This window comes from Photorhabdus laumondii subsp. laumondii (assembly GCF_003343245.1).
Classification (GTDB): domain Bacteria; phylum Pseudomonadota; class Gammaproteobacteria; order Enterobacterales; family Enterobacteriaceae; genus Photorhabdus; species Photorhabdus laumondii.
In genome coordinates, this window is sequence record NZ_CP024901.1 from 5,074,395 (window position 1) to 5,132,065 (window position 57,671).

Consider the following 57,671-nt stretch of genomic DNA (forward strand, 5'->3'; position numbering starts at 1 on the left):
AAATGTTCATTTTTAGTAAATGGTGCTATTACCTCATCAATTTTTATTTCATCTAAGTACTCATTTACATCTTTAATTATTATATTAATGCTATGAACGTAATCCTTGTTATCTTTTTGCCTATTTATTTCACTTGATAGTTTATTTTTGGTGTCAACTAGTTCTTGTTTTTTCTTAGACACGTCTGATTTCAATGATAAGAGCGTAGAACGTGCACTATTAATGTTTACTAATTCATCATCTACCTCGGAGAATTTTTTAAATCTTGTTTCAGAGTCGGTTTCTCTTAAAAAAGAATCAATAGATTCTTGATACAACATAGAGGATTCAAAATATTTATTTGTTATACTCTTTGATTGAATTCTCCAGTCTGAACTTCCCTTTCTTCCTTTCTTATATGATGAAATAAATGGCTTTTCAGATTTACTAGTAATAACCTCCACTCGCGTCTCAATATTTTTAGGAGCATTTTTATTTCTTATTATCAGTTGAGATTCACCTTTAATGTTATATTGATTACTTTCTTCTAAATTAATTTTCTCTAACCTTTCATTTCTCACATATCGGCTTATTTTTTTTGTGATAGCAAAGTCAATTGCATCAAAGAACGATGTTTTACCGAATCCGTTTGGTGAGAATAGTGATACAAAGTTCGCAGGCTCTCCCGATGTACTATGAATAAAGTCAAAAGTACCATCCTTCTTCTCTAAATATGATTTAAATGCTTGTATTTCAACTTTTTTTATTTTCATTTATTCATCACTCAATAGTTTATTGATCCAGTTTTCTCGCATAGACTTTGATTTTCCATCTCTTCCTCCAGACAACCCAGCCAAAAGAATAGATTTTGAATGATCACCTAGAAATTGTTCCCAACTTCTATCAAAAACAACATTATTGCTCAAACGTATATTGGACAAGAGTAACTTTTCATCTAGTATCTTCTTGGTTTCTTTTTCTATATCTGTCTTTTCTAACCCTTTTAATTCTAGTGCAACTTTTCTCATATAAAATTTATCATTCTCTATCTCATACTTTATATTATCAGGAATAGCATCCTGACAAATAAAAACAAGATAATTATTCCAACGCTCAAATTCAGATGGTTCATATTTACTTAAATATTCATAATTTAAGTTATCGGAAATCTCTCTCCACCTTTCCTTTAGAATACTCGTGGTAGGAGTTACATAACAAAATGCATTTATCATTGCAGAATCAAATATACAAACAGATAGGACAAAGAATTCTACGCCTAACTCTGAATTTAGTTCCTGAAACTTATTATTTATTGAGAAATTCTTACTGTTCATTTGAAAGATACTCTCTGTAATTTTCAACAATTAGCTCTTTCAAATCATCACCTTGAAAAATATTAATTCTACTTAGCTCCTCTTCTTTGCAAGATAAGCAAGCATCATTAACAGACGGCCAAAAAAGTATTTCATTAGAAATAGTTTTATTCCTCATCACTCTTTCAATCCTTTCTCCTGTTATGGCACTACCTATATCTGTTAATGTTTTTTCTGAGACATTTTTATCAATATATGGACATCCAAAATTCAAATTATTTTTTGTAAAAATTACAATTTTACCATTTGGTTCAAGATCCCCTATTTCTGTTTCTAATATATAAGTTTTAAATATCTGCCTAAATTTTATATTGTTATGATCGTAAATGAATCTAAAGTTCAAAAACAACCGTTCTAAATAATTAGAATTACAAGAGTCTTCATCATCTGGAGCGAAAATTGACAAATAAATAGCAAAAAACTCCAAGAATGCACACCAAAGTTCTTTATCATATAGTTTTTTTAAGTCTTGGTTATGCGCTAGAATTCGATTCGCAAACTCTTCGACTATTTTGTTTGGTGTCACATAATAAGAGTTAAAGATCTTATAATTATTTAGTGTTATTTTTAGTAAATTCTTGACAACATCAAGACTATCCTCATTTTCTAAATCAAGATTTTCAAAGATATTATCGCGATAAAATTTAAAACTAGATAAATGAATGGGCTTAATTTCATCCCAACCTTTATCTTGAAGAAAATCAAGATAAGCATCAATTCTAATGCAGTTAATTTTACTATCAGCAGCCTGAGTATTACTGACTTCAAATTCGATAGCTACAAGAGATACATCTTGGTTTTCTTCATTAATAAAAAAAATACCACCACCTGAAAAACCTTCAATATCTTCATATTGAGTTAGCTCATTAATGGTGAATACGGATGTATTGCCTTGGATATCGTGTAATAAACAATCATAAGAATATAATTGCTCTCTAAATATGTGATTATGTCTCTTGTTTTTTGGGTAACCGTAAAACTTTAATTTTTTTTCTTGGTTATAAAAGTTTTCAATGTGAGATATTTCGACACCATCTAAACGTTCGACTTTAAGAATAGCTACATCAATCACTGGGTGTTCTACTTTGTCTAAAACAGATATATTTCGCCCTTCAATATTTTTCACTTCTATTTTATCAACGCTTATATCTTCTACAACGTGCTTTGCTGTCAATATGTATGAATATTGAGTTGAGTATGGATTTATTAATACACCACTTCCTTCTTCCACCCTAACTGTAGCACTTTTTAACTTCTCTAATTCATCATTTAACATGGATCAATTCATCACAATTATCTGTAGTTATACCTATATTTTTCAACTCTTCTATCTCTTTAACACTAAAGATTCTATTTAATAGAGTCGGGTAGTTGAAAATAATGTTTGCGTTATCTACATTTTTCACTATTCTTGCTATTGTTTTTTTATTTGGCAATTCATGAGAACTTCCATCTGTAGATATGATAAAATTTTTACAATCTATTAAATTTAGAAATCGGGCACTTGTATTAAACTCACTACCATGATGAGATAGTTTTATATAATCAACTTTCAGTTTATTACTAGAACTTATATTCTGACCTTGTTCGTCTTTTAAGCTCGATATTGCGTCACATACAACTCCATCATGTGCATCACCCAAAAGCAAAATCTTATGATTATTGTACTCAAACAAAATAGCTATCGAGCTTCCATTATGAATAGATTTATCACTTAAAAATTTATCATTTAGATTAAGCTCTTCTAATGACTTGCCATAATCAGTCTTCTTTCCTGATGTTATGCTTTGCGGGACCTCTTTTTCCCACTTGCAAAGTAACCTTGCTAAGTCTTCTCTTTTAGGAGATAGCACTGTGATTTTTGCACCAAAAAACTCACAAGTATATCCACTTTCAATGAGCCAGTTCTCCCAAATACCTAACTCTGATATCCGTTTCTCGAACGAGACTCCTTGTTGAATACTGGTCTTTCCGTCTTGAACATTGATCCGCTCCAGCTCCAATTCGTTTTCTGGTAGTACGTCACTATCAAATGCTTCTTTAATCAATTTACCAGAGTTAAACCATACCTTGTCACACAGCGAAATTAGAAGCTCTCCTGACCTGAATCCATTTAGTATTCCACCTATATGATCATCATCGACATGGGTAAGAATCAACTTATCAACCCGTTCATTGCGCTCTTCTATTAACTTTAATGTTTTATAAAGTTCACCTTTTAACGGACCAGTTTTGTATACGGATGATTTTCCACCATCAATTAGAATATTGCGAGTGACTCCATTGTTTTCCCAAGACAATAAAATGCAATCACCATTTTTTGCCTTTAGTACCTTCAACCTTAACATAGAGTACTTCCCTTAATTCCATACAATCAAAACGGGCGCATACTATACTGATTTCATTTTCTAACATAGATTCGATAGTCGCTCATAGAGCATACTATCACACAATTTAGGATTGACACTTTCTTATCCATGACAAACTCATTATTAACAGATTAATTACATCGTGACAACTTTAGCTACGGATGCTTTCTTTTTTCGTGATATTTTCTTATCAACAACGGCAGATAGGTTCTCCGTAGACTGGTGTGTGATGCTTCGTTATGGCTTGTTCCAAAACATCTCTTCGCTCCACTATGCACCTCAGATTCAGCACGAGTGACGGCTGTATATAACCAAGCTCTGTCTAAGTTTCTGGCTTTATCTAAGGCAATGTTCCCCTGTGAAAATTGATATGGCATGTCTGGCAGAGCACTAATGTCTTCCTATTACGAGCAATCATTAATTTCTTCCAAAGAGCCGTATCCGCTTTTATGTCCTTGAGTTTTCTTACATGATGAACTTCAAAAGGATCTATTCTGGCACTACAGTATTCACATTGGGGTGCCGCCATTCACTCCAGCAACTCAGTTCTGTTTGAATACTTAACGTATTCGGCAATACATCCGCTGAACTATATTTTGACGCATTTCTGTTTTTGAGTTTGAATACTTCTAACTCATATATCTTTCCATTACGATTTTCCCGATAAACGCAAAAGAGCATCTATTTATGTAAAACAAAAGTGGCTGGCGCAAAGTAAATTATTTCCCCGCAACCAGCCTTTTCCTGACATGCTGCACTTCCCTTCCTCTTTCGAGGTTCAAACCCATTACTGGGTAAGGATTAGTCAGGCTTGCAATAGGCACTCCAACAGCCTATGATTACCACAAAACAACATGATAACCATTTGTTTTACAAAGAAAAATATTGAACTCTAAAACGGAATATCATCATCAAAATCCATTGGTGGCTCATTGCTTTGTGGAGCGGAAGATTGGGCTGGACGCGAAGGTGCGCCACCACCGCTGAACTGCTGAGATTGTTGCTGTGGTTGTGGCTGCTGTGGCTGTCCCCAACCTCCGCCTTGTGATTGTTGGCTATCCTGGAAACTACCACCACCAGCACGACCACCCAACATTTGCATGGTACCGCCCATGTTTACCACTACTTCCGTGGTGTAACGCTCTTGACCGTTCTGATCCTGCCATTTACGGGTTTGCAGAGAACCTTCAATATAAACCTGTGAACCTTTACGCAGGTATTCACCCGCGACTTCCGCCAGTTTGCCAAACAAAACAACCCGGTGCCATTCAGTCTTCTCTTTCATCTCGCCGGTCTGTTTATCGCGCCAGCTTTCAGAAGTCGCCAGAGTAATGTTAGTCACTGCACCGCCGTTTGGCATATAGCGGACTTCCGGGTCTTGCCCCAGGTTACCGATTAAAATAACTTTGTTTATGCCTCTGCTGGCCATGGAAATACTCCTGATGAAATGAATTTCTACAATTATTAAGCAACACAGTTTAACATGCGACACTAAAAATGAAACGCAGCCGCTTTAGAACGAACTTTGCGAAGCTCACCGTAATTTAATTCCGTACTTATTACATTATTTCACTTAAATACTGTATATCTAATCAGTCAACTCTGTGTAATAATAACTCACTTATTATTATATACCCTATGGATTTCAAGATGTATCGCGGCGGCAAGGGAGTGAATCCCCGGGAGCATAGCAAACTATGTGACCGGGGTGAGCGAGTGCAGCCAACAAAGAGGCAACTTGAAAGATAACGGGTATATGCACGTATGAATAATCCGGGAAATGATTCATGGATAACATCGAAGTTCGGGGCGCACGTACCCACAATCTCAAAAATATCAATCTGATAATTCCCCGAGACAAGCTGATCGTTATCACGGGCTTGTCCGGCTCAGGTAAGTCTTCTCTGGCATTTGATACGCTTTATGCAGAGGGTCAGCGCCGTTATGTGGAATCGCTTTCAGCTTATGCGCGCCAGTTTCTGTCACTGATGGAGAAACCCGATGTTGACCATATTGAAGGATTATCCCCGGCCATTTCTATTGAGCAGAAATCGACTTCCCATAATCCACGTTCAACCGTGGGGACTATTACTGAAATTCATGATTATCTACGTTTGTTGTTTGCCCGTGTAGGGGAACCTCGTTGCCCAGATCACGATATTCCATTAACCGCACAGACTGTTAGCCAGATGGTAGATAATGTGCTAACACTGCCAGAAGGTCATCGTCTGATGTTGCTGGCACCGATCGTCAAAGAGCGAAAAGGCGAGCATACTAAATTATTGGATAATCTGGCAGCACAAGGTTATATCCGCGCACGCATTGATGGTGAAGTCTGTGATCTATCTGATCCACCGAAATTAGAATTACAGAAAAAACATACCATTGAAGTGGTTATTGATCGCTTTAAAGTTCGTGCCGATCTGGCACAACGTCTCGCTGAATCTTTTGAAACAGCGCTGGAACTTTCAGGCGGTACCGCTATTGTCGCCAATATAGATGATAATACCGCCGAAGAGCTGATTTTCTCTGCTAACTTCGCGTGTCCTACATGTGGCTACAGCATGAGTGAGTTGGAACCTCGACTATTCTCTTTTAACAACCCAGCCGGTGCTTGCCCAACTTGTGATGGTTTAGGCATTCAGCAATTTTTTGATCCTGATAGAGTCATTCAAAATGGTGATATCTCCCTTGCCGGCGGTGCAATTCGTGGTTGGGATCGCCGTAATTTCTACTATTTTCAGATGTTACGTTCATTAGCAGAGCATTATAAATTCGATATCGAAGCCCCCTTCAATTCCCTCAGCGCCAATATTCAGCAAGTGGTGTTGTACGGCTCCGGTAAACAATCCATCGAATTTAAATACACCAATGACCGTGGCGATACCACAGTGCGTAACCATCCGTTCGAAGGTGTACTGCATAATATGGAACGCCGCTATAAAGAGACGGAATCCACCGCCGTTCGGGAGGAACTGGCGAAATATATTAGTAATCGTTCATGTATTTCCTGCCACGGAACTCGCTTACGTAAAGAAGCCCGTTACGTATTTATTGAGAATACCACCCTGCCAGAGATCTCAGATTTCAGTATCGGCCATGCGATGGATTTTTTCCAAAACATTAAACTCAGCGGTCAACGTGCGCAAATTGCTGAAAAAGTACTGAAAGAGATCCGCGACCGCCTGAAATTCTTGGTTAATGTTGGTCTGAATTATCTGACGCTCTCCCGTTCGGCCGAAACCCTGTCCGGTGGCGAAGCTCAACGTATCCGCCTTGCCAGCCAGATTGGTGCGGGTTTAGTGGGAGTGATGTATGTACTTGATGAACCTTCTATCGGGTTGCATCAGCGGGATAATGAACGCCTACTAGAAACACTAATCCACTTGCGCAATCTGGGAAATACCGTGATTGTGGTTGAGCATGATGAGGATGCCATCCGGGCTGCCGACCATATCATTGATATCGGCCCCGGTGCAGGTGTACATGGCGGTGAAATCGTCGCGGAAGGCTCAGTTAAAGATATTATGGTGAGCAAAGATTCACTAACAGGTCAATTCCTGAGTGGAGAGCGTGAAATTGCCATCCCAGAGAAGCGTATCTCGGCAGATCCGAAAAAGGTGCTGAAACTGATCGGAGCGAAAGGTAATAACCTGAAAAATGTGACGTTCAATCTGCCAGTTGGGTTATTTACTTGTATTACCGGGGTTTCTGGTTCCGGTAAATCAACGCTAATCAATGATACTCTGTTCCCGATTGCCCAACGCCAGTTAAATGGCGCGACCAATATCACCCCTGCACCTTATATTGATATTCAAGGGCTAGAGCATTTCGATAAAGTGATTGATATTGACCAGAGCCCGATTGGCCGAACTCCCCGCTCTAACCCAGCAACTTATACCGGCGTATTTACACCAGTTCGTGAATTATTCGCAGGCGTACCTGAATCACGCACCCGTGGTTATACACCTGGACGATTCAGTTTTAACGTTAAAGGTGGACGCTGTGAAGCTTGCCAAGGTGATGGCGTTATTAAGGTAGAAATGCACTTCTTGCCTGATATTTATGTCCCTTGTGATCAGTGCAAAGGTAAGCGTTATAACCGTGAAACACTGGAAGTCAAATATAAGGGCAAAAATATCAATGAAGTATTGGATATGACGATCGAAGAAGCCCGTGAATTCTTTGATGCGGTTCCTGCTCTAGCCCGTAAACTGCAAACCCTCATGGACGTTGGACTTTCTTACATCCGTCTGGGCCAATCAGCAACCACGTTATCAGGCGGTGAAGCGCAGCGAGTAAAACTGGCGCGTGAACTATCCAAACGCGGAACTGGGCAGACGTTATATATTCTTGATGAGCCAACAACAGGTTTGCATTTTGCTGATATTCAACAGCTATTAACAGTTCTGCATCAGTTACGCGATCAAGGGAATACCATTGTGGTTATTGAACATAACCTTGATGTGATTAAAACCGCTGACTGGATCGTGGATCTTGGCCCAGAAGGAGGTAGCGGCGGCGGTGAGGTTCTGATTTCTGGTACTCCAGAAGAGGTCGCGGAATGTGAAAAATCACATACCGCACGTTTCTTGAAACCTATATTGAAGAAAGAAGCATAATTTATAGATAGGGGCTCAGTTAGCCCCTTATTTTCTAGCCGCAACTTTTTGAAACGGGTTTCACATGTGGCGCTCCCAATAACAACAAGCAATTTTCGCTGCCAGTTCAGCGTTATTGAGCACTAACTGAATATTGGAAGATAGGCTATTGCCCCCGGTTAACTCAGAGACTCTTGCTAACAAAAACGGCGTACACGCTTTTCCATTTACTCTCTGTTCTATGGATTCGCGTACTGCTTGTTCGATAGCAGCACTGATCTCCGCTTCCGGCATGGCGTATGGCTCAGGAATCGGATTAGCAACTACCAAACCGCCCTGTAATCCAGTATCCCATTTTACTGCCATCGCCTGAGCTATCTGTTCTGGGGAATCCAGACGAATATTGACGGAGAATGGACTGGTACGACAGAAAAACGCCGGTAAAGCGTGAGTCTGATAACCAATCAGTGGCACACCGTGAGTTTCAAGATATTCTGTTGTCAAGCCAAGATCCAAAATGGATTTAGCACCAGCACAGACTACCGCAACACTGGTTTTCGCTAATTCCTGTAAATCGGCAGAAATATCAAAAGTCTGTTCCGCCCCACGGTGCACACCGCCAATACCGCCGGTAGCGAAGATTCTAATCCCGGCCATTGCCGCAATAATCATGGTAGAAGCAACCGTCGTCGCGCCATTTTTTCCAGCCGCGATAACAAAGGGTAAATCACGACGGCTGACTTTAGTTATTTCATCACCTTTTCTAGCCAAAAACGCTATTTCTTCATGCGACAGACCTGCTTTCATCATCCCATTGATAACAGCAATTGTTGCAGGAACAGCACCATTTTCCCTGATTTTCTGCTCAACTTGTAGCGCAGTCTTTACATTTTGCGGATAAGGCATTCCATGAGCAATAATGGTCGATTCTAACGCCACAACCGGTCGGTTATTCTCTAAAGCCTCTGTAACTTCTGGGGAAATATCCAAATATTTATTGCTAATAGCATGATTTTTCATGATTATAATTCCAACAGTTTTTGGACACTGCCATTTGACAGATTTGGATTATTGGTCAATTCGCAAGAGAGCGTGAGCGCGGAACACCCTTGAGCAAAGCGAACACTTTCTGCCAGCGTCATATTTTCTAGCCAGCAGTTCACCAATCCGGCCATCATGGCATCTCCGGCACCTGTTACATTGACAATCTTGATACTGATGGGAAGTGACCAGCCTGCCACACCATCGCTTTCACTAAAGTAGACACCCTCTACGCCCATGCTGAGTACTAACCGCTGCACACCTTGATCGTGAAACCACCGCGCCACTGCCGGAACATCGGTAGGTTGGGTAATTTTCATTCCACTAAGCGCTTCCGCCTCCAGACAATTAGGTTTTAAGGTGTGGATATAGGAAAGCCAGTTTTTAATCTTAGGTGCTTTAAATGCGGATACTGTATCCACAAATACCGGCACCGTTCCGGCATTAGTCAACAACCAAACCAAAGCTTCTTCAGATAAATTGCAATCAATAACTAGCACGCCGGCGTGCTGAATAAGATCACAATGATTCGCTAACAACGATGGCGTCAGTTTTTCCAAAATATGCATATCGTTGATGGCAACCAGCATCTCACCGCCGTCATCTAATAGAGAGATATATGTCGAGGTACTTTCACCATAAAGCTTATAGCAATAGTCGACATTAACACCTGCACATCTGGCCTGATCCAGTAAAGTGCTACCATAGAAATCATCGCCAACAACAGAAATAAGATGACATTCTTTACCTAATAAAGCGATATTTTGGGCAATATTTCTGCCTACACCACCGGGGGTACATTTTATTTTTCCTGGGTTAGAGTCTTGATAAATGAGTTTATTCGATGAATAACCGTAAACATCCATATTAATAGAACCAACCACCACCACATAATGGTGATCAGATAAAATATAACCTTTGCCTTTTATATATCCCTTATTCATTAAATTCATAATATGACCAGCAACACCGGAGCGACTTATACCTAAAATATCGGCCATTTCCTGCTGTGGAATTAACGGATCTCGTCTCAGAAGTTGCAATATTTGTTTTTCCCGATTCGTCATTTTTGGACACTTGTTTGTTCTTAAACACACGTTTGTTTTATGTGTTAAAAGCAAAACAGTAAAGTGGGATTTTTTATTTTACAACGAAGTTGGAAGAACGATCGTAAGAGCCCATGACTGGACTATCAGCCCTATTTTATGTGATAACCATCAAGTTAAATCCTGTTGAAAACTCCTTTTTGCTGTATATTAATAATCAACCCGTGTTTTACGCTAGAAATAAATTCAACAAAACAAAGATCTAAGTAAACCCCTATCGAAAGCTAACAAATGTTTGGATATACCTTGAAATGGTGAGAATTATTTTTCACCATCTGAAACATGTTTCATGAAAAATTGATCTGCTTCACATTAAAAAACATACTTCATAGCCGAAAATATCCATGAACAAATTATATACGCTGCGATTATACCCTATGGATTTCAAGATACATCGCGACGGCAAGGGAGTGAATCCCCGGGAGCATAGCAAACTATGTGACCGGGGTGAGCGAGTGCAGCCAACAAAGAGGCAACTTGAAAGATGACGGATATAGAATAATTTTCACGTCAGATTTCATCCTATAAAGAATAAATCTAAATGTTCATAACGCTATTACGCTTATAAACAAAAATGCTTATAAACCTCTTGATGATATAAACAAAAATGTTTATGTTTATTTTCAAGTTAAACAAACAGGAGGAGGCAGTGAAGCAAAGCGAGTTTCGCCGGTGGCTTAAAGCTCAGGGAGCAGAATTCAAAGATGGGACTAACCACTTGAAAGTTTTCCTGAACGGTAAGCAAACCACGATGCCAAGGCACCCTAGTAAAGAAATCCCAGAACCACTGAGGAAATTAATATTAAAACAGCCAGGCATCAAATGACAGACCGGCCCCAAGGGACGGGTTACTCGCATAAATTCACTGAGTAAAAATATGCGATATCCAGTAAAATTCGAACATGACGAAACAGGTTGGGCTGTGATGTTCCCAGATATCCCAGAAGCCTTAACAGGCGGAGATACCAGAGAAGAAGCATTAGCTATGGCGCAGGATGCTCTGGTTACTGCGTTTGATTTCTACTTTGAAGACCGGCGCGAAATACCAACACCATCGACTAAAGGTGAAGCTTTTGTCGAAGTACCAGCCAGTATAGCGGCTAAGGTTTTACTGTTGAATACGATGCTTCAAACAAGAACAAGCAACGCAGAACTTGCACGGTTACTGGGAACTCGACCGCAAGAAATTCAACGTATAGTGTCATTAAGTCATAGCACTAAAATTGACACTATCGCGAATGCGTTAAATGCCTTGGGTAAACATCTGGAACTTGTTGCCATTTAAACATCACCATCAAATAGTCTTAAACCTTGCCGTGGCAAGGTTTAAGTAAATAAATTTAAATTACAGCTTCATTACCATTTATCTCGATAGTCAAATGATATTTTATACCAATATTTATCTGTTTCAATTTTATTTTTAAAACATGATTCAAGTGTTGGCACCCATTCTTTTTTTACATCGAACGCACCATTATTAATATTATCTTCAATAGTAAGCCCTAATTTTTCTATTACTGAACCATCATCTCCCAGATCTCCAGAATATTCCTCACCAATAAACTCTGCCGTTTTTTTATCAAACCACGCAATATTTAACTTTAACCCCATAATTCACCTCATAAATAACTTTTCATAATTATAATACACTCACTCTTTTTATTCTCTGCTATTCCTGTAGAGACATGAATTTAAAAACGTTTTCACTTTCTCAAGCAATTGCCACATATACTGACAGCCATGATTTCGTGTCACCGTTTCATGTAAGGATTGCCACAGACGCTCAATTTTATTCAGCCAGGGTGAATAAACAGGTAAAAACAACAGATTAAATTTAGGATGACAAGCCAGCCAATCTCTGACCCGTCGGCTTTTATGGATACTGTAATTATCCAAAATCAAAGTGAGGGTTTCAGCATGACAATACTGGCGTTCAAGTTCTTCCAATACATTGATAAATAAATGAGAATTCTTATTTAACCCGTCAGCATAAGTCACTTTTCCCGTTTGAACATTCAGGCAACCTGCAAAATAATGTTTTTGGTTTTTTCCTGGTGTCACTATACGTTTCTGTTGCCCTTTTAAATACCAGTCAGCCCCGATTTTTGGATTCAGCTCGATGTCGACTTCATCTTCATAAAAAACGGGATGTTTTTCTGAACACGTTGACAATGCCTCGGTAATTTTCGCCATTTTTTCATGGTACTCGGGATCGGGTAATTTAAGCGTCGGGGCTGCCCTTCGCCACACGATACCCATTTTATGTAAGTAACGATAGAAGGTACTGATGGATAATTTTATGTTTAATAATTCATTGATTTTAATTATAAAAAACTCAAGACTCCAGCGAGAACGCAGGCAACCCAATTGCTGGGGAGAATATTGCAATAAAAAAGACAGTAAAGGATAAAGCGGGATTAAATTCCAGACAGCGGGTCTGCCCACAGGCAGGCTTTTGAGTCCTTCCAGACCATATAAAGTCAACCAGTTTATCCAGCGATAGACAGAAGAACGACTGGCGCAAAGGGTTTTGGCGACCAGAGAGACAGACTCGCCTCGATGCAGCATCAATATGGCCATGAGCCTGCGAGCATAATCTTTATCTCGGGTGTTCTGGATAATTTTTTTCATCTGGCGTCGTTCATTGCGGGGTATAGGTGCTATGATAGGCATAACTCAGTCCGTTTAGTGGTTTGGGATTATCTACAATTGATCAGATTGCAAAAATTGGACTGAGTTCCCTCCAAGTGTTCTACTATTTTGAAAAGTTATTTATATAAACACAGACAATTAAGGTAGAAAAAAATTGATCTCAAACAATAATGATTATCATTATTTATATAAAATAAACACCAATTAAGATTAATAATACTCGTTACTAACTCAGTATAGAATGGAAGACTGAAAAGAATATGTGAATGAAGTTACTATAAATTCGACATATTAAATTAATATTAGGAAAGAGAATAAGCGCACCATAAATAGCGCGCTTTAAGGAGGTGTTTACTGCTATTCTACAAAATTGTCGATCATTATCATCGATAGCAAATCATTTACATTAAAATTTATGACTTATTTACCGCCGCAAATGTTTCAGCAATACGTGCAACATTACGATGGTTGACGCCCGCCATACAGACTCGGCCATTACCGACCAGATAAACAGCAAATTCTTGGCGCAAGCGATCCACCTGTTTCTGGCTAAAACCGGTATAGCTGAACATCCCGCGCTGTTTCAGAAAATACTCAAAGTTTTTCTCTGGTAATGCCGTTTTCAGAGCATCCACCAGCACCGTGCGCATTTCCAAAATACGCAAGCGCATATGCTCAACTTCTGTTAACCATTGTGCCTTCAAAGCAGGATCAGTCAGTACTTTCGCCACAACCTGTGCACCAAAACTCGGTGGGCTAGAGTAAACGCGACGCACACCTGCTTTCAACTGCCCCAATACCCGTTCTTTGGTCTGCTCATCATCACAAATAACAGACAAGCCACCCACTCGCTCACCATACATAGAAAATATCTTGGAGAAAGAGTTGCTCACCAGACAAGGCAAACCGGCTGTCGCCATAGCACGAATGGCATAAGCATCTTTTTCCATCCCATCCGCAAGCCCCTGATAAGCAATATCAAGGAATGGCAGGAGCTCTCTCTCTTTAACAATTTGAACAACTTGATCCCATTGATCATAGGTCAGATCCGATCCGGTTGGGTTATGGCAACAAGGGTGCATCACAATAATGCTTTTTGCCGGCAGTTTCCTGAATGTTTCCAGCATTTCACTGAATTTTACCCCTTTGGTCTGTGTATCAAAATAAGGGTAATAGTTCACCTTAATACCTGCCCCCGCAAAAATAGCTGCGTGGTTTTCCCAAGTTGGATCACTGCACCACACTTCTGAATCAGGGAAATAACGATGCAAAAAGTCAGCACCAATTTTAAGAGCGCCAGAACCACCTAATGATTGAATCGTTGCCACCACCCGCTGTTTCAACACCGGATGATCTTTACCAAATAACAGTTCCTGAACCGCAAGACGATAGGATTCCAATCCCTCCATTGGCAGATAAAGAGAAGCAGTCTGTGACAACGCTCTAAGTTGTTCTTCTGCGGTAGCCACTGCCTGCAATTGCGGAGTCACTCCCTGCTCATCGTAATAAAGCCCGATGCTCAGATTAATTTTTTCCGCACGAGGATCTTTTTTAAATTCTTCAGCCAGCGAAAGAATCGGATCACCAGCATAAGCATCAACATTCTGGAACATCAGGCTCTACTCCTTATCAGTTAGTTAATAAACAATATAACTTACAACATTATTCGTCCAAGTATTCCATCACCACTCTGGAAGTGAGTTTAGTCACCAGCTCATAAGTAATGATACCAGTGTGCTTAGCAACCCGTTCCACTGGCAGTACATCTCCCCAGAGCACCACTTCATCACCCACTTTATCTGTCGCCTCTGGCCCCAAATCAACAGAGATCATATCCATTGAAACACGGCCAGCAATCGGCACTTCACGACCATTAATATGTATTGGCGTTCCTGAAGGCGCACTCCGCGGATAACCATCACCATAACCGATAGCTACAACCCCAAGATAAGTATCACGTTCACTGACCCAGATCCCACCATAGCCAACCGATTCGCCAGCTTTATGCTTACGAACAGCAATTAAGCTCGATTTTAGAGTCATCGCTGGGATCAGGTTAAAATCCACGGCCGTTTTATCAGATAATGGCGATACACCATACATCATCAGCCCGGGACGAACCCAATCTTGATGGACTTCCGGCCACAACAGGATACCTCCCGATGCATCAATAGATTTTTCTCCCGGTTTGTCAGCACAGAAAGCCTGAAAACAGGCTATCTGCTGGCAAGTGGTGTCTACCGTTGGTTCATCAGCCCGGCCAAAATGGCTGACAATATTGACAGGCTGCTGTACATTTTTACAACGACTCAGCCGTTGATAAAATTCTTCCGCATCTTCCGGCCTTACACCTAAGCGATGCATCCCGCTATCCAATTTCATCCATACTTTTACCGGATGAGATAACTTAGCTTGTTCTAGAGCTTGCAACTGTTCAACACTGTGAACCACAGTTTCAATATGGTTAGCAACCAGTACTAGCAGGTCAGCCGCATCAAAGCATCCTTCCAGTAACAGAATCGGTTTGACGATACCACCATGACGCAACGTCAATGCTTCACCAATTCGCGCGACACCGAAACAATCGGCATCGTCCAGCGTATGTGCTGTCTCCAGTAAACCGTGGCCATAAGCGTTTGCTTTCACAACTGCAATCAAATTGCTTTTAGGAGCAATCTCCCTTACCCGTTGCAAGTTATGTCGCAGCGCGCGGCGGTCAATAACTGCGGTTGCCGCTTTCATTCTATTCCTTAAATTTATTGATTCTTTGGTCGTTAATACTTATTCGTCGTCATAACTTGGCCCGGCATAGTTATCAAACCGCGACCACTGACCATTAAACGTTAGGCGAACTGTACCGATTGGACCGTTACGCTGCTTACCAAGAATGATTTCAGCCACACCTTTCATGTCGCTATTCTCATGGTAAACCTCGTCACGATAGATAAACATAATGAGGTCGGCATCCTGCTCAATTGAGCCGGATTCACGTAAGTCAGAGTTAACCGGGCGCTTATCTGCCCGTTGTTCAAGGCTACGGTTGAGCTGAGAAAGTGCAACCACCGGCACTTGAAGCTCTTTAGCCAAGGCTTTTAGTGAACGGGAAATCTCTGCAATTTCCAAAGTACGATTATCGGATAAGGCCGGAACCCGCATTAATTGCAAGTAGTCGATCATGATCAGGCTCAATCCACCATTTTCGCGGAAGACGCGCCGAGCCCGGGAACGGACTTCGGTAGGTGTCAGGCCAGACGAATCATCAATATACATATTGCGTTTTTCCAGCAATATCCCCATCGTACTGGAGATCCGCGCCCAATCTTCATCATCAAGCTGACCGGTACGGATACGGGTTTGATCCACCCGTGAAAGGGATGCCAGCATACGCATCATGATCTGGTTGCCGGGCATCTCAAGACTAAAAATCAAAACCGGCTTATCCTGCATCATGGCTGCGTTTTCACACAGGTTCATAGCAAAAGTGGTTTTACCCATAGAAGGGCGAGCAGCCACAATGATCAAATCTGATTTTTGTAAGCCTGCGGTTTTCTTATCCAGATCCTGATATCCGGTTGAAACACCGGTTACACCATCATGAGGGCGCTGATAGAGTTGCTCAATCCGCTCGACGGTTTCTTCAAGGATCTGCTCTATTCCTTTCGGCCCTTCATCTTTACTGGCTCGATTTTCAGCGATCTGGAACACGCGAGATTCGGCCAGATCCAACAATTCTTCGCTGCTCCTGCCTTGAGGATCATAGCCCGCATCTGCAATTTCGTTTGCAACAGCGATCATCTCGCGGACAACAGCACGTTCGCGGACAATATCCGCATAAGCATTAATGTTAGCTGCACTTGGCGTATTTTTGGACAATTCAGCCAGATAAGCAAAACCCCCTACATTATTCAGCTCCCCACTCTGCTCAAGAGATTCCGATAATGTAATCAGGTCGATGGGGTTGCCCATCTCCAGCAACCGCTGCATTTCAGCAAAAATGCGCCGATGTGGACGACTGAAAAAATCATTGCTAGTAACACGTTCGGAAACATTATCCCACCGTTCGTTGTCTAGCATTAAACCGCCCAACACAGACTGCTCCGCTTCCAAAGAGTGTGGCGGAAGTTTCAGCCCTTCCATTTGGCGATCTTTCGGTTCAGCCATTTTGTTGTGAGTTGATTTTTTTCCCGCCATGAATCCCGCAATAATCCACTGATAAATCTGCAACAGCGCACGAGTATACGCTATGAAGTGCCTTGAGTAATTACATATAGTTTGTAATTATTTCTAACACACTAAAGCCTGTTCACAATGAGTTCAACTACTACGTGCACACATTTCCCTTACATTGATGAGGTTGAGTCATGGCAAAACATATCGAATTTTCCTCTATTGGCGGCCCCGAGGTCCTGCAATATTGTGAATTCACACCCAGAGCTCCTGCTGACAACGAAGTCCAAGTAGAAAATAGAGCGATTGGAATCAATTACATCGACACTTATATTCGTAGCGGGCTATACCCACCAGCACAATTACCCAGCGGCTTGGGCACTGAGGCCGCAGGCATAGTCACCAAAGTGGGTTCTGCCGTCACTACCATAAAAGTGGGTGACCGTGTAGTTTATGCACAATCAACTTTAGGCGCTTACAGTGAAGTACATAATGTTGCGGAAAGCAAAGTCGCTGTTCTGCCAGATACCATCTCCTTCGAACAAGCGGCTGCTTCTTTTCTGAAAGGGCTGACGGTCTATTATCTTCTACGCCGTACCTACAAGATCCAGTCGGGCGAACCCTTTTTGTTTCATGCCGCCGCTGGTGGCGTTGGGCTAATTGCCTGCCAATGGGCAAAAGCTTTGGGTGCAAAACTGATTGGCACAGTCGGCTCTGAAGAGAAAGTACAACGCGCTAAAGATGCTGGTGCATGGCAGGTTATTAACTATAACTGTGAAAATATTGTCGAACGAATTTATGAAATCACCAACGGTGAAAAAGTCGGTGTAGTTTATGATTCTGTTGGTAAATCGACCTGGCTGCACTCGCTGGATTGCCTGAAACGCCACGGGTTGATGGTGAGCTTTGGCAATGCATCCGGGCCAGTTACCGGTGTCGATTTAGGGATTTTAAATCAGAAAGGTTCACTGTTTGTTACCCGCCCTTCTATCGCCGGCTATATTTCAACGCGCGAAGAGTTGGATGAGGCAAGCAAAGAATTATTTGATCTGATTGCCAGCGGCAAAATTAATGTGGACGTACCAGAAAATCAGAAGTTCTCGCTAAGTGAAGCAATAAGGGCACATCAGATTCTGGAAAGTCGGACAACGCAAGGATCAAGTTTACTGATCCCTTAACGGTAAGATGAGCGGGTTATTCACTAAGCCAGCAAGTCTAATATACCCGTTATCTTTCAAGTTGCCTTTTGTGGCTGCACTCACTCACCCCGGTCACATAATTATCTATGTTCCCGGGGATTCGCCCCCTTGCCGCCGCGATCCATCTTGAAATCCATAGGGTATAGGAGATAGACAAAGCAATACTCCTATTGGTAGGGGTATCATACCTCATGCAGATAAGTAACGATAAGATTGAGGCGCTGTTATCCCTTGGCCAAGCATATTTAAAGGCAAAGGCTTATCGTATTTTTTAACATTACCAATACTAATTGCGACAGCCTTTTCTCTTCCCTCAAAATAACTATCAAAAAAATCCTTCGTTGTACCTGCAAATTTATGAGTCATTTCCCATACAACGGAAGGAGAGTTAGAAATGATCTCTTTAATTTCAAACTCACCGACAATCATTCCTATCGGCATAGTTGCATATATAACAACAGATTGAACTTGATTATTCTTAAAAGCAATTTTCCTAAATTCAAATTTCTTTGAACCATCAAGTATTCTATCAACATATTCAGGCTTAATTGATAATAAAACTTTCATTAACTTCACTCAGTTTGATGATTTTATTAAATTGATCATCGGTTAATTTCATCATACCCCAATAATCACTACTGTTTAAACCAACTTCATTAATGAGTCTATCACGAATAATTCTTTTGGGTAAAGCCATATTATAAGTAAATCTTATTATGTACGGGTACTTTCTTATTTTATATTTTTCAATTAATTCATCTTCACTAAAGACACTAAATTTACTACAATAATCAATATAGCTTTCTAACGTTGAGAACTCATTAATACACCTGACTTCTTCAACAACGCAAAGTGAACTAATCACAGATCTATACCGTGCTGGCCCTTGCTTATCAGCCGTTCTATATATAACAATAATATCCCCTCTTTTCATATGAAGAACATCTTTCATTGCACATATATATATTTTATGAATACTATTAGTGTGTGAAACATCCTGAACAATATCAGGTGACTCAGTTAAAAGCCGAGAGTCAGGAAAAAGGCGTGTATGAAATTCTGGATATATTGATAATAAGTATTTATTTTTTGTTTTATGAACTATCAACGGATAATCAAGAAAAATATCACCATTTGTCAATGTTAAGTCTCTAACATATACAAACTCTATACCCAAGAAACTTCAAGATGCAGTTTTTAGCACCTGAAAATGGTCGTTAATTCTAGACATCAGCGAGTCCGCTATATCCGGTAGCGTTGTGGTGAAAAATTTGAAGACGTTGTCTCGAAATTCATGTTTATCAGCGAAATAACGGTTATTTCGAACCTGTTCATTCATGACCTTCCATAATCGCTCTATTGGGTTTAAATTTGGGCTATAGGGAGGAAGGTAATGTAACTCAATATTGCTAACATAAGCCCACTCCTTAACAAGATGAGCTTTGTTGTAACCCGCTCCATCCACAATAAGGTGAATTTTTTGATGATAGTCAGGATAAGACTTCCTTATTTCATTGAAAAAACAGCAAATGTTGTAGTCATTGATGGTCTGATATTCCTGGAACACGGTACGACCAATGGCATTCAGGTTGAGCGCGCCCAATATATTCAGGCGAGTCCGGCTTCCTGTTGTTTTGACTGTTTTTTTCTCGCCTTTCCGCATCCAGCCATAACCGAGTTTGGTACCTTGAGTCGGGTGAACAGCGTCAAGAAAAAGGATGGGTTCGTCTTTCGCTGTGACTTTAAGATTCTCATAATATTCAATAAATTGTCGCTGTTTTTCTGCGTCGAATTTATGAGGGACGCCACCCGGTTTTTTATAAGAAAAACCCTGACGGTGTAGCCATTTATTCATGCCGGGAATGCTAAAGGTAATATTCCAGAGCTGAGCAACATAGGCCACGATTTCATGGGTGTGATGGAAAAGATGTTGAGATAAGTGATTGATTAAAAAGTCAGTTTGTTCTCGGGAAAGCAAACTATCAGACCCCCCATTATCAGATTGAAGTTTCCCCTGATTGAGGTAATCACTGATATGGCGGTCAACGGTGGTCTGATGGAGTCGCAATGCCTGGGCTATCATCACAGAACTCCACCCTTCAGAAGCCAGAAGGATAGCTTTTATTCTGTCTCGTACCTGACCATCACGAGTGGTGTCATGAAGACGTTCAAGTTTGATTTTTTGTTCTGATGTAATAAATATTTTCATAGCGAGGATAATGATCTCCATTTCGGATAAAATCAAGCATCTTCAATGATTACGGGTATATACCATTATCTGTACGCTTTTCGCCATGCTTATAGAAACCATATTTTTCAAATAAGCGAATAAGGTAATCATGTTTTTCAAAAACAGTCACATAGATATTATCAACTTCCATCACTATTGCTGTATCGAATACCTTCTTTATAAAACGCTGTCCACGTAATGTCCCTTTTGATTCAAATTTAAATGTACCTATTTTAAGATGAGTATTACCAGGTAAAGGAGGATCAACATCTGAAACATTATTCTCAAGTTTTAAATAAAGAAACCCTTCTATTTTACCAGTAGTATCATACAATACATAAGCTGATTCATTATTTCTAGCTTTCTTATTTAACCAATCTGGAAATTCAATATAACTTTCTTTTAATGAGTCGAAAAAAGCGTCATTATGATTGAAATAGCTGAATTTTTCATATCTTAAACTATCCATAAACATCTAGCCTCCACAAGGGTAATTTTTCGTTCTGGTGTAACAGCCTAGTGGTTTTACTAACACCAGTGCTCTTATGTTTGTATTCCAATGTTATCCAAACATAAAAGTTTTATCTTGAATAACATCTCTTCTTTACAAGCTATCATTAGTTACTTACCTTACTATTCGATATTTATTTAATATCCATTAAGAAATCACTAACTTCTGGATACCTTAGTCCTTGTCTACTGTTAATAATCATCATATATCATTATCGAAAAAATAGAAATGCCTAATGTTCATACATTCCGTTCTGGATAATACCTAACAAACTAGTTGCTATGTACTTACTATCAGCAAGAATCACGTAAACTGGGATATTATTACCCGGAACAGTTGTCCAGATTTCAATATGACAAAATTAATTTATTCGAACAGCATCACAATATTTCGCAAAGATATATGGATATCTGTTTTTGTCCGATAATGAAAAGCTAACCCGAAAAAACAGATTAAAGCACGGAAAAAAATCGCGACATCCATAAATATTTTAATGTTTAAGTCTCATGATAGACTATGCCTTCAACGGTAAGATGAGCGGATATTACATCCGCTCAGTCACCATAGCTAGTGCCTGTTCCACAACAGAAATATCTGCGCCCGGTTTGTGGGCATTCTCACTAAGATGACGACGCCACTGACGTGCCCCTGGAATCCCTTGAAAAATACCTAAAATATGGCGGGTAATATGTCCCAAATATGTTCCTTTTGATAGCTCTTGCTCTATATAAGGATAAAGTGCTTTGACCACCGCAACGGTATTAACTACCGGCATTGAAGCATCAAATAATTCATGATCAACCTGTGCCAGAATAGACGGGTTCTGATAAGCCTCACGCCCAATCATAATTCCATCCACATGTTGTAGATGCTGTTTCGCTTCTTCCAACGATTTAATACCGCCATTAATAGCAATCGTTAATTGAGGAAAATCCTTTTTCAATTGATAAACTCGTGGGTAATCCAGCGGTGGAATTTCACGGTTCTCTTTTGGACTCAAACCAGAAAGCCACGCTTTACGGGCATGCATGGTAAATATATTGCAGCCACTGTGCTGCACAACAATATCAATAAAATCACATAGGAATTGGTAACTGTCCTGTTCATCAATACCGATACGGGTTTTAACTGTCACCGGCACATTAACCACATCCTGCATGGCTTTAACGCAATCAGCGACCAGTTCAGCTTCCCCCATCAGACAAGCACCAAAACGACCGTTTTGTACCCGGTCAGAAGGGCAGCCGACGTTTAGGTTAATTTCGTCATAGCCCCGTTCCTGAGCAATCTTCGCACAATGCGCCAACGCCTGCGGATCACTGCCACCCAGTTGTAGTGCTATCGGATGTTCTTGTTCGCTGTATGCCAGATAATCGCCTTTACCATGAATAATCGCGCCGGTTGTCACCATTTCGGTATATAACAGCGTTTGCCGGCTTAATAAACGATGAAAATAACGGCAATGACGATCTGTCCAGTCCAACATTGGGGCAACGGAGAAACGGTTAAGGCTATATTTAACCGTTTCTTTGTCTTTCTCGCTGAATTTAAACGTTTTTTCAATTTCTTTACTTTGGTACATTGCTATACTTTCTAGATTATTTTGGCATTCCCAGCATCCCACAAATAGGGGGATATAACGCAGAGAATGATATTAAATTATGGCCTACTATAGCATAGAGAAACGTCTCCGTACTGATGACACTATTAGGTATCGTTGACAATTGACGTTTAAGAGGTATCGCAGGTGATTTAAATGTAGAGAATCGTACAGTTTGCTATCAGGAATATTTTGGGGAAAGCGCGGAGTACGTTTATACCCGTTATCTTTCAAGTTGCCTCTTTGTTGGCTGCGCTCTCTCACCCCGGTCACATCGTTATCTATGCTCCCGGGGATTCGCTCCCTTGCCGCCGCGATGCATCTTGAAATCCATTGGGTATACTACAGTATAATTATTTCGGCTTAAAAGGATAAACGGGACCAAGGCCCCATTTCTTTTACTGATATTGAACGTTGAAGTTAATAACCGCGCCACACGCTGCTGCATAGCGTTCCAAAGTCTTCATACTTGCGCCAAGAGGATTTTTTTCAAGCCGATTGATACCTGATGGTTTGATACCGATTTTATCTGCCAGCTCAGTCTTTGACATGCCAGAACGCTCACGCATCTCAAACAATATCTGTATCAGTTCCAATTCCTTGTCGGCTTCCTTATACGCAGCGATAGACTCCGTGTCATTCAACATCAACTCCTTCAATTCGTTCAGTGATATTGGTTTCATTTGAACTCCTTAAGCCTCGCATGGGCTGTCTTGATGGCTGCTGCCGGGGTTTTCTCAGTCTTCTTCACGAATGCATGTAGCAGATAGATATTCTGACCTCTTGCATACGCATACAGTGACCGGGCAATGTCTTTATCTTCAACCCCGTTTATCTAACATGCTACGTGGGCAAGTTCCAGGGGATCAGCGAGGCAAAAATGCTAGATTGCCTGAATCGACTAGGGCGTGACGTTCAGATTGTGATCGGGAAACCACGCCGGACACCCGGTAGCCTTAAAGTCGTTTTTTCTTAATACAACTTTCACAATAGCCCAATCTTCTGGACTATTTTTTATCTGTCGTGAAGATACTCAAGCTCAGTTCTTGTCAACAGATCTGACTAGTACCGAACCTTTTACTACCGCCCCTCTCCGTACAGTTCCTGTCCTGCTGTCGCTCAATTAAATCATTTTAAGCTGGTTGATAATAAAAGGGTTAGCCTGAAGCAACAACAACAGTTTTCTTGATGCGCCAGTGGGATAACGGCGTTGGCTTTCCCAACTTTTCACCAAGTCATAACTTACCCCGACCGCCACAGCAAAATCTTGCTGCTTCAAGCCGGTAGCTTCGCGTATTGCTTTAACATCAATTTCGGTGAAAGTATGAACATGTTCCGGTTTCGGTGTCAGCTCACCCTTCTCGATTTTCACCATTTCTTCTACACTGGCCAGCAGATCGGCAAATATTTCATCTTTCATGCGATTTCTCCGCTCTTTAGGCGTGGGAGTTACTCCCATAAATAATGCAACTAATTCAGCCTATCCGAATGTACTGAGTACATAAACCAAGTTACCTTAGCATACCAAGTACACTTTTATTAACTCAGATACCTCACTACACTTGTAACGACACTATCTACTGTTCCAGCCAGCAGATCGACAAATAATTATTAAGCAGTAATTAATCAGTGCCAATATCATCATGCCCTTCTTCAAATTCCCATTGAATATTATATTTGTCGATAAAATAAAAATATCTTATCTTGCCCATAATCTCGCAAGTTTCTTGTTTTAAAACAGAGTTTTTTTCATCCTCCTCGTTAAAGAACATAAATTCATCACGGGTAATTTCATCTATTTTATATGGCTTATATAATGGTGATGAATTTATCAATCTGACATCAGGAGAATTTTTTATATGCTCAAATACACTATCTATGTTTTGTACTCTCAGGCAAATATGCCCAATACCACCAATATCATTAACTTCTTTTATTTCAACCCTTTTTATTCCAATTGGGCTGTGATATTCCATTAACTCAATAAAAACCCTCGCTCCAGGAATTTCCAAAAATGCCATTGATACATCAACCTGTTCAGGGTTATCAATAAAACCCGCTGACTTTGCAAAACCTTTATTTTTAAAATGAGGAAAGAATTGTCTTGGTATTGCCCCAAATAGATTTTTATAAAAATCTATTGCCGCCGTCATATCATCTACAACAATATTAATATGGCCTAATCCTTTAAAGTCTATCATTATTTTCCCCATTAGTTTATATAGGATATAATCTCATCTAAAATAACAAATAATAAAACTAGATTACAGCAGATAATCAACAAATAAGATTTAAGTTTGAAACCGGATATCCCCCCAAAATCAAACAGGTCAATTTGGGGGGGCGGATTAAAAAAACTACATCTATTTATCCCCGTGGCTGTTCAGGCCAATCAATATCCATTGCCTGTGAAACATCTATCCGATTCAGAATTACCCTGTATTCTTTCCATGCCAATAAAGCTATTTTCTCTTCCTCAGTCGCAATACCTAAATCAACAGCATCTTGCAATGGTACAATTTGATTGGTTGCCTCAGCGATGAGCTGTTGTTTTTGGAGCTCAGCATATTGCCGTAATTCATCTTTCGTTGGCGGAGGAATATCTGCCCATTCCGGCAAACCGTTTTTATTTGCTACACGGTGTTTTCCTTCTGGCGCATTATTAGCAGCATACTCCTGATAAATATCATTACTGACTGCTATAATATCATCCGGCAGTGAACCAGCAGCAATATAATTTCGTTTCAATTCTACCGGATAGAAAGCATTTGTTTTCGCACTATAATAATACATAATTAATATCCTATCGCTATCCAAAAGAATGGGCTATCCCATTTGGCATTTACCCAAGAATTTAATAAATCGAAAGATGAATTATTAATTACATTTACATAGCCAACAGATGCCCCCATAAAACCCATTTTACTTTGAATAGCATTAATATTGACAGCGTAATGTGTATTGGAAAAACTAATTGGTAATTGAATACGTTCTATATAGCCAGCATCAATGACCTTAGTACGCCCCCATTGATAGATAACGCCTGTATCTCCACATCTCCACCAACCATTAATCGCTTTACTGGCACTATTCCGATTACCTTTGGCATTAACTTCATTGTCTACTTCTTCTTTTGTGTATACCCCAATATCCACGGCATCCAGATCAATATTCTCAGACAACTCCTTACCATTCACCTGCCGAATATTAGGTACTCTGCTATTAATACTTTCACTTAACAAAGTTATCATTTCTTGGACAAGCTTTTGCGTGACGGCCAACGTATTACTATCACCCAGCACATCGGTAAGTTGAATAACACCTTTTTGTGTTAATGAAGCACTTGGAATCTCTGTTACAGCTTTTTGCTCTAAAGCGATATTTAATTGAGCGGTAAGCTTATCTATATCGCCATCATCCAAAACATCATCACTACATTGTGTAGAGATAAAATTAGCCACCACCGATGATATCGTTGACGATTGACGCAAAACCTTATTTAATAAACCAATGGAAATAATATTAGGGGGAATTCCCGTATTCAATTCCTGACTTTTTTCATATTCTCCTTGAGAAACAACATTAGCATCCTGACTAACAGAAAAAGCTTTAAAGTCATTTTTATTACTCATGAGTTCTCCTTAAGGAAAAAACTTATGTTTTCATTAAATAAAACTTTGAATTAATGAAAATAAAAATATCCACTTGATCATCGTATATAATTTTCAGATCGCATTTCAATAATAGCCCTTTTTTGATAAGGAGTGATGAAATATTTTTATAACTTAGAGAAATTAATTATTTTCTTATAGTTGATGCCGTTAATATATCAATGCCTGAAGCCAAATTTATACCTAAGCTATTCATTTACATTCAGCATCCGAAAGTCCCTCTATTTGAACTATTCCCCAAAATTCAGGTAAGCAAATAAAATAAGCTACCATATTTTAATCTGAGTTTTGTGATGCGCCTCTCATAATAAAAAACCGCCAGTTCCAATAGGATTGATCAGCTTATAAAAACATTATTGAGGATTTATTAGCTTGAATTATTCAGAATAGGTCTATTCTTAATATGTGGACAAATTCTATTGTCAATACTTATTAAACCTACTAAGTAAGGGAAAATTATATGCCATCAAGAAGAGACGTCATAGTTGGAGGATTAAGTCTTGCTGCTGCCGGTACGCTATCCGCTGTGTCCTCAGCCAACGCTGCAACTGCTAACATAAAACTGACAGGAGCCTATAAAACAAATAGTGCAGAAAAATCCCTCGATATCATTAATCTTTATGACTTGGAAGAAGAAGCACGTAAATTGATTCCAACGCCCCAATTTGACTATATCAGCGGCGGTTCAGGTGATGAATGGACTCTACGTGAAAACACCAGAGCCTTTGACGATTTCCAAATTATTCCCCGCTATCTCGCAGGAGTAAAAGAGCCTGACACAACAACCGAATTGCTCGGCAGTAACGTGGATATGCCTATTTTTATTCCTCCAATAGCCGCACATGGGCTGGCTCATACTACCGCTGAATTGGGAACAGCGAGAGGCGCTGCCTCTGCCGGTACCCTGTTTACTGCACAAACTCTGTCTAATTCATCTCTTGAAGAGATAGCAAAAGTGAGTAACGGACCCAAATGGTTTCAAATTTATTTAACCAAAGATATGGGTATTAACCGTGAACTGATACGCCGGGCCAAAGCGATGGGAGCAACTGCCATCGTCTTTACAGTCGATTTAGAGTGGAGTGGTAACAGAGAAGCAGATAAACGTAATAAATTTATTTTCCCACACTCACTGCCATTCCCTAATATCCCTGGCGCTCCCGTAGGAGCAACCTTATCAGAAATTACAGAGCTATTTAAACGGGATCTTAATTTCAGTGATTTGGAGTTCCTCGCCAAAGAATCGGGCCTCCCAATCATCGTGAAAGGCATTCAATCTGCCGAAAATGCTAAAGAGTGTGTTAACCACGGTGCCGCAGCGATTCAAGTTTCTAATCACGGTGGTCGGCAGTTAGATACTGTCCCGGCAGCAATTGCCTCATTACCGCACATTGTTGAAGCTGTTGGATCTAAAATTCCAGTCTATCTAGACGGAGGCATCCGCCGCGGTACCCATGTGTTTAAAGCACTCGCATTGGGTGCCAAAGCTGTCGCTATCGGTAGGCCCATTTTGTATGCGCTGGCATTAGGTGGAGCACCAGGCGTAACTTCCATTTTAAACCTACTTAAGGATGAGCTGAAACTTAGCATGAAACTGGCAGGATGTGCAGCCATTAAGGATATAGAGAGAAAATTTATTAGTTTGATTTAACCCATTAACTAATAAAGCAAATATTGGCCCCGTTTCATTTGAAACAGGTGATTTCAGGAAACGGGGTAAATTATGTTACCTTTAGAAATAATAGATACCATACTGAAAAAATCCGTTCTCTCACTTTACAGCATTATTTCCTATTATTAATTATTCGCTTCCCCTTGAAATGTTCTTCAAGGGGAAATGTTTCATATATACCCTACGGATTTCAAGATGCATCGCGACGGCAAGGGAGCGAATCCCCGGGAGCATAGCAAACTATGTGACCGGGGTGAGCGAGTTCAGCCAACAAAGAGGCAACTTGAAAGATAACGGGTATAAATATTAATGGAGTACACGAGACGCTGACAGCTCAGTAATATCAAATTCATAACTTTGTTGTTCTTCCATGTTACTGCGTAAAACATCTTCTACTAATGCAGAAAAACCTGTCATCATCTGCCTTTCCATAATAATGCCTTTTGGTTCAGGCCACGGCAAACTAGCAATTGGCCAGTCACAATGTGACTTATAATAATTAAATTGTTCCAGCCGCTCTTTAGACCGATCAAAATCATTACTCCAGTAAGCATTGCCTAGCCGAAAGTTTGTATAAAACTCATCAAAACTACCGAAGATTTCATAAATATAATCAGCGGTTTTCAGCATATTTTTCCATGCCATTTCTTCACTGATATAACCGGCACAAAAACAGTTGCGACTTAAAACGATTGCAAGCCATAAATCAAATCCCCACACTAATGCAGGAGGGCGCTTATTAATAGGTTTGGCACATTTATGAATATAGTCGGGTGTTACTTCAACTAATTTGGCAAGCACTTTAAACATTTTCCCATCACTAAGAGCAGCATCAATAGCAAAATGTTTTGAATGTACCCCCTCCCACAAACCCGTTAGCATTTTCATATACCCTTCTTCATCAATAATTCCCCAGTCGCTGTATAATTGGGATTGATGTTCCTGAGTCGGAGATAATGGCAGCAGACAGTAACGATAGCTATCATGGGCAACCCGTGACTGTAGAGGATAATGCTCTAGAGTTTCACTCCAAAAACCTAGCCAATAGTCACCAACAATATTGAGTCGTAATACCTGACGCTTATCTTCGGGTAAAAGAGATAAACCTGCTTGTTGATAATAACGCCGTTGTTCCCATTCAGGACGCTTAACAATGCGATAAATAATAACCAAGAGTAACATTACGCCAAATAATGCTACACCACCTACTTGTGCCAGAAGTAAATAGTCCGTATCAGGGACAGATACATTACCTATTATAAATAAAACAATTGCTACAGATAATACAATACCCATACATACCGCAATTACAAATAAAATATTAATCAACGCATATAATGCACTTAGAAAAGGTAACTTTCTTTTTTCAGAGATAATATGCTTCATTACCTGATAGCCTTTAACGGGGAACTGTCTATAATGAGGCTGATTTTGTAAAAGCTCTTTCATCACAAATGCTTCCTTTCCGAAAATTATCTGTCATATACGATAATTCTTGTCTGTATTATCATAAACTTCAAGAAAACATTATTTTTGCTACTGAGTACCAATTTAGCCAAATTAACTCCATCAGGGGACAATCACAATGAACTTTTCTGGATAATATTTTCTATTGAAGAAACATGATAACATCACAATATTATCATCGTACTGGTTGTAAGAGGCGCAATGAAATTGATTAATCAAAAAAAATTACTGGAACAGGCCGAAGTTATTTGCCAGGCTCGTGGAGTCCGCTTTACTCCTCAGCGGCTTGAAGTTTTGCGTCTCATTTCAGAGCAGCCAGGGGCAATCAGTGCTTATGATTTACTGGATTTGCTACGGGAAGCAGAACCACAGGCTAAACCGCCGACCATATACCGGGCACTGGAATTTCTGTTGGAACAGGGGTTTATTCATAAAATAGAATCCACCAACAGTTATGTCCTATGTCACCATATTGAACAGCCAAGCCACACTTCAGCAATGTTTATTTGTGATCGTTGTGGTTCTGTTACCGAGCGAGATGGTGGAACCATTGAATCCGCCATCCAACAGTTAGCAAAAACAGCCGGGTTCAGTTTACGCCATACAGTCATCGAAGCGCATGGCTTATGTTCACCTTGTGAAGAGATAGAATCCTGTATTAAACGAGATGAATGCCAGCATGACCACAGAATTGAAGGAAGTAAAAAGAAATAGATAGCAAGTAAATACTTACTTTTGGTGCAGAGCCAGACTGAAATAAACAACCGCAGAATCACGTTTAAGATAATCACAACGATAAATTCAACAACATGATTCTGCCGTAATATTGCAATTCTTTAACCATTCCAAAAACAACAATTTGATATTTTACTATCAGGACCAGTTGCCGTTACGAATCACCCCAACCGCCAATCCTTCAATTGTCAGGCCCTGTTCACGCAAATCCACCTCAATTGGCTTAAATTCGGGGTTTTCTGCCAACAATTCAACTTTATTTCCGGTCTGTTTAAAACGTTTTACCGTCACTTCATCTTCAATGCGAGCAACAATAATCTGCCCATTACGAACATTTTGTGTTTTATGCACAGCCAGCAGATCACCATCCATAATCCCAACATCTTTCATAGACATTCCGCTGACCCGCAGCAGGAAATCTGCACTTGGCTTAAACAATGCAGGATCAACCTGATAATGACTTTCAATATGCTCCTGTGCCAACAGTGGTTCACCTGCGGCGACACGACCAATTAACGGTAAACCAGATTCTTCCAACAGCAAACGGATACCCCTAGATGCCCCAGCAACAATCTCTATCACCCCTTTACGAGCCAATGCTTTTAAATGCTCTTCAGCCGCGTTAGGTGAACGAAAGCCAAGACGGGCTGCAATTTCAGCACGCGTTGGCGGCATACCTGTTTGCGAAATATGGTCACGCACCAAGTCATAAACTTGCTGCTGCCTTGCGGTAAGTGCTTTCATTTCGTCCCCTGTTTGTTTATACAGTCAATATGTAAGTATATACAGCTAAATAACGATTGGGAACCTACTAAGGCAGAAAATCAGCCTATTATAATATAATACCTAATTATTAAACCAAATTAGGCCATAAAATAGTGCCAAAGGATGGTTCCCCAGACAATTAATGACAACATCATCGTCAGAAAGACCGCCGCCGATCCCATATCTTTCGCGCGACCGGACAATTCATGGAACTCACTGCCAATACGATCAACAATTGCTTCAATAGCACTATTCAGGATTTCCATAATCAACACCAGCATCACTGAACCAATCAGTAAAATGCGTTCAATAGCGCCGATATCCAGATAAAATGCAACCATCATAGCCAATATCGCTAAAATTATTTCCTGACGGAAAGCCGCTTCATTTTGCCATGTCGCCCTAATACCCTTCACTGAATATACGATTGCTTTAATGATACGGGCTAAGCCCTTGGATTGATTCGCCATAAATTATTCACACCAAATATGAGGTTATTTGACACTTTCCACTCTTATTATTGTCTTAACGCAACAGATCTCAACCCCCGTTTCTGATATGCTGGCAACGTGTTGCTAACAAGAGGCTTCAAGATATTTATGTCAAGTTGGCGTAAAATATATTATAAATTATTGAATTTACCACTAAAAATACTGGTAAAGAGCAAACTTATCCCTACAGATCCGATCACTGAATTGCGGCTCGATACGACACGCCCGATTCTGTACGTGCTACCGTATCACTCTAAAGCAGACTTACTGGCATTACGTCAGCAATGTCTTGAGCAGGATCTGCCGGACCCATTAAATTTACTGGAGATCGGTGACACTGAACTTCCCAGTTATGTATTTATCGATAATGGCCCACGTGTATTCCGCTATTGCGCACCAAAGCAAGAATCCGTAAAAATTTTCCATGCTTATCTGGATCTACATCGCAATAATCCCAATCTGGATATTCAACTGCTGCCAGTTTCTGTCATGTTCGGCCGTTCCCCCGGACGCGAAGGGCAGAACGCTCCACATTTACGGCTACTCAATGGTATCCAAAAATTCTTTGCCATTCTCTGGCTAGGCCGAGATAGTTTCGTGCGCTTTTCAAACACAGTATCTCTGCGCTATATGGCAACTGAGCATGGCACTGACAAGACTATTGCCCATAAACTGGCTCGTGTGGCACGAATGCACTATTCACGTCAACGCCTAGCCGCCGTCGGACCACGCCTGCCGGTTCGTCAGGAGCTGTTTAACAAGTTGCTGGCTTCAAAAGCAATAGAAAAGGCAGTCTCTGATGAGGCCCGTACCAAGAAAATCTCACATGAGAAAGCCCGACAGAATGCCATTAACATGATGGAAGAGATTGCGGCGAATTTCTCTTATGAAACGGTACGACTGTCAGGCCGTGTACTGGGTTGGACCTGGAACCGCCTGTATCAAGGGATCAATGTTCACAATGCTGAACGCATCCGCCGTTTGGCACAGGATGGCCACGAACTGGTTTATGCGCCCTGCCACCGTAGCCACATGGATTATTTACTGCTCTCTTATGTGCTCTACCATCAAGGCTTGGTACCGCCCCATATCGCCGCGGGCATCAACCTGAATTTTTGGCCAGCAGGGCCAATATTCCGCCGCCTTGGTGCATTTTTCATCCGCCGCACGTTTAAGGGTAATAAACTCTACGCCACGATATTCCGGGAATATCTAGGTGAATTATTTGCCCGAGGTTATTCTGTTGAATACTTTATGGAAGGCGGGCGCTCCAGGACAGGTCGTTTACTCGATCCCAAAACGGGTACTCTCTCCATGACGTTACAGGCGCTGTTGAGAGGCGAATCACGCCCAATTACCATTATTCCGATTTATATCGGCTACGAGCATGTGATGGAAGTTGCCACCTATGCCAAAGAGCTGCGTGGGGCAACCAAAGAGAAAGAGGGCTTTTTCCAGATGATACGTGGTTTGCGCAAACTTCGTAATCTGGGGCAAGGCTACGTCAACTTTGGCGAACCCATCCCGTTGATCCAATACCTTAACAACCATGTTCCTAGCTGGCGCGATTCTATTGATCCAATAGAATTCCATCGCCCCGAATGGTTCAATCCGACAGTCAATCAACTGTCTGAGAAGATTATGGTAAACATCAACAACACGGCGGCGGCTAACGCAATTAACTTGTGTTCAACGGCCCTGCTTGCATCGCGTCAGCGAGCACTCACTCGTGAGCAACTGCTTGAGCAACTGGATTGTTATATACAGCTCATGCGCAATGCGCCCTACGCTACTGATGTCACCGTACCAAAGAAAACCGCGGAGGAGTTGCTAGAACACGCTCTGCAAATGGATAAGTTCGAGGTAGACAAAGACAGTATGGGTGACATTATCATTCTGCCACGTGATCGTGCAGTTTTGATGACCTACTACCGCAACAATATTCAACATCTCTTAGTACTGCCATCACTGATTGCCTGCATCGTTATTCATCATCGCCGTATCAGCCGCGAAGCGCTGTTAAGCCAGGTCGCAATCATTTATCCACTCCTTAAAGCCGAGCTGTTTATGCGTTATAGCAAAACAGAGCTGCCAGAAGTGGTTAATACGCTGATCAACGAACTGACTCGCCAGTGCCTTATCTGCAACAAGGAGCATGGCATGCTGGTGCTGAATCCAGCACGTATCCGCCCCCTGCAATTGCTGGCAGCCGGCATCCGTGAAACACTGCAACGTTATGCCATCACACTCTCTTTACTGAACGCCAACCCAGTAATCAGCCGGGGAGTGCTGGAAAAAGAGAGTCGGATGTTAGCGCAACGTTTGTCGGTATTGCATGGTATCAACGCACCTGAATTCTTTGATAAGGCGGTATTTACTACGTCGGTCAATACACTGCGTGAAGAAGGTTATATCAGTGACAGTGGTAATGCGATTACAGCAAATACCCAAGAGCTGTATCAGGTATTAGGTGAACTAATGTCACCTGAGATTCGTCTTACTATCGAGAGCGTCAGTTTGCCACCAGAGCATAACGATACCGAAGAGAGTGCCAGGGAAGGATAAGCTTCTTAAATTCTGGTGATAATGGTTGTTATCACCAGATATTTCAGACATAGCTGAAGAAGATACCAAGAAATAGCACCAGACCAACGTAGTTATTATTGAGGAATGCCTGAAAACAAAGCTCTCTTTCCCGACCAGCGATCAGTTTCTGCTGATAAATAAATAAAGTGCCCGTAAGCAACAGTGACCAGTAGTAGATACCGCCCAGATTTATCAGATACCCCACCAGCACCAGCAGCAATAGCATAGCGAGTTGCAATAACCCAATAATCAACTTGTCGAAACGACCAAACAGAATGGCGGTAGACTTCACGCCAATTTTTAGATCATCATTTCGATCAACCATCGCATACTGTGTATCATAAATAACCGACCAAAAGATATTAACCAGAAATAACAACCAACACTCTAGTGGTAAGGACTCACTAACTGCCGCAAATCCCATCGGAATAGCCCAACCGTAAGCGGCCCCCAGTACAAACTGAGGAAAATGGCTAAACCGTTTAACAAAGGGGTAAAGCCAAGCCAGAGCCAACCCAACGGCTGACAGCCAGATAGCCATTTTATTCAGGGTTAAAACCAGACCAAAAGAAATCAGCGCCAGTACGACAAATAGGATCTTGCTCTCTTTCTCACTAATAGCACCACTCGGCAGGGGACGTGTTTTTGTACGTTCAACATAACCATCAAATTTTCTGTCAGCAAAATCATTGATTGCACACCCTGCTGCACGCATCAGAAATACACCCGCAGTAAAGACCAATAATATATGCATATCCGGGATACCTTTACCGGCCATCCACAAAGCCCAGAAAGTCGGCCACAACAACAATAATGCACCTATAGGTTTGTTAATACGCATTAAACGGCAATAGGCCAGCCATTTACTTTGCGCCATACTTCCCGCCACTTCTGCTTCCCTCTTTTAAATTTTACCTTTTATACACCGGTGATTCAGGTAAAAAGACTTCGGTTAATAATAATGGCTTGCCTGATAACCTCAGCAATGATCGTCTTGCCCAACGGTTCCCCTGCTGCCCTACATGAATATAGTCCCGCGTCAATTTATTACCACTAAAAAGATATCGCCCCAGTGGGACTGTTCCTAAATCAACCAAACTTTCATCAGGACCGGTTAATGTTGTTTCAGGGATTAACGTCCGCCCCAATAGCCAAGGGATATTATCACCGCACAGTACGATCTCACGCAGCCAATATCGTTGACCCGTTAGCAAACGCTCATTTTCATCAGAAAGTTGTTCTTCGGTAATAAAACATTCTCTGAATGGTATGATACGAACACTGTTGCAGTATTGCTCAAAACGGCGGGTCATTGAGCCCAATTCCATCAACCAGTCTAAAACCTCATCAGGCAAAACGGGTGAATCCACCGAAAGCCACTGAATAGGCACCGTTGTTAATATTGAGTCAGTTGACATACGCTTTTCCATTAGGACAAATTTCTTTCATCCGACAGTACAATTGATCACCGCAGAGAATACCACGTTGCAGGTATACAGAATAAAAAGTTATAACAAATTCTATACCCGTTATCTTTCAAGTTGCTTCTTTGTTGGCTGCACTCGCTCACCCCGGTCACATCGTTATCTATGCTCCCGGGGATTCACTCCCTTGCCGTCGCGATGCATCTTGAAATCTTTAGGGTATATAAATATTGTTGACCAAAAATAAGCGAATTATGATGAACATAATTCGCTCATATCAATTAAGTTTCTGATTCAGAAGAAGTGACTAACGCCATGCTTTAAAACGGTTAATCAACCCATTTGTCGAGCTATCGTGGCTGACAACCCTATTGTCATCCTTAAGTTCTGGCAAAATACGGTTAGCCAATTGCTTACCCAATTCAACTCCCCACTGGTCAAAAGTAAAGATGTTGAGAATCGCCCCTTGCACAAATATTTTATGTTCATACATGGCAATCAACGCCCCCAAGCTAAATGGGGTAATTTCACGTAACAGAATAGAATTAGTCGGGCGATTTCCTTCAAACACTTTAAAAGGTGCAACATGTTCAACTTCAACCACCGTTTTACCACTGGTGGCAAATTCAGCATCCACCTGCTCACGAGATTTACCAAAGGCTAATGCTTCTGTCTGAGCAAAAAAGTTGGATAACAATTTACTGTGATGGTCACTCAATGGGTTATGGCTGATGGCTGGTGCAATAAAATCGCAGGGGATCAGTTTAGTTCCCTGATGAATAAGCTGATAGAACGCATGCTGACCATTCGTTCCAGGCTCTCCCCAGATGATTGGGCCGGTTTGGTAATCCACGGGATGACCATTGCGATCGATATATTTACCATTGGATTCCATATTGCCTTGCTGAAAATAGGCCGCAAAGCGATGCATGTACTGATCGTATGGCAGAATCGCTTCCGTTTCTGCGCCAAAAAAGTTGTTGTACCAAATACCGATTAACGCCAGCAATACAGGAATATTTTGCTCAAATGGGGTATTGGCAACATGCTGATCCATTGCATGTGCACCACTAAGCAATTGTTCAAAATTTTCAAACCCAATAGAGAGTGCAATAGACAAACCAATCGCTGACCACAACGAATAACGGCCACCAACCCAATCCCAAAACTCAAACATATTTTTGGTATCAATACCAAATTGCTTAACTTCCTGTCCATTTGTGGAAAGCGCCGCAAAATGCTTTGCAATATGCCCTTCATCACCGGCACTTTTTAGGAACCAGTCACGGGCAGAGTGAGCATTGGTCATCGTTTCCTGAGTAGTGAACGTCTTGGAAGCAATAAGAAACAGTGTCGTTTCCGGGTTAAGTGCTTTCAGAGTCTCCGCAATATGGGTTCCATCAACATTAGAAACAAAATGCATATTCAAGTGATTCTTATAAGGTTTCAGCGCTTCTGTCACCATATAAGGGCCAAGATCTGAACCACCAATACCGATATTCACAACATCAGTAATCCCCTTACCGGTATAACCTTTCCACTCACCATGAATCACGCGCTCACTGAAATCTTTCATTTTTGCCAACACCGCGTTGACCTGCTGCATAACATCTTCCCCATCAACCATCATCGGGGTGTTGCTGCGATTACGCAGCGCAATATGCAGTACAGCACGATTTTCAGTACAATTAATTTTCTCACCCGAAAATAGACTGCGCATAGCCCCGGCAACATCCGTCTCTTTAGCAAGTGCCTGTAACTTTTTTAATGTCTCAGTTGTGATGCGATTTTTTGAAAAATCCACCAAGATCTGGTCATCGAATGTCGCTGAGAACTTAGCAAAACGATCTGGGTCCTGTTCAAACAATTCACGTAGGTGAATATCCTTTATCTGTGCAAAATGTTGTTCTAACGCTTTCCAAGCTGAGGTTTGACTAGGATTGATATTTTTCATAGCTATGCTCTCTATCAACTGGCTGTAAGTAATTGGGGGTAAAGAAAGATTGTAACCTGTAATTCTATGATTCGAGTCTCTTTTCCTTTAATCGCTGATATTGGTCAAAACGATTAAGTTTTTCTAGTTCTATTTGCCGGGTCATACAAAAAACAGTCACCTCTCTCTACTATCCTCAATTTATTTTATGATTCTCATCGCGTCATGAAAGATATTGATGTCACTCTTCACTCCGTTGACTCAAACCCATTAACCCGATATTTCTAAAAGACTATCCAGTTAACAGAAGGTTATTGCAATGAGTGCTGTTTCATCCCAATGCCCAGAAATTGGCGGGCATGTAGTCGCAAAATTTGGTGGTACCAGCGTGGCAAATTTCGATGCCATGAATAACAGTGCAGATATCGTACTGGCAAATAAAGCAGTACGTGTGGTTGTATTGTCTGCTTCTGCCGGTATAACCAACTTATTAGTTGCATTAGCGGCAGGCTGTGATGCAGATAAGCGGGCTGACTACTTGAAACAGATCCACTCCATTCAATACGCAATTATTGATCGTTTGCATGAATCCGATACGATTCGTCAAGAGATTGATCGTCTACTGGAAAATATTAAAACCCTGGCTAAAGCCGCATCTCTGGCAACCTCTGCGGCTCTGACAGATGAATTAGTCAGCCACGGTGAATTGATGTCCACACGATTGTTTACCGAATTGCTTCGCCAACGCGGTAAAGATGCCGAATGGTTTGATATACGCAAAGTGATGTATACCGACGAGAGTTTTGGCCGTGCAGAACCAAACTATGAACAACTTCAATCGTTGGCAACGGAACATCTCTTACCACAGCTAAAAAATAGCCTGATTGTCACCCAAGGTTTTATCGGTCGTGAAGAGAACGGCCGTACCACTACACTGGGACGCGGTGGCAGCGATTATACTGCGGCACTCTTGGGAGAAGCCCTTGGCCTGAAACGCGTTGATATCTGGACAGATGTTCCGGGCATTTACACCACTGACCCACGAGTCGTTCCCGCCGCCCAACGAATTGATAAGATTGCTTTTGATGAAGCCGCGGAGATGGCAACATTTGGTGCCAAAATCCTACATCCGGCAACACTGTTTCCTGCTATTCGCTGTGGCATTCCGGTCTTTGTCGGTTCCAGTAAAAACCCACAGGCAGGCGGTACGCTGGTCTGTGATACCACAGAAGCTCCACCACAGTTCCGCGCTATCGCCCTGCGCCAGAAACAGACGTTACTGACACTACACAGCCTGAAAATGCTGCACGCACAGGGATTTTTGGCTGAAATATTTACCATTCTGTCACGTCATAATATCTCAGTGGATTTGATCACCACCTCTGAAGTCAATGTGGCATTAACTCTCGACACCACTGGCTCCACTAGCACAAATGGCAGCCTGCTGACCAATGCACTGATGACAGAGCTTTCGACGCTGTGTCGGGTTGAAGTGGAAGAAGATCTGGCGCTGGTGGCAATTATTGGTAATCAGCTTTCTCAAACCAACGGATTAGGAAAAAAGGTTTTTAGTGTGCTGGAAAAATTCAATCTTCGTATGATCAGTCATGGTGCCAGTAACCATAACCTATGCTTGCTTGTTCAAGGCAAAGATGCAGAACAAATTGTTCAAACGCTTCATCAACGTTTGTTTGAATAAGTATAATTTTTCAGGTATTTGATATTTCGCTCAGCCAAAAGACTGAGCGGAATCTTATACTACAATAAAAAATAGCTGCTACAGCCAGCCTAAATGGATCCTCATAATGGATCCTCATAATAGTAATACTCCCTCTTTCTTCATTTTCTTTAGTACGGAAATGCAGATTCACCGGCAGAATCATGAAAAATTTATTTTAATTTTTCTATCTCTTTTTAAATAGTTTATGTTGTAAATCTTTGTGTGCATTAGTTAGCATTTTCACTTACACATTTAATTATATTGAGGGATGGAAAATCACAGGGAGATTTTAAAAAAACATTATTTTCTCATTTATTAGGGAAATTATACGTAGAACAATTATATGATCTTGATAAAAAAAGGGCTATCAATTAGTATGCATGAAGATTAAAACTAAAGCATTAATATTCCATACTGTCTAATAACATATGTATACCCAATAGATTTCAAGATGCATCGCGACGGCAAAGGAGCGAATCCCCGGGAGCATATACCCTATGGATTTCAAGATGCATCGCGGCGGCAAGGGAGCGAATCCCCGGGAGCATAGAAAACTATGTGACCGGAGTGAGTGAGTGCAGCCAACAAAGAAGCAACTTGAAAGATGACGGGTATAGATAACTATGTGACCGGGGTGAGCGAGTGCAGCCAACAAAGAGGCAACTTGAAAGATGACGGATATATTAGCAAGCAAATGTGCTTTAGCTTGTGCGGTAGCTATTACGAATATCAATATACCCTATGGATTTCAAGATGCATCGCGGCGGCAAGGGAGCGAATCCCCGGGAGCATAGAGAACTATGTGACCGGGGTGAGTGAGTGCAGCCAACAAAGAAGCAACTTGAAAGATAACGGGTATAGAGAACTATGTGACCGGGGTGAGTGAGTGCAGCCAACAAAGAGGCAACTTGAAAGATGACGGGTATAAATACAATCTTGGTATAAAAGGACAATATATGGAACTTGAACAGCAAGTATTATCAATAGTCAACAAAATTGCCAGAAAAAATGTTGAATTAGGTGATGAGCTTTTGAAGAAAAATCTAATAGATTCAATTACTACAGTAGATCTGATCCTGGAATTACAAGAGGAGTTCGATTGCTATATACCGGCAACTGATGCTGAATCTATTCTCGAAACCCCTAAGTCAATTATCAATTATTTGAACAACTTGAAATGATGTTAAAAAAGATATCTATTAATATTGCAGCATTATTATTCGCAGCAATTACTTTTTCATTTATTATAGTATTTGTTAATAGTTTTAATCAGAAACTAGTAGAATACAAATATATTGAAGATGATAGTAAATCGATCAACTATATACCTACGATTACAGACCAACACAATGCTATTGATTTCTTAAAAGAAAAATCTCTTGAATATGGATTTAAACATAATCATGTCATTTTGTTTGGATCTTCTGAATTAACAAACAGAACGCATAAATTCATTCCATATGATTTTTTAACAAAAAATTTAAATATTCCTACAATAGGTATTGGTAAAGCACATTTTGAATTATTAGCAATTTATGGTTATTTATCAGCTTATCAAGAATATTTAAATAAGGATAGTAGAATAGTTATTATTCTATCACCAGGATGGTTTGAAAAAACAGATCTACTACCACAAGCATACAATTCTCATTTTCCATCCTATATCGCAAATAAACTCGCAAATGATGAAAGTGCAAAAAATATATTTTCTAATTATCTCAATGAAAACCAAGATAACTTTGAAAATCTAAACGCAACCCAATTAAAGTTGATTCATAAAGACAATATAATAGCATCGTCAGTTACCAACATTTTAAACTATATAGCAGAGGCAAGAGTAAATATCAAAAATATAATAACCGACAATCATGAAATTAAAGCTGACAATATTTATGTCCTTCATGAAGGTCCTTTAATGAAAAAACAATTTCAAATTGCTAATACCGAAGTTCAATGGCTAGATCTAGCTAATGATGCTAAAAACATTGAACTTAAAAACATGAGCAAGGAGACACAATGGGTAAATAAAAAATACTATGAAAAGTATGTAAAGGATAAAAAAAGTAAAAAAGCATTTCCTAATGGAATCAAGTACAGTAAAGAAATGAACGCCTTTGACAATATATTAAATTTATTGACGAAATATAATGTCGACGCTCTGTTTATTATGCAGCCATTAAATCCTTATGTATACACAGATACAAATGATTTTAAACTAGTTGAAAATATTATATCAGAGAAAATAAAATCGCATGGCATGGGATATTTAAATCTTATTGAAGAACAATATCAGCCAGGAGTATTAACTGATATTATGCATATGGGGGAATATGGTTGGTTATTAACTGATAAAGCTATTGTGGAGCATTTTGCGAAATGAAATATTTTATAAAGGCTTTTTTATTATATCTTTTCCTAATGCTTACCTTATTTTATCACTCCGATTCTATCGTCAATGGTAGCAGTGAAGTTAAAGTAAAATATGAATATCAGCAATTTTAGAATAAAAAAGGCATAAAAAACATGTTTGCAAATTTTAACTTTTTCATTTATCTATTTTCAGCCTCATTTGTTTTTTCTTTATTTTTTCTATTCTTTAATAAAAGAATAAATTCTAAAATTGCATTAAGTGTGCTTTCTATTATTTGCTGGTGTATTATTTTCAGATATAAAATTTATATCCCTATAGCATTATCTGTTTATTTCTATTTAATAACTCTAATTTTCAAAAAGAATATAATTAATAAATTAGTATCTTCTCTGCTAATAATTTCACCTTTATTTTTAGTTAAATTAAATTTGGAATTTAGTCATCTATTGAGTGTTATCGGTTTATCCTTTTTTACATTCAGAGCTATAGATGTCATTTTATTCTCTAGCAAGCAACAGAAAATAGTAATTTATGAATATTTTTCCTATTTATTCTTACCATTAGTTTGGCTGGCTGGCCCTATGTATCGATGGAACAGCTTCAAACGTGATTTACTTGAATTACAAGTGCCAGTCTCTTTAGAAAAATGGTTTTCCGGCGCTGGACAAATATTATATGGTATCGTTCAGAAATTTTTATTCGCCGCCCTTATCTATAACGTATTTTTATCTGACTATATTAATAAAGATACGATTGAATCATACTTAGTAGTTGCTATAAGTTATAGTTTTTACTTATATTTTGATTTTGCCGGTTATACCAATATGGCTTGTGGCGCGGGCAAGTTATTCGGCATAAACTTACCGATTAATTTTCATTATCCCATTTTAGCCAAAAACCCACAGGATTTTTGGCGTAGATTTCATATTAGTTTATCTGAATGGTTAAGAGACGTCATCTTTATGCCATTATATAAGACACTAATGGAGAAAGCATTTTTCAAAAATCATAGACTTTTTGCCCAGAATATCAGTATTTTTATCACATTATTTTGCATGGGTATTTGGAATGGACTGGAGCTTAATTACATTATAAGTGGTGCTTTATTTGGTTCTTACTCAGTAATGCATAACTGTTTAATTAATTATACTAGAGATAAAGAAAATATCGCTAATATCCTAAATACAAAAATCATCTCCTTCTTTGGCAGACTGACAACGTTAACTTTCATTTGTTTTTCTTTATATATATTTAGTGGATACAGTTTTATAAAATGAAATATCTCAACGAGTATAGTGAATCAAACTTTGATTTATTGATTAACGATAGAATCATAGCGCCTTCTCATCCAGAGAATCCCGTCATAGTCGGCTCAGATAAAGTCATTTATTGGCGTGATTTATATTATGAAATTAAAAAGTGGCATTCTAAATATTTAGAATTAAATTTAAACCGCAACACGCCGTTGATCTTATACGGACACAAAGAGGCTAATTTTTTAGTTTCAATTTATGCATGTATAACTTATAAAATCCCATTTATTCCAGTCGATATAATTTATCCAATACAACGTTTGTTAGAAATTGCATCACTATCCAACACGCCTTATTACTACGATGTGATTAACAATCAATTTAAAACAACAAATGTTGATTATATTGAGTTTGATGAAGATAATGTTGCCTATATCATGTTTACATCCGGTAGCACAGGAAAACCTAAAGGCGTCGTCATTGGACGTGAAAGTGTTTATGATCTTATGCGATGGATGTACAATGATTTCAAGCTTGGTGAAAAACCTGTTTTCATGAATCAAGCGCTATTTAATTTTGATTTATCCATGTATGAAACATTTGGTACATTGGTATACGGTGGCACATGTCTTTGTATTTCTCAAGAAACAGCAACTGATTCTGAAAAATTTTATCAAGTTTTAAATCATTACCAACCAACGGTATGGGTTTCAACACCCTCTTTTTCCTATAAGCAATTACTCTCGCAGAGTTTTAATTATTCCTTGTTAAAAAATCTAAAACATTTTCTATTTTGTGGTGAAATTCTAAGTAAAAATCTCGTTAAACATTTAAGGAAAAGATTTCCATCTGCAATTATCTATAATACTTATGGTCCCACAGAAGCTACTGTAGCAACAACGTTAATTGAAATTAGCGATCAACACCTTCATTCTGATATGGAATTATTGCCAATTGGCGAGTCAAGATCGGGCTCTACTCTGACATTAGAAAATGGTGAAATTGTTATTTCTGGCGCTCATGTTATGAGAAAATACATTGGCGCTAAAACGGAAGATAATAATAGATTGACAATTAATCAACACGGAACGAGAAGTTTCCGAACTGGAGATATCGGCAAATTAATTGACAATATCTGGTATTGCTTTGGCAGGAAAGATAACCAAATAAAACTAAATGGCTATCGCATTGAGCTACATGAAATTGAAGAAAGGCTGATGAATATTCCTATTGTTGATAGCGCTGTTGTTTTGCCATTAAAAAAAGAAGATGGTTCTATTGTTCGCTTGGTTGCTTTCTGTAAATTCAAAACTATTACTAATAAGGAGAACTTAGTTAACCTGCTTAAAAATAATTTACCTTCCTATATGATACCTAGTGAATTTATCAACATTGATAACTTCCCAGTCACAAATAATAGTAAAATTGATACAAAATCTCTATTGTCAATATATAACAATAATGAATGTGAAGTAGTAAAATAACTAATACAAAGCCGAAAATAAAAAGAAAATAACAACAATCTATGAAGGAAAAAATAATTTTAAATATAGACGCTCAGTGAAAATAGATTTACCATAGAAAACATATCAATACACAGTAAATTATTAACCATGATAGGTGATCAGCCCAGTATTTTTAGCCCCGACTGATCACCTGCTATCTAACATTAAGAGAAGACTTTTTATAACTTAGATACTATTAGTCGTTCGCAATGTTGACCATAATGCCTTCATGGCCTTTCCTCTGGGGAAAGCAATATATTCCGGTTCAATCAACGACGGCCGCCAGCTCATTTTATATTGACGTTGCGAAGCAGCAGGATAAACAATGCCGCCTTTTGATGACAACCATTTGGCAACTTTATAAAAGATTGCCGAGTCATTAATGTATCCCTCCTCGCCGAACTCCACCAAAGGCGTGAAGCCCAAATGAAGGTAGGAAACTACACCCTCTTTCAGGAAGTCATTAATCGCCGTTTCATTAATAAACTGCATCGTGCCGTCGGGTATATCCGGTTTTTTTCGAGATAGATTATGAAACCATCCCGATGTTTCCCCCCAAGTGTAGCTATAAACAATATATGCCTGAATTTGTTCTCCCTGAGTTGCAATATAGACTCTGTGCTGGCCTGAATTCACTTCCACGGTATTGAAATCAATCACCAATTTTTTCAGGGCCTTCGCATGTTTTTCTTTCAGCCAAAGCTGATTAATCTGTTCTAGTTGTGGTTTAAATCGATAATATTCCTCTTGTGAGCAGATCTCTCGAACAGAAATCCCCGCTCTTTTAGATTTATTGATTTTATTTCTAAGCTGCTGAAACCGTTTGCCTTTCATGTCATATCCATCAAGGCTCAATGAATAACTTGCACCAAGCTGGTTCACAGAAAAGCCGCTATTTTTCAACAATACAAAATCGCTCTCATCACCGTGCAGAAAAACCGGGAAAGCCCGCTTTTCTCTGGTGAAGTTGAGAAAAGAGTGCAAAAGTGCAGCACGTTCTTCGTCAGGAGCCAAAATACCGCCTACACACATATGCAGATTTTTGTCCTGAAAGAAACCAATCGCCCCCTTTTGATTAGTAAACCAATATGTTTCACTATTGAACAACAGGCTACTCAACGGGTGCTTTGAATAGCAAAGCACGTTTCTGAGGTGACTGTTGCCAAGAACATCTTGAGCGTTCCCGGTGGCAATAATCTGGGGAGCATCAAGCAACATGCTCATAACGCTCACCTTGATTATTTCGGGAATACTGGACAGGGATGAACCCATGCTTCCTGGCAATATCCCGAATCGCCAATGCATCGTTATAATCAATAGATTTACCGATGCTTTGATGAACACTCACCCCTTCAAGCGCCACAGCGACAGTTTCTGATAAACAGGCGAGATTTACCCCCGCAGGTACATCGATCACGTTGCAATCGCTATAGGTCACTTTCTCAGGCTGATAGACTAATCCCCCCTCGTAAATTTGATGGTTGCCATCACGAATGAAATCGAAAGGTCTGGCCGCATCAAAAACGATGGCGGAATCTTTCAAATAATTTGTATTCAAGAAAGGCTTACCTTCACTGGTTGCCGAAACAATAAAATCAGCCTGACTCAAAGAATATTCATAACTCTCTATCGCTTCCAAACCAAAGGTATCAACAACGTCAAGAACTTGCTGATGTAATGTTTGTGCATCTGTCACACCCGGATTTTGTTTAAAAAGCCATTTTCTCATCTTATCCATGACCGAATCTGGCTGGATAACATCATGAGTCCTTAACACTGCGGAAAGCAGCGCCTTGGTCAGTTCAGAGAGTAATATGCGTGCTTTATTAGGGCGGCTAACCAAGATAATCCGGCCAAAGTTATGAGCTAAGCCAATAACTGAAAGTCTGCCTACGGAGCCTCTGGCACCCACTACCGCCAATGTTTGCCGGGATGCATTCTCAACCAACATTGAGCGTATTCCCTCAATCACCGCCACCGCTGTCAGAGAGTTGCCATTAGTCAATATCCGACCCTGCCGATTATTCACCAAGCTAGTACCACCATTAGTAATAACCGAGGTATAAGCCCCTAAGCCAACGATTTCAGCGCCATTTTTCTCTGCCACATCGAGATATTCCTTCATCAATACCGCCCGTTCTTTCGCTGACAATGCCATCATATCTTCGGGACTAATGGGTGAGAAAAGGAGCATACCATTAGCATATGCCGTTGAACTTTCGACACCAAACTCAACGGCGATATCAGGATTAAAATCAATTGAAGAAACCTGCGTGATCCAATTACCGAGCTGTTTCTGCTGCTCCTGCGTGTAATTCTCCTTTATTGACACGCAATAAGAGTGAGCGAGCTCATTAACCGAAGTGGTATGAATCAAGAAAGCGAATTTCTTACCCTCAATTAATCCAGGGATAGGCGCTTTAATCTGAGCCAAGTTGTTATTTTTTGAAATTGGATAACTCACCGAAGCGGGTGGGAGATCCGCAACAGGTACATCTATCAAGTGTGAAAAAAGAATGTCATATCGTCCATTTTCAACTAGTTGGCATACCTCATCAAAAGCGGTGAAAAACGTCTTAATATCCTCTTTGGAAACGTTAAGCGGTGGCTCAAAACGTACAGAACAAGGACGAGACATTAACGGCATGGTGAAAAGACCATAATGTTTCAATAAGAAACTACAAATGATATAAGCCAGGCCACCGCTTCTTTGACTGAAATTGATAAATATGTTGGAAGCCGCTTTGCTGTCCTGTATTTCAAGGCCACGCATCAACCCAGCCCCTTGCCAGTAAAAATGCTGCGGATATTTAGCAGACAATTGTTCAAGACATTCATCAACATAACGGCTGACTTCTTGAACGTGGGTTAACGCCTTACCCTCCTCTTTAGTCAGATGCTCGATAACAGCAATCCCCATCGTTGCGGCTAGAACGTTATTGGCAAAAGTGGAGCTATGTTTCCTGTCGAACTCGGATAAATAAAACTCATCTGAATATAACATCGCACCAATCGGCGAGATACCTGCCCCCAGCGCTTTAGAAAACAGGATAACATCCGGTTTCAAAGCGTAGAGCGTGGCCGCACAAAATGCCCCAAGCCTACCGATACCCGTCTGAACTTCGTCAAAGACTGACAATGTGCCATTGTCTTTACACAGTGCCAAAATATTGGACAAGGTATCTGGTGGAATCACTTTCATTCCACCTTCTCCTTGCACCGGTTCAATGATAAATGCGGCAAATTCCCGGCTCTCCAGCTTTCTTTTTATTTCATCTAAATCTTCACTATCAACCTGCTCATATAATTTATCATCGTAAATGAAATCAGCTTTAAACCGGTTTGATCCCGTAGCGGATAATGCCGAATAGGTTTTTCCGTGAAAACTGCGATGCAAACTCAAAATACGCTTTCTACCAGTAAACAGGCGGGTAAATTTAATCGCAGCTTCTACGGTTTCAGCACCACTGTTAGTAAAAGTACAGTGGGTATATTTTTCCTTATCTATTTGCTCCGCAAGCATTTCAGCCAATAGCCGTACCTTTTTGTGAATATTGGGCTGAAAGAAGATAGGCTCTTTATCTTTAGTGAATCTGTCAATTTCAGCGATAGCGAAATCAGGATTATGCCCAAATGGCAGGGCACCATATTGAGCCAAAAAATCCTTAACAACCCGGCCATCCGATAATGTAAGCTGGTTATCTTGAGCAGACTTGATATCCAGTTCAAGGCCCACAGAGTTTAATAAACTCTCACGATATTGATTAACAAACATAGTTCTCTCTCTCTTTTTTTTAGGTGCATAAAATCATGCTGTAAACAGCATGGGAAAATCCTTGAGTTATAAATAGGTGATTCTAAAAGTAATCAAGCTTGCTGCATGATCTGGTTAATCATTTGGAATTCTCCTATCGGATGAAATTTAAATAACTGTACTGCCAAATAGAAATTCATAATTTCTGGTGTTGTCATTACCTTAATTCCACCACAACATCGGAATATGAAACTGGCAGTTTCCTCAAGGATCTTTTCCAAAGTATAACGTAACGCGAGAATCTTATGGACGGCGTTTTCATCCTGGCTAGCATAAAAGGCAATAATCAACATCTGACCGAGAATAACATTAATCTTATAATCAGCTTGGGTCAGAGTATATTTAATTGTTTGCTGTTCTACTACTTTCTCAGGAATAAAACGAGTCAGCCCATCAAGAATACCTGAGTATGTATTAGCAGCAAAGTAATTAAATAGCGATAAACCATAGGAAAGAATTATTTGCTGCTCCAGCCCTTTATAATGAGAAAGTCGTGTTAATGAAATTTCGGTATCCGAAAATTTAACTTCTTGATTATCACTTTCAGCCATAATCCCCAGTCGCCAGAAAGGAATAACTTTAAAGTTCTGATCTGATTTAGAAACCAATACTATCCTCATATCATTATTATTATCAGTATCGCAGACCGATAACACATAATAGTCAGCAACCGAAGATAAGGAACAAGGTTTCTTCGAACCATTAACAAACAACTTTCCCTCTTTAGAATGCATTTTAAGCGATGGTATAAAAATATTCGTTCCAGGTAGTCCCTCCGCAAAAGCGGAAGCAACCAACGCTTTTGATGTCATAACTTCATTCAATAATACGTTGCTGTCTTCGAATATATCGGGAAATTTACTGCAAGCCAGTACAATATGATTATGCATTGTTAGAGCAATACCAATAGCGGGAAGCCATGCAGAGGCTTCACGGATAGTATTACCGACTTGATGAAGCCCATCCATATTGGATTGAGCCATCAAACGTAGGCATTGTGAAGCAGCCTCAGAACCCAATAACAATCTTTTCAATCTATCTGGTGTCAAATGTTGGTATTTCCCGCTATTCTTCCTGAGTTCTTCAACAATATTTGTCATTTTAATTCTCCTTAGCCTATTCAAACAACCTGCTGAATAAGGCCATATCTACACTAAACCCATGTACTTAAGGCGTGACTGCTGCATCTGTTCAACCAAGGAATGAGAGAGCTCAAGGCGAGATTCCACCGTAGAATCGGACAACAACATCCCAGGAGCTAATTCATAACCTTCAATAAAGCGCAAATAGTTCTGCATACCCCGTTGATAGAACATTTCACGCTCCACAAACAAATCATCAACAGATACTTGGTTCCATAACGCCAGCCCTTCTTCTATACACTCAAGAGCCGATTGCTTTAGAGAACTCTCATTTTCGAGCGCCATCTTGACGATATTTGCACACACTGTCAGATGTCTTAATTCATCAGCATTGGCTCTGGCTTGTGTCTCGGCGGCAACAATATCAAAAGGGCGCCACTTGATTTCGCTGAGCTCTGACGTTGGCGCAAGCACGCCTTCCAGAACAACCGTAATGATTAACACGCCTGCAATGTAGTCATTTTTCAACACCACCCACTTATCGAAATAAGTTCTCAATGTTTCCAACATATTGGTCATTTTTCCTCGTAAGAGGCTTTCCATTTTTCCGGCCACATTGTCGATATCCGCAAAGCCTATTCTGACCAGATGTTCTCTGAATAATTTAGCATGTCTACCTTCATCAAATATCTGAGTCAGCATATAATCAAAGTTGATATTGTCAGGAGCCTTATCTGCAAGTAACAATAATGCTTTCGTTGCCTCATATTCCGAAATCGATTTAAAAGAAAGTTCCCTGATCAGAGACTCCCGTAAATCACCCGGCAAATAGGTTAATTTAGGATCATTGGCATAATGGGTTCTTTTGCTTTGTTCAACACTTATCTGTTCAGTGAACCATTCATCCAAGCCCCAATCTTTTGCCCGCATTTCTACTTCCGATGCCTGTTTAATTAAATTCATAATATAAATTCCTCTTCAAATAAGCTATCTCTCTATAATAATTTTTTTCAATGAACAGTAGGCTGTTTAAATATATTAATAGATAACTTAGGAAAATTTCCCAGTACACCTCGATCCAGGCAGATATGGACAAATAGTGCAATAACGCTGTAATTGTCCTTAAAGAACCAGATCCAGAGCAAACTAATCACACTGAGTGTAAATAAATTGTGGCAAATATTATAAATGGTGTAAAAAGCTGGAGGAGGAGTTTCTTTTTTATTCAGTAAACTCCAGATCCGCCCTGGGTAATAACCAATAATATCAATCAGAAAAAATAACACAATAAACTGCCACCAATTTATATAACTCTCAAGCTGCCAAGTCAGAAATAAAGTGATAAAAAACAATCCCAAAAATTCCCAACGCAGAATTTTAAATGTATTAATCATCGCTATTCTCCATCATTTCTTTTTTCATGATTTCAATAATATCTCCTGGCTGTTTAATCCAGGCGCTATGAGGATTACCTTTGAAAGATAATGTTATTTCCCTAACTTCTGCATTAGGTATAAGACTTGCTAATACTTGAGTAGACTTCAACGGAGCCCAATTATCTTCTTTAACACAGATATAAACAGCCTTGGATAAATGCTTATTCTCCTTCCCCTTATAAGCACGAACATGATAATAATTTCCCGTATAAGCAGTTCTGGACCAGTCCCGCATTAATCCCTTAGCTTCTCTTATGCCAAAACCAATCTTTTTCCCAGGGAGATAACCATATAACGCAGTCAGAATGTTAAAAATAATAGCTGCTGTTATTATCTGTACCCTCCCCATTCCCTGCCAATTCTTATACCATACGTTCCCGGTTGCCACACAAAACAGAGAAAATGGCCTGTCAGTTGAGCTGGCAAAGAGCGTCGCAATATGCCCCCCAAGACTGTGCCCAAAGACAATAGGAATTTTATTGCTATTTAATTTAACAGCCTTATCTAGCAAGGCCGGAAGATAATCCTGCAACAGATCGGAATAGTTATAGTCATTTTTTCGACTTGGTTTAGGTTGATTGTCGCCATAACCTGGCATATCAGCAGTGACAACCTGAAAACCCTCTTTCACCAGTTGTTGTATTAAAGCGTCATATTTCCTGATTTCCACACCAATAGCAGGTAACAATATAACAACTCTGCCATTACTATCTCCCTGATAAACTTTATAATTACAGAGGAAATTGCCAGCCACTTTAAAATGATTACCGTTAATATTATTTTTCATATCTATATGCTCCCAACAACTACATCACGCTCCAGTGACTGGCATTGGCGATAAATCCGCCAAAAAAATTTTATTTTCAGTGCGATAGGTGTCAAATACTTGTCCATATCGCCGGGTTATTAGTGATTTTCTAATTTGTTATTAACCAATATAAAAGCCCCTTATACTTTCTTAGTAACAGGCTATAGATAAAGCAAGGAATATATATTATTTTATAAATTATTTGCTGGAAAAATTATTTTACACATTAGAAAAATTTAATTTCAAATGTAAATTATATCATTAAAATATTAATGGATAAGTTATAAATCAATAATAAAATATCAATTTTAAATGTATTTAATTTATATGAAAAAATATTGATAGAAAATTATAACCATATAAAACAACAAACAGTTAATAGTAACAAGAGATAATCTTAGTTTAAATGACACATAAAAAAAATGAAATTTATTCATGAGTCAATTTGAAAATATATTCAAAAAATTATTTCCTAACATTATTTTCACAAATCCGTTTATATTACTTCCTTATATACTTTACATGGCAAAATTATTAATCTTCATGAATTATATCATTACTACTATTTAGTTTATGAAATGAACCAGCCATTCTGTTATCTTACTTTATGACTAGTTTTATATTAGTTTTAATTATAACGACTAATTTTATATACCTTATGGATTTCAAGATGCATCACGACGGCAAGGGAGAGAATCCCCGGGAGCATAGATAACTATGTGACCGGGGTGAACGAGTGCAGCCAACAAAAAGGCAACTTGAAAGATAACGGGTATAGAATTAAATCACTCGTTTCCAAAAACCGGCTATACCAAATCCTAAAATAAGCATTGGCAGAATAGCGAGTACACCCCCCACTACAGGAGCATGTAATCCGATAGAAACAAGGTATATAATTGGAACATAGAGAATAGATGTAATGTAAGTACAGATAATTAATAAAATCAACGCAACGCTAAATTTATTGAACTCCCGCAACATCAAATCCGTTAATAAAAACAACAAAACAGGTAATGTAATAAGATAAGATGCTGTGGGTACAACTAATGCTGCGACAAGGCTAAATAATCCAGCAAGTATCCTTAAAATGCTCTGGATATTTGATACAGTTCGGAGTGAAGATGAAAACCATATATTTCTTATCGCTAATGAGATAGAGAGTAAAAATGTTAAAATACCTATAACGAAAGCGGAAAATATAGATATGATAATAAGCCCAATATAGGGAACAGGAAAGTAAACTGCATCTACACTTTCTTTAAACAAGTTAATCTCATCTTTTACCGCGAAATGCGCTCCCAAATCCCGAATCGTTCGCTGATATCGCCACAAAGTTCCAAGGTTAAGATTCTCAACAGTATCACTCATACGGTGGTAATGCTCGTAACCCAAGATCGTAGCAAAATTCATCCCGGTAAACCCTCTATCCAGAAAGACACTAAAATCTGTGTTATTCCGCAACATTTGATACACGATGGGACTAAATGAAAAAGCTACCGGCTTATAAGCATTCTGATTCCATTCTGAAACAAGAGCAAGATTTTTTGCTGATGTCTCAAATAAGAGTGGCACGCCATTATTTCCCCGAGCATCAAAATTAAAAACAACATCTATTGGTTGAGTCGCGATCTCATTAATATTCTTAACAAAGTGATGCGCGCCGAGTAATCCCAACTCTTCAGCATCAGAGAATAAGAATATAACGTTATTTTTTATATCCGTTCTTTCAGCAAGATCCCGCATTAATTGGAGTACCGAGGCGACGGCTATACCATTATCACTGGCTCCTGGCGCAGTTCTAACACTGTCATAATGTGAAACGAATAATAAAGTTCCTTCTGGCGCAGGAACCTCCAATTTTGCGATAAGATTCGTTCCAGTTAATTCCGATTGTTCCTCCACTTGTTTTGCAAAGTTGCCTGTATTTATCCTGGCAAACTCTTTATCAAAAGCTCGGCGTTGTTGACTATTGAAGTTTGAATATATTCTCTTCTGCCGAGCGGCCAAATCAGCCGCCGTGTAATAAAATGTCTGTTCAGTGACGCTATATCCCATATCATTCATTTCGTTAATCAGGTAAGCCCGAACTAACGCTTGCTGTGTTGAAGCCGCAGGATGGGGTTCCGCGGCAATAACACCAAGCGTTCTCATCACATTCTTGAATCCACTTTCTTTGAAATATTCAACTGGGACTTTATCAGGAAGTACCAAACCGATACCCTGAATAATCGCGACAATTACAGATGCTAAAAAACAGATAATCAAAAAAATGCGTTTCATTAAACTCTCCCATTCCGATAAAATAGTAACAAAATATTATCCTTGATATAATTAATAATATTTTTTCATATTTTTATAATTAAAATGAAAATATAAAAAATTAATCAAAATAATTTAGACTAATTTAAAACAATATAAAACATTATTTGTAACAATAACAGACGCTCTTTTGTAATTATATAATCAAAAAATAATTAGATAAAAACTCTATTTCCTATAAATTCCTCAAGGTATTATTTAATACATATCATTTAGAGATGTTATTTATAAATTATTTCCACTAAAATACTATTAATACAATGAGTCAATTCCTAAAAGTATTCATATTCTACGAAGATGACTTTAATAAGACGAGTCCAATTTACACACAAAAAGTACTAGCAAGTTTATACCCTATGGATTTCAAGATGCATCGCAGCAGCAAGGGAGCGAATCCCCGGGAGCATAGATAACGATGTGACCGGGGTGAGAGAGTGCAGCCAACAAAGAAGCAACTTGAAAGATGACGGGTATATTGGCTTATATCGTGCTGAATCAAAAATGTTGCCTCTTTATATCCATAGACAGGAAACCATTTCCATCTTAATAATCTTGTGCATTTATAGTGAGTTAACTATCATGATGATTCGAGACCTAACCTTGAGATTTCTTTAAATCTTAATGATAGGTAGCATTTTCCACACATCGGATGAGTGTTTTTCAGGTTTATCGTCCATAATGAGAAATGAAAATGAATTCCATCTTATTATTCAGAGGGTATTTCGATGAGCACTGCCGTTACCAGTAAAAAAACAAAAAAAACCAAGATTACGGCGAATAATGCTGTTGCTAATGGGCAAGTACAGTCATTAAGTCGCGGCCTGACACTTTTGGAATATATTTCCGAGTCACCCGGTGGTATCGCCCTGACTGATTTAGCCCAACAAGCCGGATTACCAAATTCCACCACTCACCGCCTTTTGACTACTTTGCAACAGCACGGTTTTATCCGTCAGATTGGCGATTTAGGGTTATGGGTTATCGGTTCACATACTTTTATTGTCGGCAGCAGTTTCTTACAGAGCCGAAATTTATTGGCACTCATTCACCCGATCCTCCGCCGTTTGATGGAAGATTCCGGTGAAACCGTGAATTTAGCTATTCTTGATCACAGTGAATATGAAGCGGTTATTGTCGATCAGGTACAGTGTAATGCATTGATGAGAATGTCCGCCCCTATCGGGGGTAAATTGCCTATGCATGCTTCCGGGGCTGGTAAAGCATTCCTTTCAACATTATCAGATAACCAACTGGTTCAATTACTGCATAAGAAAGGGCTTCATTCTTACACACAACATACCAAGACAACCCCTTCGAATTTAAAAGAAAATCTGGAGCAAGCACGTAAACAAGGGTATTCGTTCGATGATGAAGAACATGCTTTAGGTCTGCGCTGTATTGCTGCCTGTATTTATGATGAGCATCACCAAGCCTTTGCCGCTATTTCCATTTCCGGCCCAGTCTCACGCATCACTGATGATCGTATCACCGAACTTGGTGCTTTAGTGATCCGGGCAGCAAAAGAGATCAGTAAAGAATATGGCGGGATTCGTTAATTCTCTTTCATAAATTATCATATTCTTCTCAGGGCATTGATTTTTTCGTGCCCTGCCTTTTCAGACTAATAAATTTAACTTAATTTATCATCCCGCTAAAAATATTATCGGCAATAGAATAGAATAGAATAGAATAGAATAATAACGAAATTATTTAACCCGTTTAGAAATAATATCAATGAAAAATGAGATAAAGAGTCCGAAAATAATTATATTTCCAGACTCTACATATATAGAAGGATTTATAGAAGGATGAGTTAATGGAACACTAATCGATGAATATCATCCTGATTAAATCACTTTTGATAAATTCCAAGTGCCTGTGCCATTGCCTCGATTAGAAAGACGTGAAGTATATACATTATATAATTCGTTAGGAACAGTAGCATTGAAACAAGTATCGAGAAATCCTCCACGTACGCTATCATAACCATTCAGAAAACGGATAACATCACTTTCACGAACTTTACCATCATATCCACTGGTTGTATCTGAAAAAATGTACCATGTCAGGGTCTCAACCGGACGTGCTGCTTTATCCGCCGTATAAACATTATAGAGTTCAGGTGATGGCGCATAACCATTTGTGCCGAGATATCCGCCATTATTCTGGTAAAGATTGAAAAGAAAGACTATATCACCACTGTAAATCTGTGTCCCTATGGCTTTTCCGCTCGCAGACAAAATTTGCCACGTACCCGTACCTGTACCCGGAGCTCGGGTCGGCGAATTAGCCGTGTATACGTTATATTTTGCGCCTTGTGCGGTTGCATAACCATTAGTATCCAGATAGCCGCCATTTCCAAGGTAGTTATTTCTAATATAAATGTTATCGCCGTATAAAATTACACTAGCCATTATTGTTTCCTTAAATACTTTTACGCAGTTATATATGTGTTATATGAGAATTTTCATGTAGTTAATTACGAGTCAAAAATATCAATTATTTTTACAACCACTAGTCATGGCTAAAAATCCTTGACTACCAAACTCTATAAAATTATAGAACCTCCACAAATAAGTGGATCTATTTTTATTTCTTAAAGAAACCATTAAATATATGTTTTTAACTCACATTCCAATTATGCCTTCCTAATAATAAATATATATTATATGGAATCCAAAATTTATTTTTATTAGGAATATTCATACCTCACACAATAAAAACAAATAGAAATTAATTTGTATTTAATTTAGAGAAATAATTTAATGAGGATAATAATATTAGCTATTGGTGAAAATGGCGATTGCTGACAGTAATCGCCAATTCCTAATAAAATCAGGCTGAAACTTTAGCAATAGAATAAGTTTCTATCTCAGTACGTTGACTAAACCGCTGTTTGCGGCGATATGCAAACACATCTTCCACATGACCACTTCTAATCCGCTCCTGTAACGCCCGCCAGTAGTCTGCTTTAAATAAATCACTATGCATCTCTTCAAAATAGCGACGAATACGACTGTCAGTGCAAAGAAAATGTCGGAATTCTTCAGGAAAAACATCATTTGGTGCCACGCTGTACCACGGTTCGCCGGCAAGCTCATCTTCTGGGTAACGCGGCGGCGGTATGTCTCGAAAATTAACCTCTGTCATATAACAGATTTCATCGTAGTCGTAGAACACTACACGTCCATGCCGTGTCACACCAAAGTTTTTAAACAACATATCTCCAGGAAAAATATTCGCCGCAGCAAGTTGTTTAATCGCATTACCGTACTCTTCAATGACATCTTTCAACTTCCGTTCTTCCACCTGTTCCATATAGATATTCAGCGGGGTCATGCGCCGTTCCATATAGAGATGTTTAATCAGGATTTTATCACCCAAATCCTCCAGCTTTTCTGGCACTTCTTTCTGCAACTCTTCCATTAGTTCAGGACTGATGCGGGCTTTATCAATAACAAAATTTTCAAACTCCTGTGTGTCGGCCATCCTCCCTACACGATCATGCTCCTTGACCAGACGGTAACATTCCTGTACCCGCTCCTGAGTCACCTCTTTCTGCGGCGCAAATTGATCTTTAATTACCTTGAAGACGCGATCAAATGAAGGGGAAGTAAATACCAACATCACCATCCCTTTAACACCGGGAGCAATTATCAGTTGCTCTTTAGAGAAGGTAATAAACGCCAGATATTCCCGGTAATATTCTGTCTTACCATGCTTCTGGCAGCCGATTGCCATATAAAGTTCAGACGTTGATTTGGCGGGCAGAATTTCTCTCAGCCATTCAA

Annotated in this window: 51 protein-coding genes and 3 pseudogenes (2 of these 54 cut by a window edge); 15 read left to right on the forward strand and 39 right to left on the reverse strand. The window is 39.6% G+C overall.

Features of this window, described 5'->3' with window-relative positions; all coding sequences use genetic code 11:
• From PluTT01m_RS22260 to PluTT01m_RS22285, 6 genes and pseudogenes are all read right to left on the reverse strand, one after another.
• On the reverse strand, window positions 1–752 hold the start of the coding sequence (locus PluTT01m_RS22260; RefSeq protein WP_011148434.1) for an AAA family ATPase. 2,407 nt of this gene lie to the left of the window's left edge; 752 of the gene's 3,159 nt are visible here — the first part of the coding sequence; it begins with the start codon at window positions 750–752; its stop codon lies beyond the left edge, outside the window.
• On the reverse strand, window positions 753–1,313 hold the full coding sequence (locus PluTT01m_RS22265; RefSeq protein ID WP_011148435.1) for an ABC-three component system middle component 1: 561 nt from the start codon (window positions 1,311–1,313) through the stop codon (window positions 753–755). It lies immediately after the preceding gene.
• Window positions 1,303–2,628 carry an ABC-three component system protein gene (locus tag PluTT01m_RS22270; protein ID WP_011148436.1) on the reverse strand — a complete coding sequence of 442 codons (1,326 nt, stop codon included), beginning with the start codon at window positions 2,626–2,628 and terminating at the stop codon, window positions 1,303–1,305. The genes PluTT01m_RS22265 and PluTT01m_RS22270 overlap by 11 nt, the downstream gene beginning before the upstream one ends.
• On the reverse strand, window positions 2,618–3,700 hold the full coding sequence (locus tag PluTT01m_RS22275; RefSeq protein ID WP_011148437.1) for a ComEC/Rec2 family competence protein: 1,083 nt from the start codon (window positions 3,698–3,700) through the stop codon (window positions 2,618–2,620). Before PluTT01m_RS22275 ends, PluTT01m_RS22270 begins: the two co-directional genes overlap by 11 nt.
• Before the next feature lie 361 nt (window positions 3,701–4,061).
• Window positions 4,062–4,390, reverse strand: a pseudogene (locus tag PluTT01m_RS28115) (HNH endonuclease); the annotation flags it as partial.
• A gap of 223 nt (window positions 4,391–4,613) precedes the next feature.
• Window positions 4,614–5,150: a single-stranded DNA-binding protein gene (locus tag PluTT01m_RS22285; RefSeq protein WP_011148439.1), complete on the reverse strand. Its 537-nt coding sequence runs from the start codon at window positions 5,148–5,150 to the stop codon at window positions 4,614–4,616.
• A 358-nt stretch (window positions 5,151–5,508) separates the two neighbouring features.
• Between PluTT01m_RS22285 and uvrA the strand changes: the two genes are divergently transcribed.
• Window positions 5,509–8,343 (forward strand): excinuclease ABC subunit UvrA, encoded by a 2,835-nt coding sequence (uvrA, locus tag PluTT01m_RS22290; RefSeq protein WP_011148440.1) that lies wholly within the window; start codon window positions 5,509–5,511, stop codon window positions 8,341–8,343.
• Window positions 8,344–8,403: 60 nt separating this feature from the next.
• Here the strand turns inward: uvrA and PluTT01m_RS22295 are convergent, their stop codons facing one another.
• Both PluTT01m_RS22295 and PluTT01m_RS22300 read right to left on the reverse strand, forming a co-directional pair.
• A complete protein-coding gene (locus tag PluTT01m_RS22295; RefSeq protein WP_011148441.1) occupies window positions 8,404–9,342 on the reverse strand; it encodes a pseudouridine-5'-phosphate glycosidase in 939 nt (312 codons plus the stop codon).
• Between the two features lie 2 nt (window positions 9,343–9,344).
• Window positions 9,345–10,430 (reverse strand): PfkB family carbohydrate kinase, encoded by a 1,086-nt coding sequence (locus PluTT01m_RS22300; protein ID WP_011148442.1) that lies wholly within the window; start codon window positions 10,428–10,430, stop codon window positions 9,345–9,347.
• A gap of 688 nt (window positions 10,431–11,118) precedes the next feature.
• Between PluTT01m_RS22300 and PluTT01m_RS22305 the strand changes: the two genes are divergently transcribed.
• Together PluTT01m_RS22305 and PluTT01m_RS22310 are read left to right on the forward strand one after the other, a co-directional pair.
• A complete protein-coding gene (locus PluTT01m_RS22305; protein WP_041381194.1) occupies window positions 11,119–11,295 on the forward strand; it encodes a type II toxin-antitoxin system HicA family toxin in 177 nt (58 codons plus the stop codon).
• A 51-nt stretch (window positions 11,296–11,346) separates the two neighbouring features.
• Window positions 11,347–11,754, forward strand: coding sequence for a type II toxin-antitoxin system HicB family antitoxin (locus PluTT01m_RS22310; protein WP_041380398.1), 408 nt, complete (start codon window positions 11,347–11,349; stop codon window positions 11,752–11,754).
• Window positions 11,755–11,825: 71 nt separating this feature from the next.
• Here PluTT01m_RS22310 and PluTT01m_RS22315 read toward each other — a convergent pair whose 3' ends face one another.
• From PluTT01m_RS22315 to dnaB, 5 genes are all read right to left on the reverse strand, one after another.
• Window positions 11,826–12,080, reverse strand: coding sequence for a cloacin immunity family protein (locus tag PluTT01m_RS22315; RefSeq protein ID WP_011148445.1), 255 nt, complete (start codon window positions 12,078–12,080; stop codon window positions 11,826–11,828).
• A gap of 48 nt (window positions 12,081–12,128) precedes the next feature.
• Entirely contained in the window at window positions 12,129–13,142 is a 1,014-nt protein-coding gene (locus PluTT01m_RS22320) for an IS630-like element ISPlu10 family transposase (RefSeq protein WP_011148446.1), read from the reverse strand.
• A 392-nt stretch (window positions 13,143–13,534) separates the two neighbouring features.
• Complete coding sequence (locus PluTT01m_RS22325; protein ID WP_011148447.1) at window positions 13,535–14,734, reverse strand: amino acid aminotransferase; 1,200 nt, start codon at window positions 14,732–14,734, stop codon at window positions 13,535–13,537.
• 49 nt (window positions 14,735–14,783) lie between these two features.
• Window positions 14,784–15,863: an alanine racemase gene (gene alr / locus PluTT01m_RS22330; protein WP_011148448.1), complete on the reverse strand. Its 1,080-nt coding sequence runs from the start codon at window positions 15,861–15,863 to the stop codon at window positions 14,784–14,786.
• Window positions 15,864–15,902: 39 nt separating this feature from the next.
• Window positions 15,903–17,312: a replicative DNA helicase gene (gene dnaB, locus PluTT01m_RS22335; protein WP_011148449.1), complete on the reverse strand. Its 1,410-nt coding sequence runs from the start codon at window positions 17,310–17,312 to the stop codon at window positions 15,903–15,905.
• A 170-nt stretch (window positions 17,313–17,482) separates the two neighbouring features.
• Between dnaB and PluTT01m_RS22340 the strand changes: the two genes are divergently transcribed.
• A complete protein-coding gene (locus PluTT01m_RS22340) occupies window positions 17,483–18,466 on the forward strand; it encodes a quinone oxidoreductase (protein WP_011148450.1) in 984 nt (327 codons plus the stop codon).
• A gap of 210 nt (window positions 18,467–18,676) precedes the next feature.
• On the opposite strand, the gene PluTT01m_RS22345 is transcribed toward PluTT01m_RS22340, so the two are convergent.
• The 7 genes and pseudogenes from PluTT01m_RS22345 to PluTT01m_RS27770 form a co-directional block, all read right to left on the reverse strand.
• Entirely contained in the window at window positions 18,677–19,054 is a 378-nt protein-coding gene (locus PluTT01m_RS22345) for an ASCH domain-containing protein (RefSeq protein ID WP_011148451.1), read from the reverse strand.
• Window positions 19,032–19,661: pseudogene (locus PluTT01m_RS22350) on the reverse strand (N-acetyltransferase); the annotation flags it as partial. The pseudogene PluTT01m_RS22350 and the gene PluTT01m_RS22345, both read right to left, overlap by 23 nt.
• Before the next feature lie 9 nt (window positions 19,662–19,670).
• A complete protein-coding gene (locus PluTT01m_RS22355; protein ID WP_011148452.1) occupies window positions 19,671–20,696 on the reverse strand; it encodes an IS630-like element ISPlu3 family transposase in 1,026 nt (341 codons plus the stop codon).
• 49 nt (window positions 20,697–20,745) lie between these two features.
• Window positions 20,746–21,192 (reverse strand): hypothetical protein, encoded by a 447-nt coding sequence (locus PluTT01m_RS22360; protein WP_011148453.1) that lies wholly within the window; start codon window positions 21,190–21,192, stop codon window positions 20,746–20,748.
• Between the two features lie 580 nt (window positions 21,193–21,772).
• A complete protein-coding gene (gene dusA / locus PluTT01m_RS22365; protein ID WP_011148454.1) occupies window positions 21,773–22,810 on the reverse strand; it encodes a tRNA dihydrouridine(20/20a) synthase DusA in 1,038 nt (345 codons plus the stop codon).
• Between the two features lie 416 nt (window positions 22,811–23,226).
• Complete coding sequence (locus PluTT01m_RS22370) at window positions 23,227–23,511, reverse strand: helix-turn-helix domain-containing protein (protein WP_011148455.1); 285 nt, start codon at window positions 23,509–23,511, stop codon at window positions 23,227–23,229.
• The gene (locus PluTT01m_RS27770; protein ID WP_082303155.1) at window positions 23,508–23,663 is read right to left on the reverse strand and encodes a type II toxin-antitoxin system RelE/ParE family toxin; all 156 of its coding nucleotides are present in this window, start codon (window positions 23,661–23,663) and stop codon (window positions 23,508–23,510) included. Before PluTT01m_RS27770 ends, PluTT01m_RS22370 begins: the two co-directional genes overlap by 4 nt.
• On the opposite strand from PluTT01m_RS27770, the pseudogene PluTT01m_RS28120 reads away from it, so the two are divergent.
• A pseudogene (locus PluTT01m_RS28120) lies at window positions 23,651–23,804 on the forward strand (helix-turn-helix domain-containing protein); the annotation flags it as partial. The gene PluTT01m_RS27770 and the pseudogene PluTT01m_RS28120 sit on opposite strands and share 13 nt — an antisense overlap.
• A 147-nt stretch (window positions 23,805–23,951) precedes the next feature.
• Here the strand turns inward: PluTT01m_RS28120 and nadS are convergent.
• The 4 genes from nadS to PluTT01m_RS22400 all read right to left on the reverse strand — a co-directional run bounded on the left by nadS (window position 23,952) and on the right by PluTT01m_RS22400 (window position 26,460).
• The gene (gene nadS / locus PluTT01m_RS22385; protein WP_011148457.1) at window positions 23,952–24,248 is read right to left on the reverse strand and encodes a NadS family protein; all 297 of its coding nucleotides are present in this window, start codon (window positions 24,246–24,248) and stop codon (window positions 23,952–23,954) included.
• 202 nt (window positions 24,249–24,450) lie between these two features.
• Complete coding sequence (locus PluTT01m_RS22390; RefSeq protein ID WP_041380399.1) at window positions 24,451–25,029, reverse strand: VOC family protein; 579 nt, start codon at window positions 25,027–25,029, stop codon at window positions 24,451–24,453.
• A 166-nt stretch (window positions 25,030–25,195) separates the two neighbouring features.
• Window positions 25,196–25,621: a tail fiber assembly protein gene (locus tag PluTT01m_RS22395; protein ID WP_041380400.1), complete on the reverse strand. Its 426-nt coding sequence runs from the start codon at window positions 25,619–25,621 to the stop codon at window positions 25,196–25,198.
• Between the two features lie 2 nt (window positions 25,622–25,623).
• Window positions 25,624–26,460 carry a gp53-like domain-containing protein gene (locus tag PluTT01m_RS22400; protein ID WP_011148460.1) on the reverse strand — a complete coding sequence of 279 codons (837 nt, stop codon included), beginning with the start codon at window positions 26,458–26,460 and terminating at the stop codon, window positions 25,624–25,626.
• A gap of 499 nt (window positions 26,461–26,959) precedes the next feature.
• Here PluTT01m_RS22400 and PluTT01m_RS22405 point away from each other — a divergent pair, with 499 nt between their 5' ends.
• The gene (locus tag PluTT01m_RS22405) at window positions 26,960–28,150 is read left to right on the forward strand and encodes a lactate oxidase (protein ID WP_082302926.1); all 1,191 of its coding nucleotides are present in this window, start codon (window positions 26,960–26,962) and stop codon (window positions 28,148–28,150) included.
• 327 nt (window positions 28,151–28,477) lie between these two features.
• Here the strand turns inward: PluTT01m_RS22405 and PluTT01m_RS22410 are convergent, their stop codons facing one another.
• Entirely contained in the window at window positions 28,478–29,620 is a 1,143-nt protein-coding gene (locus PluTT01m_RS22410; protein WP_011148462.1) for a DUF1266 domain-containing protein, read from the reverse strand.
• A 219-nt stretch (window positions 29,621–29,839) separates the two neighbouring features.
• On the opposite strand from PluTT01m_RS22410, the gene zur reads away from it, so the two are divergent.
• Window positions 29,840–30,352: a zinc uptake transcriptional repressor Zur gene (zur, locus tag PluTT01m_RS22415; RefSeq protein WP_011148463.1), complete on the forward strand. Its 513-nt coding sequence runs from the start codon at window positions 29,840–29,842 to the stop codon at window positions 30,350–30,352.
• A gap of 159 nt (window positions 30,353–30,511) precedes the next feature.
• Here zur and lexA read toward each other — a convergent pair whose 3' ends face one another.
• Complete coding sequence (gene lexA, locus PluTT01m_RS22420; RefSeq protein ID WP_011148464.1) at window positions 30,512–31,117, reverse strand: transcriptional repressor LexA; 606 nt, start codon at window positions 31,115–31,117, stop codon at window positions 30,512–30,514.
• A 119-nt stretch (window positions 31,118–31,236) separates the two neighbouring features.
• On the reverse strand, window positions 31,237–31,608 hold the full coding sequence (locus tag PluTT01m_RS22425; RefSeq protein WP_011148465.1) for a diacylglycerol kinase: 372 nt from the start codon (window positions 31,606–31,608) through the stop codon (window positions 31,237–31,239).
• A 129-nt stretch (window positions 31,609–31,737) separates the two neighbouring features.
• On the opposite strand from PluTT01m_RS22425, the gene plsB reads away from it, so the two are divergent.
• Window positions 31,738–34,194, forward strand: a complete 2,457-nt coding sequence (plsB, locus tag PluTT01m_RS22430) for a glycerol-3-phosphate 1-O-acyltransferase PlsB (protein ID WP_011148466.1) — start codon at window positions 31,738–31,740, stop codon at window positions 34,192–34,194.
• A 43-nt stretch (window positions 34,195–34,237) separates the two neighbouring features.
• Here plsB and ubiA read toward each other — a convergent pair whose 3' ends face one another.
• From ubiA to pgi, 3 genes are all read right to left on the reverse strand, one after another.
• A complete protein-coding gene (gene ubiA, locus PluTT01m_RS22435) occupies window positions 34,238–35,092 on the reverse strand; it encodes a 4-hydroxybenzoate octaprenyltransferase (protein WP_041380401.1) in 855 nt (284 codons plus the stop codon).
• A gap of 34 nt (window positions 35,093–35,126) precedes the next feature.
• The gene (ubiC, locus tag PluTT01m_RS22440; RefSeq protein WP_011148468.1) at window positions 35,127–35,633 is read right to left on the reverse strand and encodes a chorismate lyase; all 507 of its coding nucleotides are present in this window, start codon (window positions 35,631–35,633) and stop codon (window positions 35,127–35,129) included.
• Window positions 35,634–35,946: 313 nt separating this feature from the next.
• A complete protein-coding gene (gene pgi, locus PluTT01m_RS22445; RefSeq protein ID WP_011148469.1) occupies window positions 35,947–37,593 on the reverse strand; it encodes a glucose-6-phosphate isomerase in 1,647 nt (548 codons plus the stop codon).
• 298 nt (window positions 37,594–37,891) lie between these two features.
• Between pgi and lysC the strand changes: the two genes are divergently transcribed.
• The 6 genes from lysC (at window position 37,892) to PluTT01m_RS22475 (ending at window position 44,400) form a co-directional block, all read left to right on the forward strand.
• A complete protein-coding gene (gene lysC / locus PluTT01m_RS22450) occupies window positions 37,892–39,271 on the forward strand; it encodes a lysine-sensitive aspartokinase 3 (RefSeq protein ID WP_011148470.1) in 1,380 nt (459 codons plus the stop codon).
• 625 nt (window positions 39,272–39,896) lie between these two features.
• Window positions 39,897–40,178, forward strand: coding sequence for a hypothetical protein (locus tag PluTT01m_RS26400; RefSeq protein ID WP_125026258.1), 282 nt, complete (start codon window positions 39,897–39,899; stop codon window positions 40,176–40,178).
• 70 nt (window positions 40,179–40,248) lie between these two features.
• Window positions 40,249–40,473, forward strand: coding sequence for a phosphopantetheine-binding protein (locus tag PluTT01m_RS22460; protein WP_011148471.1), 225 nt, complete (start codon window positions 40,249–40,251; stop codon window positions 40,471–40,473).
• Complete coding sequence (locus tag PluTT01m_RS22465) at window positions 40,470–41,672, forward strand: D-alanyl-lipoteichoic acid biosynthesis protein DltD (protein WP_011148472.1); 1,203 nt, start codon at window positions 40,470–40,472, stop codon at window positions 41,670–41,672. The genes PluTT01m_RS22460 and PluTT01m_RS22465 overlap by 4 nt, the downstream gene beginning before the upstream one ends.
• Before the next feature lie 143 nt (window positions 41,673–41,815).
• Window positions 41,816–42,940, forward strand: a complete 1,125-nt coding sequence (locus tag PluTT01m_RS22470; RefSeq protein ID WP_011148473.1) for a membrane-bound O-acyltransferase family protein — start codon at window positions 41,816–41,818, stop codon at window positions 42,938–42,940.
• Window positions 42,937–44,400, forward strand: coding sequence for an AMP-binding protein (locus PluTT01m_RS22475; RefSeq protein ID WP_011148474.1), 1,464 nt, complete (start codon window positions 42,937–42,939; stop codon window positions 44,398–44,400). Before PluTT01m_RS22470 ends, PluTT01m_RS22475 begins: the two co-directional genes overlap by 4 nt.
• Window positions 44,401–44,607: 207 nt before the next feature.
• On the opposite strand, the gene PluTT01m_RS22480 is transcribed toward PluTT01m_RS22475, so the two are convergent.
• The 7 genes from PluTT01m_RS22480 to PluTT01m_RS22510 form a co-directional block, all read right to left on the reverse strand.
• Entirely contained in the window at window positions 44,608–45,645 is a 1,038-nt protein-coding gene (locus tag PluTT01m_RS22480; RefSeq protein ID WP_011148475.1) for a bifunctional lysylphosphatidylglycerol flippase/synthetase MprF, read from the reverse strand.
• The gene (locus PluTT01m_RS22485) at window positions 45,629–48,196 is read right to left on the reverse strand and encodes an aminotransferase class III-fold pyridoxal phosphate-dependent enzyme (protein ID WP_011148476.1); all 2,568 of its coding nucleotides are present in this window, start codon (window positions 48,194–48,196) and stop codon (window positions 45,629–45,631) included. The genes PluTT01m_RS22480 and PluTT01m_RS22485 overlap by 17 nt, the downstream gene beginning before the upstream one ends.
• 92 nt (window positions 48,197–48,288) lie before the next feature.
• Window positions 48,289–49,335, reverse strand: a complete 1,047-nt coding sequence (locus PluTT01m_RS22490; protein ID WP_011148477.1) for an acyl-CoA/acyl-ACP dehydrogenase — start codon at window positions 49,333–49,335, stop codon at window positions 48,289–48,291.
• Window positions 49,336–49,383: 48 nt separating this feature from the next.
• On the reverse strand, window positions 49,384–50,280 hold the full coding sequence (locus PluTT01m_RS22495) for a hypothetical protein (protein ID WP_011148478.1): 897 nt from the start codon (window positions 50,278–50,280) through the stop codon (window positions 49,384–49,386).
• Window positions 50,281–50,327: 47 nt separating this feature from the next.
• Window positions 50,328–50,711, reverse strand: a complete 384-nt coding sequence (locus tag PluTT01m_RS22500; RefSeq protein ID WP_011148479.1) for a membrane protein — start codon at window positions 50,709–50,711, stop codon at window positions 50,328–50,330.
• Window positions 50,704–51,540: an alpha/beta fold hydrolase gene (locus PluTT01m_RS22505; RefSeq protein ID WP_011148480.1), complete on the reverse strand. Its 837-nt coding sequence runs from the start codon at window positions 51,538–51,540 to the stop codon at window positions 50,704–50,706. Before PluTT01m_RS22505 ends, PluTT01m_RS22500 begins: the two co-directional genes overlap by 8 nt.
• Before the next feature lie 801 nt (window positions 51,541–52,341).
• The gene (locus tag PluTT01m_RS22510) at window positions 52,342–53,841 is read right to left on the reverse strand and encodes a M28 family metallopeptidase (protein ID WP_011148481.1); all 1,500 of its coding nucleotides are present in this window, start codon (window positions 53,839–53,841) and stop codon (window positions 52,342–52,344) included.
• Between the two features lie 764 nt (window positions 53,842–54,605).
• Between PluTT01m_RS22510 and iclR the strand changes: the two genes are divergently transcribed.
• Window positions 54,606–55,436, forward strand: a complete 831-nt coding sequence (iclR, locus tag PluTT01m_RS22515) for a glyoxylate bypass operon transcriptional repressor IclR (RefSeq protein WP_011148482.1) — start codon at window positions 54,606–54,608, stop codon at window positions 55,434–55,436.
• A 291-nt stretch (window positions 55,437–55,727) separates the two neighbouring features.
• Here the strand turns inward: iclR and PluTT01m_RS22520 are convergent, their stop codons facing one another.
• Window positions 55,728–56,294: a hypothetical protein gene (locus PluTT01m_RS22520; RefSeq protein ID WP_011148483.1), complete on the reverse strand. Its 567-nt coding sequence runs from the start codon at window positions 56,292–56,294 to the stop codon at window positions 55,728–55,730.
• A 421-nt stretch (window positions 56,295–56,715) separates the two neighbouring features.
• Window positions 56,716–57,671, reverse strand: the 3' portion of a protein-coding gene (gene aceK / locus PluTT01m_RS22525) for a bifunctional isocitrate dehydrogenase kinase/phosphatase (protein WP_011148484.1). 802 nt of this gene lie beyond the right edge of the window; 956 of the gene's 1,758 nt are visible here — the last part of the coding sequence; the start codon falls outside the window, past its right edge; its stop codon occupies window positions 56,716–56,718.

Excerpts from the sequence above, each read along its gene's own strand:
- pgi (WP_011148469.1), bottom strand. The coding sequence starts at position 37,593 with ATGAAAAATATCAATCCTAGTCAAACCTCAGCTTGGAAAGCGTTAGAA.
- uvrA (WP_011148440.1), top strand. The coding sequence starts at position 5,509 with ATGGATAACATCGAAGTTCGGGGCGCACGTACCCACAATCTCAAAAAT.
- PluTT01m_RS22470 (WP_011148473.1), top strand. The coding sequence starts at position 41,816 with ATGTTTGCAAATTTTAACTTTTTCATTTATCTATTTTCAGCCTCATTT.
- dusA (WP_011148454.1), bottom strand. The coding sequence starts at position 22,810 with ATGTACCAAAGTAAAGAAATTGAAAAAACGTTTAAATTCAGCGAGAAA.
- PluTT01m_RS22320 (WP_011148446.1), bottom strand. The coding sequence starts at position 13,142 with ATGCCTATCATAGCACCTATACCCCGCAATGAACGACGCCAGATGAAA.
- dnaB (WP_011148449.1), bottom strand. The coding sequence starts at position 17,312 with ATGGCGGGAAAAAAATCAACTCACAACAAAATGGCTGAACCGAAAGAT.
- zur (WP_011148463.1), top strand. The coding sequence starts at position 29,840 with ATGAAATTGATTAATCAAAAAAAATTACTGGAACAGGCCGAAGTTATT.
- PluTT01m_RS22360 (WP_011148453.1), bottom strand. The coding sequence starts at position 21,192 with ATGTTTATGGATAGTTTAAGATATGAAAAATTCAGCTATTTCAATCAT.
- iclR (WP_011148482.1), top strand. The coding sequence starts at position 54,606 with ATGAGCACTGCCGTTACCAGTAAAAAAACAAAAAAAACCAAGATTACG.
- PluTT01m_RS22340 (WP_011148450.1), top strand. The coding sequence starts at position 17,483 with ATGGCAAAACATATCGAATTTTCCTCTATTGGCGGCCCCGAGGTCCTG.
- PluTT01m_RS22400 (WP_011148460.1), bottom strand. The coding sequence starts at position 26,460 with ATGAGTAATAAAAATGACTTTAAAGCTTTTTCTGTTAGTCAGGATGCT.
- PluTT01m_RS22315 (WP_011148445.1), bottom strand. The coding sequence starts at position 12,080 with ATGGGGTTAAAGTTAAATATTGCGTGGTTTGATAAAAAAACGGCAGAG.
- PluTT01m_RS22300 (WP_011148442.1), bottom strand. The coding sequence starts at position 10,430 with ATGACGAATCGGGAAAAACAAATATTGCAACTTCTGAGACGAGATCCG.
- PluTT01m_RS22475 (WP_011148474.1), top strand. The coding sequence starts at position 42,937 with ATGAAATATCTCAACGAGTATAGTGAATCAAACTTTGATTTATTGATT.
- PluTT01m_RS22465 (WP_011148472.1), top strand. The coding sequence starts at position 40,470 with ATGATGTTAAAAAAGATATCTATTAATATTGCAGCATTATTATTCGCA.
- PluTT01m_RS22265 (WP_011148435.1), bottom strand. The coding sequence starts at position 1,313 with ATGAACAGTAAGAATTTCTCAATAAATAATAAGTTTCAGGAACTAAAT.
- PluTT01m_RS22295 (WP_011148441.1), bottom strand. The coding sequence starts at position 9,342 with ATGAAAAATCATGCTATTAGCAATAAATATTTGGATATTTCCCCAGAA.
- PluTT01m_RS22390 (WP_041380399.1), bottom strand. The coding sequence starts at position 25,029 with ATGATAGACTTTAAAGGATTAGGCCATATTAATATTGTTGTAGATGAT.
- lexA (WP_011148464.1), bottom strand. The coding sequence starts at position 31,117 with ATGAAAGCACTTACCGCAAGGCAGCAGCAAGTTTATGACTTGGTGCGT.
- ubiC (WP_011148468.1), bottom strand. The coding sequence starts at position 35,633 with ATGTCAACTGACTCAATATTAACAACGGTGCCTATTCAGTGGCTTTCG.
- plsB (WP_011148466.1), top strand. The coding sequence starts at position 31,738 with ATGTCAAGTTGGCGTAAAATATATTATAAATTATTGAATTTACCACTA.
- PluTT01m_RS22345 (WP_011148451.1), bottom strand. The coding sequence starts at position 19,054 with ATGAAAGTTTTATTATCAATTAAGCCTGAATATGTTGATAGAATACTT.
- nadS (WP_011148457.1), bottom strand. The coding sequence starts at position 24,248 with ATGAAAGATGAAATATTTGCCGATCTGCTGGCCAGTGTAGAAGAAATG.
- PluTT01m_RS22505 (WP_011148480.1), bottom strand. The coding sequence starts at position 51,540 with ATGAAAAATAATATTAACGGTAATCATTTTAAAGTGGCTGGCAATTTC.
- alr (WP_011148448.1), bottom strand. The coding sequence starts at position 15,863 with ATGAAAGCGGCAACCGCAGTTATTGACCGCCGCGCGCTGCGACATAAC.
- PluTT01m_RS22480 (WP_011148475.1), bottom strand. The coding sequence starts at position 45,645 with ATGAGCATGTTGCTTGATGCTCCCCAGATTATTGCCACCGGGAACGCT.
- PluTT01m_RS22310 (WP_041380398.1), top strand. The coding sequence starts at position 11,347 with ATGCGATATCCAGTAAAATTCGAACATGACGAAACAGGTTGGGCTGTG.
- PluTT01m_RS26400 (WP_125026258.1), top strand. The coding sequence starts at position 39,897 with ATGACGGGTATAGATAACTATGTGACCGGGGTGAGCGAGTGCAGCCAA.
- PluTT01m_RS22460 (WP_011148471.1), top strand. The coding sequence starts at position 40,249 with ATGGAACTTGAACAGCAAGTATTATCAATAGTCAACAAAATTGCCAGA.
- PluTT01m_RS22285 (WP_011148439.1), bottom strand. The coding sequence starts at position 5,150 with ATGGCCAGCAGAGGCATAAACAAAGTTATTTTAATCGGTAACCTGGGG.
- PluTT01m_RS22275 (WP_011148437.1), bottom strand. The coding sequence starts at position 3,700 with ATGTTAAGGTTGAAGGTACTAAAGGCAAAAAATGGTGATTGCATTTTA.
- PluTT01m_RS22270 (WP_011148436.1), bottom strand. The coding sequence starts at position 2,628 with ATGTTAAATGATGAATTAGAGAAGTTAAAAAGTGCTACAGTTAGGGTG.
- PluTT01m_RS22495 (WP_011148478.1), bottom strand. The coding sequence starts at position 50,280 with ATGAATTTAATTAAACAGGCATCGGAAGTAGAAATGCGGGCAAAAGAT.
- PluTT01m_RS22395 (WP_041380400.1), bottom strand. The coding sequence starts at position 25,621 with ATGTATTATTATAGTGCGAAAACAAATGCTTTCTATCCGGTAGAATTG.
- PluTT01m_RS22425 (WP_011148465.1), bottom strand. The coding sequence starts at position 31,608 with ATGGCGAATCAATCCAAGGGCTTAGCCCGTATCATTAAAGCAATCGTA.
- lysC (WP_011148470.1), top strand. The coding sequence starts at position 37,892 with ATGAGTGCTGTTTCATCCCAATGCCCAGAAATTGGCGGGCATGTAGTC.
- PluTT01m_RS22325 (WP_011148447.1), bottom strand. The coding sequence starts at position 14,734 with ATGTTCCAGAATGTTGATGCTTATGCTGGTGATCCGATTCTTTCGCTG.
- PluTT01m_RS22500 (WP_011148479.1), bottom strand. The coding sequence starts at position 50,711 with ATGATTAATACATTTAAAATTCTGCGTTGGGAATTTTTGGGATTGTTT.
- ubiA (WP_041380401.1), bottom strand. The coding sequence starts at position 35,092 with ATGGCGCAAAGTAAATGGCTGGCCTATTGCCGTTTAATGCGTATTAAC.
- PluTT01m_RS22510 (WP_011148481.1), bottom strand. The coding sequence starts at position 53,841 with ATGAAACGCATTTTTTTGATTATCTGTTTTTTAGCATCTGTAATTGTC.
- PluTT01m_RS22370 (WP_011148455.1), bottom strand. The coding sequence starts at position 23,511 with ATGAAACCAATATCACTGAACGAATTGAAGGAGTTGATGTTGAATGAC.
- PluTT01m_RS22405 (WP_082302926.1), top strand. The coding sequence starts at position 26,960 with ATGCCATCAAGAAGAGACGTCATAGTTGGAGGATTAAGTCTTGCTGCT.
- PluTT01m_RS22520 (WP_011148483.1), bottom strand. The coding sequence starts at position 56,294 with ATGGCTAGTGTAATTTTATACGGCGATAACATTTATATTAGAAATAAC.
- PluTT01m_RS22490 (WP_011148477.1), bottom strand. The coding sequence starts at position 49,335 with ATGACAAATATTGTTGAAGAACTCAGGAAGAATAGCGGGAAATACCAA.
- PluTT01m_RS22410 (WP_011148462.1), bottom strand. The coding sequence starts at position 29,620 with ATGAAAGAGCTTTTACAAAATCAGCCTCATTATAGACAGTTCCCCGTT.
- PluTT01m_RS22355 (WP_011148452.1), bottom strand. The coding sequence starts at position 20,696 with ATGAAAATATTTATTACATCAGAACAAAAAATCAAACTTGAACGTCTT.
- PluTT01m_RS22485 (WP_011148476.1), bottom strand. The coding sequence starts at position 48,196 with ATGTTTGTTAATCAATATCGTGAGAGTTTATTAAACTCTGTGGGCCTT.